Origin of the sequence: Rahnella sp. CJA17(1/100) (genome assembly GCF_963881615.1) — a bacterium.
GTDB lineage: Bacteria > Pseudomonadota > Gammaproteobacteria > Enterobacterales > Enterobacteriaceae > Rahnella > Rahnella aceris.
The window spans coordinates 1-57,671 of sequence record NZ_CAWOJA010000014.1 but is presented as its reverse complement, the minus strand read 5'-3'; the positions used below and the strand labels follow the sequence as shown (position 1 = coordinate 57,671).

Annotated in this window: 52 protein-coding genes and 9 pseudogenes (1 of these 61 running past the window's edge); 17 read left to right on the top strand and 44 right to left on the bottom strand. The window is 48.8% G+C overall.

The window, feature by feature from the left end; genetic code table 11:
* Together AACU55_RS09750 and cui are read left to right on the top strand one after the other, a co-directional pair.
* Positions 1 to 850 carry the 3' portion of a hypothetical protein gene (locus AACU55_RS09750; RefSeq protein WP_134706930.1) on the top strand. It extends 500 nt beyond the left edge of the window, so only the last 850 of its 1,350 coding nucleotides appear in the window; its start codon lies off the left edge, out of view; the stop codon is at positions 848 to 850.
* Positions 851 to 1,192: 342 nt separating this feature from the next.
* On the top strand, positions 1,193 to 1,738 hold the full coding sequence (gene cui / locus AACU55_RS09745) for a colicin immunity protein Cui (RefSeq protein WP_134706929.1): 546 nt from the start codon (positions 1,193 to 1,195) through the stop codon (positions 1,736 to 1,738).
* Between the two features lie 97 nt (positions 1,739 to 1,835).
* Here the strand turns inward: cui and AACU55_RS09740 are convergent, their stop codons facing one another.
* Positions 1,836 to 3,170 (bottom strand): colicin-like pore-forming protein, encoded by a 1,335-nt coding sequence (locus AACU55_RS09740; RefSeq protein ID WP_134706928.1) that lies wholly within the window; start codon positions 3,168 to 3,170, stop codon positions 1,836 to 1,838.
* A 270-nt stretch (positions 3,171 to 3,440) separates the two neighbouring features.
* Here AACU55_RS09740 and AACU55_RS09735 point away from each other — a divergent pair, with 270 nt between their 5' ends.
* Positions 3,441 to 4,148, top strand: a complete 708-nt coding sequence (locus AACU55_RS09735) for an SOS response-associated peptidase family protein (protein ID WP_134706927.1) — start codon at positions 3,441 to 3,443, stop codon at positions 4,146 to 4,148.
* A gap of 97 nt (positions 4,149 to 4,245) precedes the next feature.
* Here the strand turns inward: AACU55_RS09735 and AACU55_RS09730 are convergent, their stop codons facing one another.
* The 4 genes and pseudogenes from AACU55_RS09730 to AACU55_RS09715 all read right to left on the bottom strand — a co-directional run.
* Positions 4,246 to 5,106 (bottom strand): tyrosine-type recombinase/integrase, encoded by an 861-nt coding sequence (locus tag AACU55_RS09730; RefSeq protein WP_134706926.1) that lies wholly within the window; start codon positions 5,104 to 5,106, stop codon positions 4,246 to 4,248.
* Between the two features lie 169 nt (positions 5,107 to 5,275).
* Positions 5,276 to 5,761: a GNAT family N-acetyltransferase gene (locus AACU55_RS09725; protein ID WP_134706925.1), complete on the bottom strand. Its 486-nt coding sequence runs from the start codon at positions 5,759 to 5,761 to the stop codon at positions 5,276 to 5,278.
* Positions 5,762 to 6,151: 390 nt separating this feature from the next.
* A pseudogene (locus AACU55_RS09720) lies at positions 6,152 to 6,259 on the bottom strand (IS110 family transposase); the annotation flags it as partial.
* Positions 6,260 to 6,485: 226 nt separating this feature from the next.
* Positions 6,486 to 6,632 (bottom strand): annotated as a pseudogene (locus tag AACU55_RS09715) (transposase); the annotation flags it as partial.
* A gap of 62 nt (positions 6,633 to 6,694) precedes the next feature.
* Here AACU55_RS09715 and AACU55_RS09710 point away from each other — a divergent pair.
* Entirely contained in the window at positions 6,695 to 7,069 is a 375-nt protein-coding gene (locus AACU55_RS09710; protein WP_134706924.1) for a hypothetical protein, read from the top strand.
* A gap of 39 nt (positions 7,070 to 7,108) precedes the next feature.
* Here AACU55_RS09710 and AACU55_RS09705 read toward each other — a convergent pair whose 3' ends face one another.
* The 13 genes and pseudogenes from AACU55_RS09705 to traH all read right to left on the bottom strand — a co-directional run bounded on the left by AACU55_RS09705 (position 7,109) and on the right by traH (position 21,739).
* Positions 7,109 to 7,882, bottom strand: a complete 774-nt coding sequence (locus AACU55_RS09705) for a lipid II-degrading bacteriocin (RefSeq protein ID WP_134706923.1) — start codon at positions 7,880 to 7,882, stop codon at positions 7,109 to 7,111.
* A gap of 1,135 nt (positions 7,883 to 9,017) precedes the next feature.
* Complete coding sequence (locus AACU55_RS09700; protein WP_134706922.1) at positions 9,018 to 10,082, bottom strand: Replication protein; 1,065 nt, start codon at positions 10,080 to 10,082, stop codon at positions 9,018 to 9,020.
* Positions 10,083 to 10,346: 264 nt separating this feature from the next.
* On the bottom strand, positions 10,347 to 10,625 hold the full coding sequence (repA, locus tag AACU55_RS09695; protein ID WP_121019118.1) for a replication regulatory protein RepA: 279 nt from the start codon (positions 10,623 to 10,625) through the stop codon (positions 10,347 to 10,349).
* Between the two features lie 141 nt (positions 10,626 to 10,766).
* The gene (locus tag AACU55_RS09690; RefSeq protein ID WP_339382230.1) at positions 10,767 to 11,246 is read right to left on the bottom strand and encodes a phospholipase D family nuclease; all 480 of its coding nucleotides are present in this window, start codon (positions 11,244 to 11,246) and stop codon (positions 10,767 to 10,769) included.
* A gap of 610 nt (positions 11,247 to 11,856) precedes the next feature.
* Positions 11,857 to 13,725 (bottom strand): annotated as a pseudogene (gene traD, locus AACU55_RS09685) (type IV conjugative transfer system coupling protein TraD); the annotation flags it as partial.
* A 182-nt stretch (positions 13,726 to 13,907) separates the two neighbouring features.
* Positions 13,908 to 14,270: a hypothetical protein gene (locus AACU55_RS09680; RefSeq protein WP_134706921.1), complete on the bottom strand. Its 363-nt coding sequence runs from the start codon at positions 14,268 to 14,270 to the stop codon at positions 13,908 to 13,910.
* A 121-nt stretch (positions 14,271 to 14,391) separates the two neighbouring features.
* Positions 14,392 to 14,682: a hypothetical protein gene (locus AACU55_RS09675; protein ID WP_134706938.1), complete on the bottom strand. Its 291-nt coding sequence runs from the start codon at positions 14,680 to 14,682 to the stop codon at positions 14,392 to 14,394.
* A 245-nt stretch (positions 14,683 to 14,927) separates the two neighbouring features.
* Entirely contained in the window at positions 14,928 to 15,260 is a 333-nt protein-coding gene (gene mazF, locus AACU55_RS09670; RefSeq protein WP_037035625.1) for an endoribonuclease MazF, read from the bottom strand.
* Positions 15,260 to 15,505, bottom strand: coding sequence for an AbrB/MazE/SpoVT family DNA-binding domain-containing protein (locus AACU55_RS09665; RefSeq protein WP_134706920.1), 246 nt, complete (start codon positions 15,503 to 15,505; stop codon positions 15,260 to 15,262). The genes mazF and AACU55_RS09665 overlap by 1 nt, the downstream gene beginning before the upstream one ends.
* Before the next feature lie 149 nt (positions 15,506 to 15,654).
* Positions 15,655 to 16,389: a complement resistance protein TraT gene (gene traT, locus AACU55_RS09660; protein WP_014695898.1), complete on the bottom strand. Its 735-nt coding sequence runs from the start codon at positions 16,387 to 16,389 to the stop codon at positions 15,655 to 15,657.
* 126 nt (positions 16,390 to 16,515) lie between these two features.
* Positions 16,516 to 17,085 carry a hypothetical protein gene (locus AACU55_RS09655; protein WP_134706919.1) on the bottom strand — a complete coding sequence of 190 codons (570 nt, stop codon included), beginning with the start codon at positions 17,083 to 17,085 and terminating at the stop codon, positions 16,516 to 16,518.
* A gap of 21 nt (positions 17,086 to 17,106) precedes the next feature.
* A complete protein-coding gene (gene traG / locus AACU55_RS09650; protein WP_134706918.1) occupies positions 17,107 to 20,379 on the bottom strand; it encodes a conjugal transfer mating-pair stabilization protein TraG in 3,273 nt (1,090 codons plus the stop codon).
* Entirely contained in the window at positions 20,372 to 21,739 is a 1,368-nt protein-coding gene (gene traH, locus AACU55_RS09645; RefSeq protein WP_134706917.1) for a conjugal transfer pilus assembly protein TraH, read from the bottom strand. The genes traG and traH overlap by 8 nt, the downstream gene beginning before the upstream one ends.
* A 212-nt stretch (positions 21,740 to 21,951) precedes the next feature.
* Between traH and AACU55_RS09640 the strand changes: the two genes are divergently transcribed.
* Positions 21,952 to 23,112, top strand: coding sequence for a hypothetical protein (locus tag AACU55_RS09640; protein WP_134706916.1), 1,161 nt, complete (start codon positions 21,952 to 21,954; stop codon positions 23,110 to 23,112).
* 431 nt (positions 23,113 to 23,543) lie between these two features.
* Here the strand turns inward: AACU55_RS09640 and trbB are convergent, their stop codons facing one another.
* The 10 genes and pseudogenes from trbB to AACU55_RS09590 form a co-directional block, all read right to left on the bottom strand.
* Positions 23,544 to 24,185, bottom strand: coding sequence for an F-type conjugal transfer protein TrbB (trbB, locus tag AACU55_RS09635; RefSeq protein WP_134706915.1), 642 nt, complete (start codon positions 24,183 to 24,185; stop codon positions 23,544 to 23,546).
* The gene (locus tag AACU55_RS09630; RefSeq protein ID WP_134706914.1) at positions 24,182 to 24,394 is read right to left on the bottom strand and encodes a hypothetical protein; all 213 of its coding nucleotides are present in this window, start codon (positions 24,392 to 24,394) and stop codon (positions 24,182 to 24,184) included. Before AACU55_RS09630 ends, trbB begins: the two co-directional genes overlap by 4 nt.
* Entirely contained in the window at positions 24,387 to 24,863 is a 477-nt protein-coding gene (locus AACU55_RS09625; protein WP_134706913.1) for a hypothetical protein, read from the bottom strand. The genes AACU55_RS09630 and AACU55_RS09625 overlap by 8 nt, the downstream gene beginning before the upstream one ends.
* 39 nt (positions 24,864 to 24,902) lie before the next feature.
* Entirely contained in the window at positions 24,903 to 25,163 is a 261-nt protein-coding gene (locus AACU55_RS09620) for a hypothetical protein (protein ID WP_014695890.1), read from the bottom strand.
* Between the two features lie 13 nt (positions 25,164 to 25,176).
* Positions 25,177 to 25,974: a type-F conjugative transfer system pilin assembly protein TraF gene (gene traF / locus AACU55_RS09615; RefSeq protein ID WP_134706937.1), complete on the bottom strand. Its 798-nt coding sequence runs from the start codon at positions 25,972 to 25,974 to the stop codon at positions 25,177 to 25,179.
* Positions 25,974 to 27,818 (bottom strand): type-F conjugative transfer system mating-pair stabilization protein TraN, encoded by a 1,845-nt coding sequence (gene traN / locus AACU55_RS09610; protein WP_134706912.1) that lies wholly within the window; start codon positions 27,816 to 27,818, stop codon positions 25,974 to 25,976. The genes traF and traN overlap by 1 nt, the downstream gene beginning before the upstream one ends.
* Positions 27,818 to 28,327: pseudogene (gene trbC / locus AACU55_RS09605) on the bottom strand (type-F conjugative transfer system pilin assembly protein TrbC); the annotation flags it as partial. The pseudogene trbC and the gene traN, both read right to left, overlap by 1 nt.
* Positions 28,328 to 28,689: 362 nt before the next feature.
* Positions 28,690 to 28,914, bottom strand: a complete 225-nt coding sequence (locus AACU55_RS09600) for a hypothetical protein (RefSeq protein ID WP_134706911.1) — start codon at positions 28,912 to 28,914, stop codon at positions 28,690 to 28,692.
* A pseudogene (locus AACU55_RS09595) lies at positions 28,911 to 29,583 on the bottom strand (DNA methyltransferase). Before AACU55_RS09595 ends, AACU55_RS09600 begins: the two are co-directional and overlap by 4 nt.
* 362 nt (positions 29,584 to 29,945) lie before the next feature.
* The gene (locus AACU55_RS09590; protein ID WP_134706910.1) at positions 29,946 to 30,323 is read right to left on the bottom strand and encodes an ASCH domain-containing protein; all 378 of its coding nucleotides are present in this window, start codon (positions 30,321 to 30,323) and stop codon (positions 29,946 to 29,948) included.
* A 374-nt stretch (positions 30,324 to 30,697) separates the two neighbouring features.
* Between AACU55_RS09590 and AACU55_RS09585 the strand changes: the two genes are divergently transcribed.
* Positions 30,698 to 31,963, top strand: coding sequence for a HEPN domain-containing protein (locus tag AACU55_RS09585; protein WP_134706909.1), 1,266 nt, complete (start codon positions 30,698 to 30,700; stop codon positions 31,961 to 31,963).
* 462 nt (positions 31,964 to 32,425) lie between these two features.
* On the opposite strand, the gene AACU55_RS09580 is transcribed toward AACU55_RS09585, so the two are convergent.
* Positions 32,426 to 33,358 (bottom strand): hypothetical protein, encoded by a 933-nt coding sequence (locus AACU55_RS09580; protein WP_134706908.1) that lies wholly within the window; start codon positions 33,356 to 33,358, stop codon positions 32,426 to 32,428.
* A 277-nt stretch (positions 33,359 to 33,635) separates the two neighbouring features.
* Positions 33,636 to 34,034: a helix-turn-helix domain-containing protein gene (locus AACU55_RS09575; RefSeq protein WP_134706907.1), complete on the bottom strand. Its 399-nt coding sequence runs from the start codon at positions 34,032 to 34,034 to the stop codon at positions 33,636 to 33,638.
* Positions 34,035 to 34,100: 66 nt separating this feature from the next.
* On the opposite strand from AACU55_RS09575, the gene AACU55_RS09570 reads away from it, so the two are divergent.
* From AACU55_RS09570 to AACU55_RS09560, 3 genes are all read left to right on the top strand, one after another.
* A complete protein-coding gene (locus AACU55_RS09570; RefSeq protein WP_134706906.1) occupies positions 34,101 to 34,592 on the top strand; it encodes a DUF2938 domain-containing protein in 492 nt (163 codons plus the stop codon).
* A gap of 826 nt (positions 34,593 to 35,418) precedes the next feature.
* On the top strand, positions 35,419 to 35,907 hold the full coding sequence (locus AACU55_RS09565; RefSeq protein ID WP_134706905.1) for a helix-turn-helix domain-containing protein: 489 nt from the start codon (positions 35,419 to 35,421) through the stop codon (positions 35,905 to 35,907).
* A 124-nt stretch (positions 35,908 to 36,031) separates the two neighbouring features.
* Complete coding sequence (locus AACU55_RS09560; RefSeq protein ID WP_134706904.1) at positions 36,032 to 36,676, top strand: hypothetical protein; 645 nt, start codon at positions 36,032 to 36,034, stop codon at positions 36,674 to 36,676.
* A gap of 179 nt (positions 36,677 to 36,855) precedes the next feature.
* Here the strand turns inward: AACU55_RS09560 and AACU55_RS09555 are convergent, their stop codons facing one another.
* Both AACU55_RS09555 and AACU55_RS09550 read right to left on the bottom strand, forming a co-directional pair.
* Entirely contained in the window at positions 36,856 to 37,590 is a 735-nt protein-coding gene (locus AACU55_RS09555) for an SAM-dependent methyltransferase (protein ID WP_134706903.1), read from the bottom strand.
* Between the two features lie 18 nt (positions 37,591 to 37,608).
* Complete coding sequence (locus AACU55_RS09550; RefSeq protein ID WP_134706902.1) at positions 37,609 to 37,872, bottom strand: hypothetical protein; 264 nt, start codon at positions 37,870 to 37,872, stop codon at positions 37,609 to 37,611.
* Between the two features lie 781 nt (positions 37,873 to 38,653).
* Here AACU55_RS09550 and AACU55_RS09545 point away from each other — a divergent pair.
* Together AACU55_RS09545 and AACU55_RS09540 are read left to right on the top strand one after the other, a co-directional pair.
* Positions 38,654 to 39,430, top strand: coding sequence for an MBL fold metallo-hydrolase (locus AACU55_RS09545; protein ID WP_134706901.1), 777 nt, complete (start codon positions 38,654 to 38,656; stop codon positions 39,428 to 39,430).
* A gap of 26 nt (positions 39,431 to 39,456) precedes the next feature.
* The gene (locus tag AACU55_RS09540) at positions 39,457 to 40,407 is read left to right on the top strand and encodes a GlxA family transcriptional regulator (protein WP_046694667.1); all 951 of its coding nucleotides are present in this window, start codon (positions 39,457 to 39,459) and stop codon (positions 40,405 to 40,407) included.
* A gap of 80 nt (positions 40,408 to 40,487) precedes the next feature.
* Here the strand turns inward: AACU55_RS09540 and AACU55_RS09535 are convergent, their stop codons facing one another.
* Both AACU55_RS09535 and AACU55_RS09530 read right to left on the bottom strand, forming a co-directional pair.
* On the bottom strand, positions 40,488 to 41,090 hold the full coding sequence (locus tag AACU55_RS09535; RefSeq protein ID WP_055778310.1) for a site-specific integrase: 603 nt from the start codon (positions 41,088 to 41,090) through the stop codon (positions 40,488 to 40,490).
* Between the two features lie 75 nt (positions 41,091 to 41,165).
* Positions 41,166 to 42,473 (bottom strand): aminotransferase class I/II-fold pyridoxal phosphate-dependent enzyme, encoded by a 1,308-nt coding sequence (locus AACU55_RS09530; protein WP_134706900.1) that lies wholly within the window; start codon positions 42,471 to 42,473, stop codon positions 41,166 to 41,168.
* A 216-nt stretch (positions 42,474 to 42,689) separates the two neighbouring features.
* On the opposite strand from AACU55_RS09530, the gene AACU55_RS09525 reads away from it, so the two are divergent.
* The 3 genes from AACU55_RS09525 (at position 42,690) to lldD (ending at position 46,027) form a co-directional block, all read left to right on the top strand.
* Complete coding sequence (locus AACU55_RS09525) at positions 42,690 to 43,583, top strand: dihydrodipicolinate synthase family protein (RefSeq protein ID WP_134706899.1); 894 nt, start codon at positions 42,690 to 42,692, stop codon at positions 43,581 to 43,583.
* Positions 43,584 to 43,874: 291 nt separating this feature from the next.
* Positions 43,875 to 44,327: a GNAT family N-acetyltransferase gene (locus tag AACU55_RS09520; protein WP_134706898.1), complete on the top strand. Its 453-nt coding sequence runs from the start codon at positions 43,875 to 43,877 to the stop codon at positions 44,325 to 44,327.
* Positions 44,328 to 44,860: 533 nt separating this feature from the next.
* Positions 44,861 to 46,027, top strand: a complete 1,167-nt coding sequence (gene lldD / locus AACU55_RS09515; protein WP_134706897.1) for an FMN-dependent L-lactate dehydrogenase LldD — start codon at positions 44,861 to 44,863, stop codon at positions 46,025 to 46,027.
* Positions 46,028 to 46,295: 268 nt separating this feature from the next.
* Here lldD and AACU55_RS09510 read toward each other — a convergent pair.
* A pseudogene (locus AACU55_RS09510) lies at positions 46,296 to 46,527 on the bottom strand (ogr/Delta-like zinc finger family protein).
* A 283-nt stretch (positions 46,528 to 46,810) separates the two neighbouring features.
* Here AACU55_RS09510 and AACU55_RS09505 point away from each other — a divergent pair.
* Positions 46,811 to 47,302: a hypothetical protein gene (locus AACU55_RS09505; protein ID WP_167686174.1), complete on the top strand. Its 492-nt coding sequence runs from the start codon at positions 46,811 to 46,813 to the stop codon at positions 47,300 to 47,302.
* A 313-nt stretch (positions 47,303 to 47,615) separates the two neighbouring features.
* On the opposite strand, the gene AACU55_RS09500 is transcribed toward AACU55_RS09505, so the two are convergent.
* The 7 genes and pseudogenes from AACU55_RS09500 to AACU55_RS09470 form a co-directional block, all read right to left on the bottom strand.
* On the bottom strand, positions 47,616 to 48,620 hold the full coding sequence (locus AACU55_RS09500; RefSeq protein ID WP_134706896.1) for an IS110 family transposase: 1,005 nt from the start codon (positions 48,618 to 48,620) through the stop codon (positions 47,616 to 47,618).
* A 108-nt stretch (positions 48,621 to 48,728) separates the two neighbouring features.
* Positions 48,729 to 48,962, bottom strand: a complete 234-nt coding sequence (locus tag AACU55_RS09495; protein ID WP_134706895.1) for a hypothetical protein — start codon at positions 48,960 to 48,962, stop codon at positions 48,729 to 48,731.
* A gap of 37 nt (positions 48,963 to 48,999) precedes the next feature.
* Complete coding sequence (locus AACU55_RS09490) at positions 49,000 to 49,395, bottom strand: plasmid partitioning/stability family protein (protein ID WP_134706894.1); 396 nt, start codon at positions 49,393 to 49,395, stop codon at positions 49,000 to 49,002.
* An 18-nt stretch (positions 49,396 to 49,413) separates the two neighbouring features.
* Positions 49,414 to 49,596, bottom strand: a complete 183-nt coding sequence (locus tag AACU55_RS09485) for a plasmid segregation protein ParM domain-containing protein (protein ID WP_134706893.1) — start codon at positions 49,594 to 49,596, stop codon at positions 49,414 to 49,416.
* Between the two features lie 1,441 nt (positions 49,597 to 51,037).
* A complete protein-coding gene (locus AACU55_RS09480) occupies positions 51,038 to 51,316 on the bottom strand; it encodes a hypothetical protein (RefSeq protein ID WP_121019193.1) in 279 nt (92 codons plus the stop codon).
* Positions 51,316 to 51,951 (bottom strand): AAA family ATPase, encoded by a 636-nt coding sequence (locus AACU55_RS09475; RefSeq protein ID WP_037035481.1) that lies wholly within the window; start codon positions 51,949 to 51,951, stop codon positions 51,316 to 51,318. The genes AACU55_RS09480 and AACU55_RS09475 overlap by 1 nt, the downstream gene beginning before the upstream one ends.
* A gap of 547 nt (positions 51,952 to 52,498) precedes the next feature.
* Positions 52,499 to 53,667: pseudogene (locus tag AACU55_RS09470) on the bottom strand (ISL3 family transposase).
* Positions 53,668 to 54,096: 429 nt separating this feature from the next.
* Here AACU55_RS09470 and AACU55_RS25755 point away from each other — a divergent pair.
* Together AACU55_RS25755 and AACU55_RS09465 are read left to right on the top strand one after the other, a co-directional pair.
* A complete protein-coding gene (locus AACU55_RS25755) occupies positions 54,097 to 54,165 on the top strand; it encodes a hypothetical protein (RefSeq protein ID WP_371687428.1) in 69 nt (22 codons plus the stop codon).
* Positions 54,162 to 54,589: pseudogene (locus AACU55_RS09465) on the top strand (DUF4113 domain-containing protein); the annotation flags it as partial. The gene AACU55_RS25755 and the pseudogene AACU55_RS09465, both read left to right, overlap by 4 nt.
* Positions 54,590 to 55,281: 692 nt before the next feature.
* On the opposite strand, the gene AACU55_RS09460 reads toward AACU55_RS09465, so the two are convergent.
* Both AACU55_RS09460 and AACU55_RS25750 read right to left on the bottom strand, forming a co-directional pair.
* Positions 55,282 to 56,331 (bottom strand): RepB family plasmid replication initiator protein, encoded by a 1,050-nt coding sequence (locus AACU55_RS09460; RefSeq protein ID WP_112197766.1) that lies wholly within the window; start codon positions 56,329 to 56,331, stop codon positions 55,282 to 55,284.
* Positions 56,332 to 57,081: 750 nt separating this feature from the next.
* A pseudogene (locus tag AACU55_RS25750) lies at positions 57,082 to 57,354 on the bottom strand (hypothetical protein); the annotation flags it as partial.
* Between the last annotated feature and the right edge of the window lie 317 nt (positions 57,355 to 57,671).

The following is a 57,671-nucleotide window of genomic DNA, read 5'->3' as shown; positions in this document are numbered from 1 at the left end:
TGAGGATGCGGGACTGAACACCTTCAGCCCGGTCAGCCCGCTGCCTAACCAGACGGCCAGAATCTGGCTTGACGCCCTCGCGGCCTCAGCGGATGCGCAGGAGTTTATCCGCGGCCGCCGGCTTTCGGAAATCGTGCGCTTTCAGCCAGCGATGGGCGAAGCTGCTCAGGAAAGGCTGATGCTGGCACTGGAGCGCCCGGGCGCAAACTGGCCTGCTGGCAAAGCCCGGGTTTTTTATCAAATATTCATGTCGGACCTGGTCAGCCGTGAGCACGTAACCTTTGCGTGGAACGGCGGTGAACGCACGTTCGCCCCGGAGAAAGGTGTCAGCATCAACGGAGAGTCGCAGGAAGGCGTGAGGCCACCTTACTGGGTGATACTGGCCTTTCGGCGCGGGGCTGAGGGTTCGGTAATATGCAGTGAAGGATATGCGCACGCCCTGTTCCGGCGCACCTGCCCGGTACCGGTAGACAGCGGACTGGAGCGGCAAACGCTGGAAGGGATAGCAGAAGTGGCCAGATGGCTCAAAGGCAAAGCAGGCGACCTCACCCTGCTGAAACCCCTGTTTGATATTGAGGTGGACGTCGAGGGAGAGAAAGGCTATGTGCTGCCGGATTTTATTATTCAGGCCATAACGCCAGACGGCCGGGAGCATAACGTGATCATTGAGACAATGGGATACACCGATGACGAATACTGCGAGCGGAAAGCCGAACAGCATAAAGGGATGCGGACGCTGGGATTACTGCAGACAGATCCACCCCGTTGGCCACAGGAACTGGATAAGCCCTTTATTAATCACTTATACGGGGTAATGTTGAATCTCGAAGGAGTAAAAATGAGTGACTAGACTCTGCTCTATTGCAGCCTCCCTTAAAGGAATTGCGCACTTTCGGTGTAAAAGCTCAATCCAGGGTAAATGCTGCGTGCCCGCGAGGGGTAGTGAGTTATAGCAAAGTGATAAGCCAACGTGATGGTAAATTGCTGCCGTGTTGTCGCACCGGATGACTGACGTGTGACCGTGGTGATATCATCGAAATGAGGGTATGAAGAAGGTGGCCAGATCGATAAATCACCCAATATATGGTGTGTTTTTCAGGCGTCATCCCTCGTCCAGGTTAAATATGTTCTGAGTCTCTGGCGGGGAAATTATTCAGTTCAGGGGATAATCATTTTTAGACAGGGGGTTAAAATGAGAAGTGACAACGTCATCCGCACATCTAACAGTAATATCGCAAAAAGAATGTATATTTTTTCATTCATTACAGCTTCCCCGTTACTGCTATTTCTAGCCATTTACATGCACAACCCACAATCTTTTCTGCTGAATGATATACCTACCATTATCAATAACGTTCCAACACTCCACTCAGTCAATAATATTTTACTGAGCTCGGTAATGAGCGCGTATTGTAAGACAGCACCGGCTTGGGCTTTAATTCTAGTTATTTTTTCATATAAAGACTTGCATTTAAAAACGGATAAGTCGATATCATTACTCACTAGAACGTTGGTTTTATTTACCGTTTTATATTTAGGGATAGTAACCTTACTATTATTTCATAATGCCGAGCTCACTGAGTCTGGAAGACTGCTCAGGATGATGTCCGCTAATGATTACTTGCTCACCCTGCTCTTTCTTATCATATTTTGGGCGGGGTTTATTCTTACCACCTATTATTCATTGTTTATTTACGCTTTTTGCAAGACGGTTAATTCAACAAAAAAAGCACATTGATAAGTTACTGCTCCGCCTACAATGTAACTTGAAATGATGAAGCCCTCATTTAGAGGGCTCCTTGTAAATCGACTTCATTAATATATAAGCGTTATAATTAATGCGCAGGGCGAATGATCTCGTTATTAATCCTGTCAACTAATTTATCATCGATAAGTGACGCAGCCAGGCTTATACCAATAATACCTGCGATGGTTACCGCCGTTACCGGGAGTCCAACAGTAGCAGCTACTACCGGTGCTACATAAGCAAGGATCCCCAGTGCGATACCTGTCCCCATACCGCTTAATACCCAGGACTCCACTTCTAACATCAGAGGACTCCAGTTACCCGTTTGATAGCCTTCGATGGTCTTTTGTCTGACTTTTTCCACTTTAACCACCACGTCTGCTGCAGAGAAAGTTTTTCCAAGGAAACCCAGCTTATACGCCATGTCAGTCGCATTAAGATGGTTCCAGGCATTCACAATCGCGTCTTTGTCCCCGGCATTAATTTTCATGCCAGGATTTTGTAAAACCCTGTTCAGGGCCACCATCGCATCGGCATGGTTACGTATGGCCTTCCCCTGGAAGTTTTTAATGTCAGCAGCGATTTCATTTGCGACACTTTTATACTTCTCGCCAAGGTTTTTGCTGACCTCTTGACCTACTGAAATAATCATCTCACTTGTCTGAATCAGTAAATCACGCTCTTCCGCCAACTTTGACTGAATGAAATCTTTTACGGCAGTAACAGCAATTTTGGGGAAGCCACTTTCAGGCCCTTTCCAGTTGTAAAACTTTGTTGAGATGTTATTAGGATTACCATTATTTACGGTGACAATAACATAACTATCAGGCGTAAAATCGAAAATCAATTTGTAAGTGTAAGGGCCGGTGATCGTTATGCTTTTTATAGTAATGCTGTCTGCAAATGGTTTAGGGGATAAATATGTTCCCGTTTTCGGATCAAAAGACCACGATATTGCTCCACTTGAAGAAAATACATCGCCTGAGGTGGGGACTGCGTTGTTAACATATTTTTTATTGTCAGATGTTCTGGCGTGGCCGGTAGCTAGATTGCCAATGGCAAGTTTAGTACCATTAACATCCACCCCCATGACCAGGCCACTAAGGCCAATCTGGCCTGCCTGCGTTACGTCAAGTTCCGTCACTGAAATATTCAATACACCATTTTTAGCAATGCTCTGAATTGTGACTTTTGCATAAGGATTGATTTTACGAGCTGCGGCTATTAAGGAAGACAATTTTTTAATGACGGCAGGATCACGCCTAATAGCAGAAATTTGTTGCTGCTGCGGATTAGCTGTGCCGTTGCCACTATTGTCATTATTGCCACTATTGCCGGTTGAGCCTCCGGGAGTCGTGCCGCCGCCGCTTTCTGAGCTCCAACCAGTACCATCACCATATCCACCGTAGTTAAATCCAGGCATTTTTAGATATCCTTATATCTTACAATGAAAAGAGTAAAAGGGCTTTTATATCCGCCAATGATATTCATGGTTGTAATAGCCCTTTAGCCCGACAACTGTGTTTGTGAAATCACAGTGATCAGACAATATTCGTCAGAGTGAACAGCATCAATGCGTACTAATCGTGTCGGCGGTGGCACAACAATGCGGGAGGATGAGAAAATTTTAGGGGAAATAGATCCCGCGCATTATTTACCTGTCTATGCTTAAGGTTCTGGTGGAGGAACGAAAATGTGTGGACGCTTTACGCAATACGAACCTCGTTCGCATTATATTGAAGCCCTGAATCCCGACGTTGAGCTCGCATTGGCTATCGATGAGGTGCCTATCGATCGGTATAACGTCGCCCCAGGCACCCGGGTTCTGCTCATTAATCAGCGAGAGGATAAACTCCATCTCGATCCGGTGCTGTGGGGATATCAGCCCGCCTGGGCAAAAGAAGCCAGGCGGCAGCCGATGATTAATGCGCGGGTAGAAACCGTGGCCACCAGCCGCATGTTTAAACCTTTGTTTGAACATGGCCGCGCACTGGTGATGGCTGACGGCTGGTATGAATGGAAAAAATCGCCTTCTGACCCAAAGATTAAACAGCCCTATTTCATTTATCACCGGTTCCACGCGCCGTTGTTTTTTGCAGCCATCGCGCGCTATCACCCCGATGCATTAGAAACACCAGATGACGATGGTTTTGTCATCGTCACCGCGCAGAGCAATGAGGGGCTGGTGGATATTCATGATCGTCGACCGCTGGTTCTCGGCGCTGTGGAAGCGAACCAATGGTTAAATCCGGATATTACTTCCTCCACGGCCCTGACCTTGCTTACAGAAGGGGCAGTATCAGCGGATGAATTCACCTGGCATCCCGTATCCAAATCGGTCGGCAATATTCGCAATAACGGCGCTGAGTTGATCCAAAAGATACCTTCTCCTCTGGTGTGATTAGGGCTTCGCAGAAAACGTCAGAGGTAAAGTTATTGGAAGGGGCAGTAGATCCGATTAGAAGCATAGGCGGGGGATCCCGCCTATGCGCGCAGGTTCAGATTTTCAATCTCCGGTAATCCTTACCGCGAATATCATTATACCCGTCGGTCATTTGCTGATATTTGTGACCAAGCAATGTACGCGTATCCACCCCCTGTTCGCGATACAGCCTTTCCGAAAGAGAGCGCTGCTCCCGGAAGCTCGGTGGCATTTTGCCGACAGCGGCTTCTACGCCTGCCGACTCCCTGCATTTTTGAAACCAGCGCGTCAGAGACCACAGGTGAACCGGCTGGCCATTTTTCTGGATCAGCCAGCCGTCACTGGGACACATGTCCACGACTTCACCCAGCGTACAGCCCAATGACGCCAGTCTTAACGTCAGAGGCAGGGCTATACGCTCCGCCGTTTTCTGCTGATCAATATGCAGGTAGCCATCCCGGACATGGCTTGAATGCATTTTGGCGATGTCCGCTCTCCGCTGACCGGTCACAATGGCTAACAGCATGGCTCGCTGGAAATAGTCAGGCGCACAATAGCTTGCCGCTTTAAATATCAGTAGCCACTCGTTAAAGAGAAGGCGCTCGGTCTTAACCGTGGTCAGCAGTGGGCGGGACAGTAAAGCAGGATTGTGTCCTGGTGGGATTTCGCCCTCTCGCTGTGCTTCTAAAAACATATTGGAAAGATTGATCCTTAACCGCCGGGCGGCAAAAGGCGCGGTGTCGGCTTTTTGTTTTATTTCTGCGGTTATCTCTGAAATAGACAGCGCGTTCAGAGGTTTCACCCCCCACGTTGCAGAACAAAAGCGAATGAGCCGTTTATAGTCTCCCCATGTTTTCGGCTTGATTTCGCCCACAGTAAGCCGGTTCAGCACAATAGCTTCATATTTCAACATCCATTCATTAACAGTAACTGACATAAATCCTCCTGGTTAAATTGAGCTGCCTGCACGGCAGTAACAGAGATTTATGCAACGAAGAATGTTGTTATTATATAATAATCAAGTAATTGCACCTCATGATTGTCGTAGCATACTTTGCTTTTTCCTATGTCCATATGTCACCATCAGATCTGCTCTATTTTGATGATCACTCAACACGTGAAACAAACTTTTCGAGGCCCTCCCCCTCCAACCGAAAGTACTGTTTTTCCTCAATTAGAGCGGCGCCAAGGGACAAATAAAACGCCCCCGCTTTGGGATTGGATTTCTCCGCCGTCCAGTCGAGGCGTGAACAACCGTGTTTAATAGCAAAGTTTGCGATAAACCGAATCAACGATTTACCGACCCCCTGACCTCGCGCAATCTCTGATGTAAAGAGCTCTTTCATAAACGCCTGGCCGGAGCAAAGCGGCGCAGGGAACATCAATGTAAAAGTCGCAAACCCCACAAGCACCCCGTTTTTACGAGCGCCGACAACCGTCACGCCTGAGTAGGTGGAGAATACTTTGTCTGCAAGATAAGTACTCATATCGTCATAGCTGACAACGCCGTGACCAAAGTAATAATTCTCCATTTCGACAAAAAGACTGGCTAGTTCCGGCACATCTGCAACACCACATATCGCAATTTCCATCCGTGCATCACCCTCATTATTTATCGTTTTCCATCGATCGAATTTGCCATAACGTCCGTGTTGTGAATATGAAATCTTCCAGCTATAAAAAAAGCAAGATAGAGGGCCGTTTTGAAAACGAAAAATATCCTACTATAAGGGCTTCCCCGAACAGTCAAAGCCGGTTTTTAATTTCTGTCTGGTCATCAATGAAAGGCAAGGGATGAGACTGCGCTACTATAAACGGTCACGCTGAATCGCTATTGATTCTGACCCTGATGAAAGACGCTCGTGAGATCCTCCTTCGTTAATCGGATAGTGATATCCAGTAGGATATGCAGATACTTCTCACGGGGGTCTAACCCTTTACCATCAACGAGTTACAGTTCAGTTACTACTCAGTTTAATTTTTCACGTTGTTGAATACAGTCTGAAGTCATCGCCGTAATGTAATGATGCCCAGCACAACCTCGCATTCTTGGCGGCGATTGCAACGACAGCACGCCAGTATCCCCGCCTACCTTCCGCTTTTGGCACAGGCGGTGTGAAAACCCTGACCAAAAACTGAAGTGCGCACGTCTACGCAAAATCTGGAATTGATCGACTGGTTAGTAGAGCCGAATTTTACGTATGAGCGCGGTTTTCAGCTCTGTTTTTGGCAGTTTCAGCGGCCAAAAAAGTTTTCACACAACCTGGGCACACAGCAGACGTTCAGGCCTATCACAATTCCAGCTTTGGTGGCGGAAGAGTCCGGCTCGTACTTCTTTATCCATGCATAAAGACTGTGGGTAGTGATATCGAGACGTGTTGCAACACTGGAAACAGAATGGCCACGTTCAACAACCTGTTTAACTGATTCAATTTTGAACTCTTCAGGATAATTTAAATGACTCCGAGGTGTCTGTTAAACCCGTGGCGATTCAGGCAGACTATTATTAATGGAGGAACGAACTAGTGATTATCGATCTAAGAGGCAGTATGAGCAAGGGTACAAAGATTGGCTTAGGGGTTATTGCTGTTATGGTCATTGCTATTGGCGCTCTGTATGTTGATTTCGAAATGGGGAAACGTGCCGATATTGAAGCTTGCCTGACACTGCAACCTTCTCAAGCCGCTAACGCTGTGATTAAAGACGTTGTTAGAGCAGATAATCAGATTTTTGCTAAATACCACCTGTCAGTTAGCGATTTGCATGTTGATATGGCGGCTGTTCAGATCGGTCCAATGAGTGCGCTGGTACCATTTCATATCTCGACTCACCCAGCTAAGCAGTATTTCGGTATGCCGCGTTGTTCAGTGCTGTCGAACGTAGAATATTCCAATGACTGAGAAAGGGCCAATGGCCCTTTCTCATCATACTTACACCTTTCAGCGCTTACCATTAAGGTTGACGGGATGTTCCCCATTAAAGTAGATCTCATATTCTTTGCCAGGGATCAGCCGTAACACATTTGTCAGTAATTCCCCGACCTTGCCGCGTTTCACATCTTTATTGGCATCATAGCGGTCGCTAAAGCCAATGACTTTTCCATCAAACGCCCAGTTACCAGCCGCATCTACTGTCAGTATGCCTCGCAAATTTAGAGATACGCGACCGAGATAACTCCACTCCCAATAGCTACTTCCACGGAAGTCGTACCCGATATTTTGGTTAATATCGAATTTACCGATGCTGGCTGTCTTCAGGATCGTATCAACCGGTATCAGGTTTTGACGATTAAAGTTAAAGCTAAGACGATCCAGGCTAACGCTCAAAGGAGAACCATCTCCAAACGCATAGTGATAAAGAGCTGCCAGCGGAGCCATAGCATCCTTGGTAAGGTCAGTTTGCTTGTGAGGATCCCACAGGTCGGGTGCTAAATTGAACGCGGTGTAATAAACAGTCTGACCACCATCAATACGTTGTTGCTCAGCCCAGGCAGCTTTACACAACATCTGTTCCACACCGGTCGGGTTTTTATCCCAGTTGGTCATGCATTGCTGCAGGAACAGAGCAGTAGCTGTCCCGTCATTGAAGGCTTTTACGAGGCGAGGTTTAGTCGTCGGTCGCGGTTGGCTGTCGTACCCAGTCATTGAAGCAAAGTTATAGTTATCAGGGAAAGAGGGAGCGTTACCATCCACGTTAATAGTATCTTCAGCCATAATTCAATCCTTTAATTAGTAAGTTATATGTCTTATGCAGACAAAGCCGTTGTGTTGTACAAAAACTAAATTACTGTATTTGCATACAGTGATTGCACATTATCCCTGCTCTTTAGCTAAAGCAATAAGTAATAATGATTATCATTTGTGGTATCAATGACACAATACGGGGGTTTTGTTCTGCTCCAGGCCGGTATGAGTTTTCAGGAATTTGCAGCGCTTCCCTGCGAACGAAAACGCTATGTTGGCAACGGTTTTTAGTGTTTGTAAATGCGCGTAGCGCATGGAGGCGACACCCCATTTTGAAAGGAACGCTATCGGTAAGGGTCGCCGGAAACGCGGCGTAGCCGCCCAGGTTTGATAGATTCCACCGATGCCTATCCCTCGCCCTGTAAGACCAATCCTGCTTACAGCAATGAAATGTCAAAATGCGCGATCGGAGTGGTCCTGGCGAAGCCAGGGCGTATCTCCGCGTTAGCGCCTTTGGCGCTTACGAGCGTGTACTTCAAAGTTAAAGCCACACCTCTCAAAGCGACACAGTTTTAATAGTTACAACATTCACTTTTAAAGCCACTCTGTTCCGGGCCTTTGGCCCGGGGCGGGGCGGCTTTTCAGGTGGGCGGAGGGGGTGCGTTTGCGCTCGGTGCTGGGGGTTGACGTGGGTGAGGTTTGGTGAATGTTGTAACTAATATAACAGGTGTTATGCCCCGGCTTGTCCGGGGTGCTACTTCTTCTTTTGCCCTGGCAAATGATGCTGTTGTTCAGGTGTGGTTGCCCTGAGCAGAGCGAAGGGAGCTACTCCAGGTGCCATGCCGTAGGCTGGCTCAGGAGTACTCTTTCTTTAGAAAGCTTGTTTTGTTCAGAAGTAACGTTCGAAATTAATCACATCTGAAGAGGGGTTTTCGAATTTAATGGGATGCCTAAATCGGGGGAATTATCTCTTCGAATTTAACCGATTATTTCTTAATCAGACGTTGGCCAGCGCCGTATCGTGTGCACGCCTCGGCCGTCGCCGGTGGGCATTTTGGCGGATAACAGACGTGGGGAAGCCTGCCAGGCATCCGCGAACGGAAAAAATGCCAGCATCAGGCCCGCGAGAATCGCAGGAAGGGGAAAGGTTTAGAGAGGAATGTGGTTAAGACAGTGGAACGCCGGCGCGCTCCAGGAGCCGCTGATAAAACGTCTCAGCATCCGTGGCCAGCAGCGTCGGGAACTCGGCTTTGAGGGCACTTTCCAGCGACATCTGCGCAACCGTGGTGAGCAGACCACTGGCCGTAAAACGCCGCCAGGCGTTCTCATGCGTGGCCGTGCTATTTTTGGGACGCAGCTGCCGCACTTTACGCGCCTGTTCGTCAAGAACGGCGCCAATATCTGCCTCAGTTCGCGCTTTTTCATCGCGCAGCTCCGGGCTGACAACCCAGCGTTTTATCTGTCTCAGACGGTTTTTAAGTGAATGGTGGCGGTCAATACTGATGCCCAGACGCGCCATTTTGAGCAGGTGACGCTGATATTTCTGCTGCATTGACTCCGCCAGTCCGCTGGCTACCGCCCACTGGCGATATTTATGCAACCACTCCCGGATGCTTTCAACGGCGATGCCGCGTGAAGTGAAGCATTTGTCGGTGAGAAAAATTCGCATGGGCTTGTTCTGGCCAGAATCGGCGTCGCGGTCGCGGTGTATCACCACGTAGTCCAGTTGCTCCATCACCCGTAGGGCATGGAGCAGAACGTCATAGGCTTTACGACCATTCTCATAAACGTGCAGCGCATTCATACGGCGGGCAATCTCTTCCACCGGCAGCATCATTTCGAAAAGGTAATCGCTGTCCGGGCTGTAGTCACAATTTGCGGCCAGAACCAGAGACAGAGAAGTCAGCGCCTCACGGCTCTCAGAGCGTGGGGTAATCCGCATAGGTTTAGGGGTAAAGGAGGGGTCAGACGCACGGGAGTAAGGCGTGTAACCAGTACGGCGAAGCACGATCAGATCGGCATTTCGACGCCAGTCATGCTGACGGAAGCAGGCCACCACTTTTGCAGCCATGCCGCGCGGCGTTTTGCCCGTGTAAGCCGGTTGATTGTTGCGGTGCGTCTTCGACTGGCCTTTGCGCAGACGGTTAGCTTCACCCCGGCGCGAAGGACGATAAACACTGGCAGAAACACTGTTTGCTACCGGTGAGAACGGAAACTGTTGTTCAGACACGGCTCCCAACGCTTATGTTGCGCCGGAGGAGTTGACCTTTAAAAGGCATAAATCTATACTCCCTGCATAGAGCAACAACTCTATACAGTGTTAGTGAGCCCCGATTATCTTCTCCTTAGTCGCCAAACCTAGGAAGATTTTCGGGGTTTTTGCTTTCATGGGCCTGTGAACCTATCTCTCAGCACCCATTTCCTGCCACCTTATGGCGTGGCCAGCCAAAAATCCTCTACTCGATCAGTAATCTAGCACTCAATGTGCCAACTATCAAGAATGTGAAGTCTTTACATCTAAGACACCACGTTCAAGCAATTCACGCTCGAGCAAACCTTCAATAAACTGCGCCTGTGTAAGCCCTTCTTCTTCGCAGATTTCAATCATGCGATCTTTAAGGGGGTTTCTTACAAAGACCTTAACTTCTTTATGCGTTTCACGCTTACGTGCAATAGCGGCCAGCTGTCTTTGGCTGGCAGACATCGGTTTACCTTTTCGATATGCGCGTTTTGAATCCGATGAGGAAGTTTTTACATTGTCAGCTTCTGGCATCTCCGCCTCCTCATGTTTATAAGAGAATATGCAGAGAATACTACAGATTTTTAAATCGGCGACCTAACTTTATGTCAGGCTTGAGCAACGTTGGCGCGCTGCTCACATTATTGAAGTGATGAGCTGATGTTTCGTTAAACGTTAATAAGCAGAGTGCCAGTCGTTACCTAACTGCCAGCGGGACTGCCAGTGAGCAAGGTAGGTTTGTGCCAGGTCTGGCACATCGTGCAGTACCAGGGCGTTCTCCGAATTCGACCGCGCGGCAGACAGGGTATAGTTATATGATCCGGTTTCGACCGTCTGGCCATCAACAATAATCACCTTGTCATGCATGATTTTAAACTGGCTGACGGTACGCACCGGGATCCCCGCATTCACCAATAAATTTATCGCAGCCACACTGGCTTTCCCGCGATTGCCGCCCTCATCCAGTACCACCTGGACGTCAACGCCTCGTTTCTTTGCTTCGACCAGCGCACCGGCAATGGCGGGCGAGGTAAACGAGTACCCCATCAGGCGAACGCTTTGCCGCGCCGTACTCCGCCGCCTGGGCCTCATCCAGGCTTTCCGGTGACTCCTTCCGCGCACCCAACGTGCGCAGAACAAGATCACCCTTTTCATCCACTTCCACGTCCATCTGCAGATCCGGTGCTTCCCCCTGTGCGTCGGCGGCGCCCTCGCTTTGTGCCCCGTCGGCCTGTGAAGCAGGCTTACGGCGTTTAAGCGCGAGCAACTCCAGGGCGCTGAGGCCGGCCAACGGTTTCATGTTGTTGGCAGCAACAGACAACACGGGTGGGTTTTTCAGCGCGGCAGAGTTGTGTGGTTGAGGGGGTATGGCGTGAGTCGTTATGGCGGGTTGCGGTACTACAGGTTCAGGTTCAGGTTTAGTTTGTTTGTTGGCCTCTATCTCAGGTGCTACGCCCTTTTTCACCGTTTCCGCCAGCGGAGGACCCTGTCGCATACGCGGGGTGAAAGGGCGAACATTCGCTGGCAGTATCGGCGCATCAGAGGGTTCGGATGCTTCTGAACCCACGCCGTCAGTGGCGGTTTCGGGCTTTTCAGCGTCGTGTTGTTTTGATTTTTCCACGCCCCTGGCAACCGGGGGCGTGCTCTGACTGACGGCGGACACGAGCGGGATATCGGCCTGCTTTCCGGTCTGGACAGTTTTCTGCCGGTCGGCTTGCGGTGTCACCGCCGGGCTGGATGACTGACCGGCATTTTTCGGTTCCTCTGCGGCTTTCTGCCCTTCCAGAATTTCGTCGCCGGTCGGGAAGACAATGCCCGCCATGCGCGTCGCCTGTTCGTTCTTGCTGATGACCTGTTCCAGCTGGGGACTGAGCACATCCTTGAAATCGCGCGCTATCAGCGCCTTGTGATATTTCTTTTGTGCCCGGTACTTCAGATCCAGTTTCACCACCGGGTATTCACCCGGCAGGCGGGCATAGAAACGCAGGTTCGGCATCGACATGATGTTGTCATAATCGACCACCGGCTCATTGACCTTGTCGCGGCTGATGGAGATACCGTCACGGATTTGGTCAAGGCCGTAGCTGTTCTGCTCCCGCGCCTCACGACGGCGCTGATGCCCAAGCTCTTCCTCAACGATTTTCGCCACCTCCGCGCTCGGCGAACGGCCATAAAAACGGGTGTTGAGCAGGTCGAAAATAGACTTGGCCACCTCACGTCCGTACACGTTGATAAGCTGCGGCATGTTTTGGATGCCGATAACAAAACAGCCGCCATACTTACGGGCCTCAGCCAATGTTTCAGCAAACTCAGGGATCTTTTGCAGGCTGGTCTTTTCATCAATGACGAACCACACCCTTCGGTCGGGATCTTCCCCCATGCTTTGCAGATAAATCGTGGCCATCGACAGCCACATGGATATCAGCGGACGAACCGACTTGCGATGACGGGCCGTGGTGGAGATAAACAGCCAGCTTTTGTCGTACCGGACGTCGGTCATCCACTCCTGGATGCTGAACTCGGGTTTCCCCTCCTGGTCAAGGCCCTGCAGGTATCGCAGCGCTTTGGCGTAGTTGGTGACCACCGAACGGATAGAGATGGCCGTTTTCTCAATTTTTTCCTCAACCAGGTTGGCAGAGGGGGTGTTTTTGAGAAATTCGCGCAGACTTTTCAGGTCGATAGACAAGAGCGCGGTCAGGAATTTCTCAATACTGCGGTCGCTATGTGAGGCAAACTGCATTGCCGTATCGCTGAAAATGGTACGCGAAGAGGACACCCAGAACGGGTCAGACTCCCCCTCCACCGGAATAAGCGAGGCCGTCAGGTTCTCGTAGTCCACCACTTCCCGCGCTTCCCGCCACAGCACCCAGTTCTCGCAGCGCTTATCGTGCGGGTTGAGAATTTTGTCGATACGTTCGTCATAATGCGTTTCGGTAAAGGTGCCGCCGGAGTCGTAGACAATCGCCCGGTCACCCCGTTTACGTATGTAGTCAAGCAGCCAGCGGATAAGGGTGGATTTACCGACGCCGATGGTGCCGTGGATCAGATAGTTCATCACCTCGGCATGCCTGACCATGTGCAGGCCACCAATCTGCAGATCTGACTTCTGCCCGGCCTTTTTCAGCTGCCGGTTTACACTGGCCAGGTCATCCGTCAGCGTCATGCCGGAGAGATAGGTGTCTTCACTCTCTTTTTTTCCAATGCGCCCCACGTACCAGGCAATCACGCTGAACAGCAGCAAACACACCGTGCCGCAGCCTGCGGCACTCAGCTTTAAGTTATTCACCAGCTGGCCGCCCATCGACTGCATCCAGGGGTCAGCCAGCAGCTGTCCCAGCGTCAGTTTGGTGGTGCACAACTGTACGCCGCTATTGCAGTGCCAGCTGATATCCCAGGTCGCCGGGCTTTTCGGGTTCATCAACGGCACAAAGCTGGATAACAGCCTGCCGGTCCAGTACCAGAAACCGTTATTCAGCACATCGGCGGAGGTGACAGCCCAAAATACGCCGCCGGTGGATAACAAAAACAACAGTAACAGCCAGTTCAATATCCACTGGTTGACCTGGGCAAACATACGCAGGCGGTAGGCCGTCATCTGGCCCCCCTGCGTGAGGTATTTCGGTGTAAAACTCATGGTTCAGCTCCGGCAAACGCGCAGGCTTAAGCCGCCCGGACGGGCAGCTCAGGGATGGTTGGTAAACAAACGGGGGATGAAATTCAGTGATAAAACGAATAAGTCTTAGGAAACGACAACGGCTAATTCCGCCGCGCAGCGGTCAGGTTTGACTCATGCGATTAAGCGGGAACGCCGGGGAATTACTGACTCAGCAAGGTATCTGTAACTGTAAATCGAAAGAAAAAAAAGCAGCTTACGAGAAACACGAACAGGCCGCTTCCCTGAATCTGAATACTCCAGTCAAGACCGATACTCACGGCAGTAAATGCCGTCAGGATGGCCACCATCAGATGAGATAGCATCAAGTATTTGCCTGCAAAACGCATAAATGGCATTAGGCCAAGTGCTGCAACCCGCTTTCGCTCAGGGATCAGGGGCAATATCACCCCAACAAGCGCGATCACGCTGCAAAGATTTGCAGTATACGCAGCCGTGAGCTGCTGGGGGCCCCACTGGCTTCGTAGCGGCACGGCAAGAATAAGCCGGACGCCAGAAAACAGCATTAGCGCCCATACCCAGAACAGTACCCGTTTTGAAGTCTGAAAAAAAACATGTAGTTCTCTCCAAATAAATATCACCGCCTTCTGCGGCCTTCAGTGTGCAACGGTGGCGGATTACGATGCCCTAACGATGACTGAACTGCGCCTGGATAAGTGCTCCGGTTGTTCTGAACAGGAAAGCCACCGCGTTTATCATGGCAACCGTGACAGACGACAAAAATGCACCCACCGCCAACACCAACGTTATCAGCAGTACGACCGGCAACGCGTCAGGCAGCATATCGCTGCGGGTCTGGCGTAAGGCCAGCGAGAAGGCGTACAAATTACTGTCGTGCATGATGAACTGCTGCAGGGCGACGCCGTGATGCCAGAGAACAAACGCGCTCCAGATGAAAAACAGGGTAAACCAGGCCATCAGGCTAAGGGCACTTTTGTATTGCGTGAGCAATTCCTTCAGTTGGGCGTTTAGCGGCAACGCTCGTCACAGTCCGGACGCGGAGATTGGCGTCTGGACGAGGAAGCGGAATATCACAGGAGGAAAAGCAGGCACGGCCACCGGAGAATTAAAGGGTGGCGTGTAGGGTTGTTACGTTATGCATGGAGAAGACAGGGTATTCAGATATTAACCTGAAAAAACGTAATACAGGAAACTGGGGAAATTCATCCTATAAGAGATTTAGCCTTGGCACGTATTTCAGCCAACTCGTTTACAGCAACCGTTCCTTTTTTGGTTATCTTTCTGGCTCGCCAGTCAACACAGGTCACCTGATCGGCTAGGGCGACACCCTCACGGCTTCCTGATAATTCCACTTCGAACGGGTAGTTTTTGACTTGTGTCGTACAGGGAACACAGAGTAAAAGCCCCACTTTGTTGTTATAAGCAAAAGGACTGAGGACAACGGCAGGACGATGCCCTCCTTGCTCGTGTCCCGCGACAGGATCAAAATCAATCCAGATCAAATCCCCCGAGTCAGGTACAAAACGGGAAACCATCAGAGTAACTCCTTGCCTGTCGGAGCACCAAAATCGGCTTTATCATGGATATTATCAGCAGAGATCCCCGCCAGAAGAGCATCCAGCGAGTATTCTTTTACTCTCGTTGGAACGATGATGATGCGTCCTTCTTCCACGACAATTTCAACGGTATCATCAATGTTCAGAGAGGCTGCTTTCATGATTGCAACCGGTAGCCTGACTGACGGGCTATTGCCCCATTTTTTTACGACAACTTGTGCCATTTCTTCACCCTCGCGTATCAACAATGATGATACTGTATCATTACTACTTTTAGTGTCAACTTTGTTGATACGTATTGATTAACAAGAGGGCTGACCGGATGGCACAGGACCGTGTGCCATCCGGTAATGCATAAACGAGTGGGGAAAGGTTAGTTCATGATTCCGGCGACGGATTTGGCCAACTGAGCTTCCAGAACCGGTTTAGCTTCTTCGAACTTGAGGTTCACCTTGTTGGCGTTAGAAACCACGCGTGTCTGGTATTTCATGCGGTTACCTTCTTCACTGCTGGTCTGCACCTTCACACCCGAGTTACCCTGGCGTAATGCGGCGATGTTATCTGTTGTTACGGTCGCTTTGCTGCGTTCCGAAATCTGCAGATCGGTCACCATTGTGTAGTTGGTGTCTTCTACCATCGCGTCTGCCGCCATACCGGCAAGACCTGCGGCCAGTCCTACACCCAGGATCGCACCGCCAGATGTACTGTTATATGCGGTGATACCCGCCCCTAGTGCGGCACCTGCGGCAGCACCTTCATAGCCCGTTGAGAGCAGCCCCTGCGCCTGACGCAGGTCCATTTTCTCGGCTTTCAGGACGTTGGCCTGGATCCAGTAATAGGCAGAGTCCGGTGACGACGTGACGTTATAGCCTTTAGCACGCAAATCCTGTGCTAATAGCGTTTGCAGGTCGCTCATGTCTTTGTCAGAGGTGTTTCGGATCTGGATATAGACCGTTTTTTCGCTGGATGGCTCCAGCCACACGGTCTGACTCATCTGTGTTTTCACATCGAGGTTACGTTTTTTGATGGCGGTGCCCATCGCGCTACAACCGGAAAGTACCAGACATGAGACGACCACAGCCGCCACAAGAGAATTGCGGTTTTTCATTTACTGTTTCCTTGTCAAAAAATGGGGCAGGCACGCCCCGAAACATTTGCTATTTGGATATAAATCTGGAGGGTGAAACCCTTCCGTTAGAATTACAGAAGGGTTATCGGCAGTAGGGGATGTAACTTAAATATTTTTGACCAACTTGCTGATTTTTTCTAAAGCCATTCCTGAACCCAATCTGCTTACCTCTGAACCAATTACTATACCCATAGCAAACATCATAACTAACAAGAGTGCGGGGATAGCAAAACAAAACCAAGGGGACATCGCTGCAAGCACCCCAGAACAAACCATCAAAAAAATGAAGAGACTGATTATTCTGCTAGTAACCTTGTGGAGGTGCTGCAATATAATGGATTTATTTCGAACATCGTCAGGCAAAGTAAGATACATCAACAGTTTATTATAAGTTAGTAGAACAAAGAATAATCCAATGATGGTTGTTGGAACTACCACGGCCCACCCTTCGGTTGCAAGGAAATGCATATATCCCGTTATGGTTTTCTCATTCCATTCCGCACTAAAATAAAATACAACTGTGCTTATGAAACTCAGGACGACCGATAATAAAGGAATTAATGAGACCTTCTTTAGTAGTACAGATGATGAAGGAATTAGACGTTTATTTGAATCTAAACTATCCATTAGGTAATTCACATCTGCTTCAACTTGTTCTACAGTCAAGTTTCCCATGCATGCCGTCCTTATATTAAACTAAGATGCCTTTTTCTGCGCTGCTCTAAGTTTTTCCACCTTCTTTTCAAATCCAGTTGTTTCAGAATTATCAACAACAGGTTTAGTCTGCCTAATGTCCTCTTCAGTGCGGCCAATCTGCTGGCTTTTCACCGCACCCTGATGCTCATTTCTGAGTATATCACTGGATGCCTGAACAGGGGTTTCATTTTGATCGATTTTCCCGCCATTTTCTCTAATGACATTAGAATTCGCAGATCTTTGTGCTGTAACCTGCGCCGCCACGTTGCTTGGGATACCTGCACCCTCCGCGTGCGCTCTCACTTTCTCCGCTGCTGAATTATAATTCTCAGTCATTGACGCTGAAGGCGGACCACCCTGCACGTTAAGATCTCTCTCCCGATTATGCAGGTTCACCTCATCAGCATGAACAGATTCGGCACCCCCAATCCGGTTCCGTTGTGGGCGGTGCGCTTCATCCTGTGTTGATTGGTGATTTTCGGCCACCGGCGCTGACTGCTGGCCACTTTGTACGTGGTGCTCCCGGTTATGCAAATTGACTTCATCGGAGCTTGCAGACGCCGTTCCTGTACCAGGAACCTGGGAAGTGCTGTGAACGTCCGGCGCACTCACAAACGGGGCAGTCCGTTGTGGGGTCGTTTCAAAGACGCCTGATGGTGTCGTTCCATTGACGTTTTCCGTACTGCCGGCTACCCCACTCGCTCCATAAGGCGCAGGGATTGAGTCACCTCCTGCGGTATGTTGCGCAGTGACCGCGCCGTATTCTAACGAGTTTGATGGTGTCAGAGGTTGTGTGTTTGTCTGTTCCGTCCGTGCGCCGTAGTTTTGCATGATTTCCGGCTCGAGACGCTCCTCCATAAACTCCGTGGCCGCTTCCCGCGCAGAGTTAACGTTGGTCAGAATACCCTGGGCATTATTACCAAATTTAGCCGTCGTCCAGTCCACGAATTCCTGGTTGTAGTTTGCATCCAGGCTGGCACTTTCGTTCTGGGCCCGCGTGGCCATCCGGCTGAATTCCTGACTTTTAGTGCTGCTGTCAGTGTACTGATGATACTGACTTTTGGCATCGTTCAGCGTCGCGGCATACTGCTCGACCTGGGAATTCGACTGGTTATCCGTCTGGTTGCCAGACTCGCTCACGCGCGCTGACGTCACCATATCCATGCCCTGGCGGAAATCCTTAACCGTCTGGCTGTTTTCGTCATGGCGGAAGTCTTTCCCTTCTGAGTGAGTATCCTGCGTACCGTGCGCACTGCCCGAGGTATGTCTCCAGTCAGTATTGATATGCGCCTCACCACCCACACTCACACCCGAGGCCCATTTGCCCAATTTCCCGACGAGCTGATCGCCAGAATCAACCTTAACATTCGCCGACATGCCTGCTCCCCCTGAACCCTGATTAGTGATGTCCATCAGCTGGTTGTAGGCCTCCTGGGTAGAGATATTATGGGCTTTACCATAGCTTTCAGCGGCTGACATCATCATGCTCGCCCCCCGTGTTGCGTTGGTGGCCTGGGTGTTTTCACTGCCCTGCGTCATGGAGGCGCTGTTACCGCTTTGGCTGGTTAACTGGTTCAGTTGCTGGAAGCCGCTGGTGACACTGTGGTTATACCCATCGAGCGCCGTTTGCGCCTCCTGCTGTGCCTGCCGCGACTGCTCCTGGAAACCGCTGCTCGCCAGTGAACTGAGTCGCATGTTAACCGGCAGGTTAGAGATGGCCTGAGACGTGTCATAGACGTTATGACCGTCAGCCGTCAGGGTGCGCATCCCGCCATTTTCCATCTGGTGGCTTTGTTGACCCATACGTTGCGACAGGTTGGTGTCAAATTTGTTGGCGTTAACGTTGTCCATCGACATGTTATTAAACGACCAGTTGCCGTCAGCGGTCGTGGATGCCTGCCCGCCGGCTGAGAACGCCGCCGAACTCATCACGCCACCCACCACCTGCGATGCCACCGAGGCCGCCCCTTTCGTCAGGAAAAAGGACAGTACCGGTATCGACATACTGAGATAGCCTGCGATATTGGCCACGTCAGAATGCTGCAGGGCAATGCGATCCTGATTCGCCAGCACCAACGCCGTTGAACCGGTTTTTGACTGGAGGTAGAAGTTGGCCAGGGAATTCAAAATCGCAAACATCACCGGCCACATCTGGAAATACAAAAACCCGCCGGCGTACAGCTTGAGGGTATTCAGCCCAAAGATGGTGTGGTTGACCAGGGCCAGCGCAATCACCAGCGGGAAAAGGCCAATAAGAATCAGCATCATCAGGGACTGGAACATCGGTAACGTTTGTGAGGCAATTGCCCCGCCCGCCGCCCAGCTCAGACGCTGTTTGGTCAGGGTCGATTCGGTGGCCAGATTCACCAGGTTTGCCGTATCCGAGGAACGGGCGGCAAACCCTTTCCAGCCGTCGCGGATGGCGGCATTGGTCACGTTGTTACGCATAATCTGTGAGGCACTCAGCCCGCCCGCATAGAAAAATCCGTAGCTGTCGTTCATGGCATTGCTCAGCAACGCATCCGCATTCACTTTACTACCAAACACGCGGATCGCCATATCGTGCCAGCTGACGCCGCCCACCGAAATATCACTCCCCATCAGCGTTCTGATGGTTCCGGCGGCCTGCTGGCAGGTCACAAACTGCCTTACCCCGCTCACCGTCTGATAGATCCCCCGTAAAGGACTCGGGTTATTGGTGATCAGCGTCAGCGGGTCGGTGCTGTTCAGCAACTGGTTGATGGTGTATTTGTTGTTAAGCAGAATGTCGCCAATCACGCAGTTTTCGACATAGTCCGTTAGCATCTGTGCCAACTGCGGGTTTTGCGTCCGAAAATTGGAGGTTTGCGCCACGATTTGAGAACCAAACAGCATCCCGCTCTTGGTATAGGTCAGCGAGTCCGGGCGCGATAAGGTGTAATCATACAACTGCGCCACCCCAAATCCCGCACTGGTGGTCAGTCCCGCGATCATGGCCAGCCCCAGCGGCACATTGTCCACCTCGTACACGGCGGCCGGGTCGGTGATGTCGAGGATTTGAACTGACCGTTTTGGCACCAGTAACACGGACGTAATAAACATGAATACGGCCAGCCAGTGCATAAACACGCGCGGATCACGGGTTTTGATAAAGGACACCATCACCCCCAGCACGCCAAATGTGCTGACAATGCGAAGCAAGGTATCAAACGTATCGGCCCCCAGAATGGTGACGACGCCGTTTAACACCTGCCGCCACATGTCCCCACCGAATATCGTATAGATTTCAGTCATTGCTGGTCCCCCAACGGTAGTTACCCTGATATGACGTTGAAATAATGGTTGAGACCTGTTGCTGGAGGTACTGCATGTTGCGGTCAATACCGTCCAGCGCGTTCTGATCGGCCGCCGACTGCAGCTTCATGTTGGCCAGCAGCTGCTGTGCCTGAGCCACGTTCTGCCGCAGCTCTCCCGCCGCCTGTTCCGGGAAGTTTTTCCCGGCCAGCGACTGACTGGCCTGCTTCACCAACTCCTGCAGGTACTGGATCATTAAATCCTGCGCAATGTAATCCGCCACCTGGATGAGGTAGGTCGGGCTTTGCCCCATACTCTGCGAGTTGGTCAGGTATTTCAGGACGGGGACAGAGGTGGTGTTGAGAAACCCCTTTTCCCGGTCGGATAAGCCGGTGTCATCCGTCAGCTTCTGGTTCATGGACAGCATGATGTTTTGGACCAGCGTGACCAGCGCGTTATTGCTGCTGATGGTGACGCTGGCCACAGTCGGCCCGAGGCAAAGGTCGGGTTCATCACAACCGTAAATCTTGGCGGTCCCGCCGCGCATCAGTACGGTGATCACATCCCGGTTATCCACCATCGGCGTCAGGATAGTCACCTGCCCGGCGCTGTTGAAAATGATGGATCCGACGATACTCATCACCAGCTCTTTCAGCTGGCGGTTCCCGTCGAAAAGATGATTGCGCCCGAGCGCATCCCAGATGAGATTTTTGCTCTTCAGCACCTGGTCTTTTTCATTGGCGTTGGCCCGACTCGTGACGCTGTCACCCTGCCCGCCTACCGTGCACCCCTGCCGGGATGAGGCCCAGTCCGAGAAAATATTGTCGTCACCGGCAATGTCCTGGCAGATTTTCTGGTTGGAAAGCTGGGACACGGGCCAGAGGCCCCCAATGATCCCCTGCGCTGCCTGGCATGAACTCATGTTGGCGGAGTTCACGTCGGAGGCGATTTTTTGCAGAAAGTCTTTGGCCTGTTTCAGTTCAGGCACCATCGTCTGCAACGCCAGGTCGAAGGCGTAGCCTGCCGCATTACTCATGATTTGCTTGGCAAAGCGCTGAATTTCCTCACCACTGATAAACGAGAAGGCGCCCAGATAGGCATCAATGCCCCCACAGCCGGAATTCAGGGAAGGCACCTGCATCGAGATAAGTTGTACCTGTTTTACCGGATTTCGCAGATACACCGAACCACCGGTGATGTAGCCTGCGGCCTGCCCCTGCCAGGCCTGCGCTTTGGAGACGTTGCCGTCATAGCCCAGACTGCCGAAAAACCCGTTCAGGTCGCCCTGTACGTCGGCCAGCGCAGGGGTACTCATACCCATTACGGTTACAATTGACAGAAGTAGCTGCCGAAATTTCATCGTGATGCCTCCTGATGAAATGGATTGATGTCGGTTGGCTCATACCCTCTATTTTCTAAAGGGAAATCGTTCCTTTTCAGAACCATTTTTGTCTTCATGGCTTTACCCGTTCTTTATTGTTAAAAGCATTGAAAATCCGGCCGATAACGTGAAAGCACCCGCACCTTACCTGTGCATCATTTATCAGCTTGTGACGATGAGGGGATGGAAATTTGAGAAAACTGACGGCAGCCTGCATGATGGTCAGCTTGCTTATTGCTGCAAGCGTTTATCCAATGGCACAAAACGCGTATAACTCAGCCAACGCAAATAAAAGCTACAAAAAATCCGCGCTTTCCCTGGGGGATGCAACTGGCACCTTTGATGCCAAATTTCTGTCCCACCGGTTGATTAAATTTGATGAAGAAAGCGGTCTGGCAACGGTAGAAAAGGCTAGCAAGGCTTATGGGAATACTGAGGCTTATTTTAATTCCACCAGAAGGGATTGCGCCTCAAACCTGAGTAACGTGCGTTTCCTTGCCTGCGCTAACAAGCTGCTCGGTAAATCCTTTTACTACACGCCTGTTGCAGCCGTCTCTAAAGGGTGGTCTGCCCGCTTTTCAGACTGTGATTTGAATGTCTATCTTCTGATGGATGCTATGCATATAGCAGGGAAAGAGGCCGAAATTGTTTATGCCCCACACCATGCGTTCGTGGCTTACCGTGATGAGCAAACCGGCCAAATCGCGTATTGGGAAACTACAGATAATCACAATTCAGGGAAACTTGCGGATCTACAAGAAAGCTTTTACCTGAAAACACCCAGTCATTTTTATTATCAGCCGCAACCTTTCTCTTATGCCGAAAAGCTTTACCCCGCTTTGGTTATTGATGAAATCAAATCTCTCCAACGTCGTGATGCTCTACGTCAGTTTCTCAACATGAATTTCGCTGATAACCCAATCGTGCAAGATGGCTGGTACGAAAATAAAAAACACATAACCCGTGAAGATGCTCAGACACTGCTTTTTCTGCTGAAAACCGATATTACGTCCGTATCGAAAAGGATCTTATTGGCAAAATACCTGAATACTCATAACCAGCAGGACAAAGCCCAGTTTTTTCTCTCGCAGATAACAGATGATAACTGTAATGATGCCTGCCTGACGCTTAAGAGCCAGTACTCTTTCAAATACAGCTTCGCTCACTGGTCTTTAAAATACATCTCGCTCTCCCTGCCTGATTTCTTTAAAAGTATCAGGCAGTCGTTAAAATTTTACTTACTCATTTTCGTTTGCTCCGTTCTATACACAGTAAACCTAAAAGTAACCCTGCAAATATGTAAAAGAAAGGTTCATTCCCTGCCACTACATCCGGATAGGCGCGTTGAGTGAAAATATAAAACGCGGTTGCCAAACTGGCAGCGCAGTAAATTCCATAACGGCGCAGCCAACCGTTGAGAGTGGGTAGCCCTGAACTGATGACGTGATCCAGGTAAATGCACCACACCGGTAGTAGGGTAAACAACCACCCAGGCAGGCTGAAAAACATCCGGTCTGACAAGTAGCGCCATTCCGCACCCGGTGGAAACGTAGGAACGGTGTCGGCTCGGGTGCAGAAGAAAAACCACCACGTTGTACCGCACCAGATAATGGCGCACAGCAGCACAAGCTTTTCAGCGGGTGTTCTCTTCGTCTTTACCGGCTGTGCGCACGGATCTGTTGTCTTCATCTTTTTTCTTCCTTTGGGATAACCACAACGTCACCGCTTAGCGGATGGCGTTCTCAGGCTTGATGTTCATCTACCGTCGGGGAACGGACATGCGTTACTGCGGGGTGATGGCCTGACTGGAAGGCACCGGCCCCAGCGTATTGGAGGGCAGATTGTCGATATCCGCCTCAATCATCAGCGCGACGCGCTGGCTCAGGGTGCCCATGTCGGTATCCCCCTGATAAAGCGGAAAAGCCGCAATGGTATTGTCCGGACGCGGGGTGGCGACGTTAACCAGAAACGTGGTCGGCGTGGCGATGGGCAAGCCATTGCCAAAAAACGTCATGATTTCACCCGCCAGCGGCTCATTGGCGCCGCGTTTACGGGGAATAAGGGCCACCGGAAAGGACGTATCACCATAGCCGTCAAGCGTATAGGGATAAACCTTGATATCGACCTCATCTGACCACTGCTTTAACTTCGGGTCGAATTTCGCGCTGTACGGACACCCCCGCTGCATAAACACCACGATGGCATAATTGTTCAGGTTCACCTCGCGCCCGTCGGTGAGCGTCATCATGTGCGGCGCATGATTTGAGGGAATACGCGCCTGCGGTAACCCCAGGTCAGGCAGCGCCGGTGACCAGTTCGTTTGTGTCTTGGACCTTTCCAGTGCCGCTATCTGGTCGGCCACGGTTGCCTGCGCGACCAGCGGAGTCATCAGGCAACAGAAAAGGAAATGCAGGCTCAGTTTCACGATTTTGCCTCCCGGTTCTTCCTGCGCGCCTTACGGTGTGCGAGGACTTCAGACGCGATGAGCACGACCAGCGACAGGATCAGGCAGGTGAAGGTTGAAAAAACCAACACCTGTCGCGTCAGCGTCGCCGAGTAGGCCAGCAACTCACTCAGGCAGTTAGCGATGATGCCAAGCAGAAATAACACGGCCACGACGGGCAAATTATTCATGTTTTTGCTCCTGTTTCCCGCCCTGAACCGCCATGCTAAAAGCCACAACGGGCTTCCGGCCTTTACGTCCCACCATCAGCCAGCGTGCGGCCAAATAGACACACGCGTAAAGCGTGGTGAGAAGCCCGTAGAGATTAAGCAGGTTGTGATTAAACCCCGTGATATAGGTTTCACGGCTCACCTGTTCGGGGACACATTGGTAAGGTGACGGCGTGACCGGCTGCGGTAGCGCCCGTTCATTGACTGTCATGCCCGCCGGGAGAGCAGCACATCCCCATACATTACCCGGCGCGGCCCCCTCCACCAGCCCTTCGGCCTGACGGATGACAAACGCCCCCGGCGAAGGCCAGGCATTAACCACTATAAAGAGAGAGAAAATAAACACCGGCCCGATGACCATGATATCGAGCACGAGCCTGACCGCAGCCCAGCCGGCTGCGGCGCCCGTTTTGAGCGCTGAAAGTTGCATGAGAAATCCTCGGTTCTGAAGAAGGGGTTAAACGGGGGGTTAGTCGGTGAGGTCTGCCGCGTAAGGCACGATACGTTCACCGACACTCAGGAAGGAGCAGAGCAAGATGAAATCGCCCGTCCCCTGCTGTGGGCAATAGTCAAAGTTCAGCATGTCGTCCATGAAGTGCGCCTGTATCGCACTTTCCAGCGCATGACAGTCCAATCCGGGGCGCGTTGAAAATGTCACAACGTCATACTCAATGCCGGTGAACGTTTCACCTTCCCTGATGCTTTCAATATTAAGAACAATGCTTTGCATAATGGGCCTCCCTTTAGAAGTTAGGTTTGAAACCCGTGGCCACGTTCAGAAAACGCCTGGCCAGGTCATCTTGTGTCATAAAGCCATAGGCCAGCGGACGAAAGTTGCGGGAGGCCGGGTTAACCAGGAATAAGGCGGGGAAATGGCTGATACCCATCCGGGCACTTTGCCCTTCGTCCTGGCGGCTGTCCGGCACCTGCGGGGAGATTTGACCGTCCACGCTCACCGGAATTAACGAGATATGCCGCGTGCGGGCAAAGTCAGCCACCACCCCGGCCATCTGCGCATCAATCGGGTCACTGCCCCGATTGAAGTAAAACATCCCGTACTGGGCAGACAGTTCGCTGATGGCCTGTGCCTGTTTGGCCTGGTCGCTGGCTTGCTGCAGCGGTGCCGTACTGTTGTAGTGCGGGTGTTCGAGGTTGTAATCCAGATCGGGATGATCCAGCTGCGCCACCGCAAACGACTGGCTGAACATCGATGCCCTGTCCGTCCAGAACTTCTGCCAGCGCAGGAAAGTGGCGGTATTTTCGCTCGACGGGTTAAGAATGGCCCGGTCCAGCGCCTCCTTCGTGTAACGCTTGAGCACTGCCGCCTGCTCTGACGGTGACAGCTTGCTAAAATCCGGCACTTGCGGGGACGGGGCCGGTTTGGGTGCCGGCGTGTCCGCCGGCTTCTTCGGTTCGTTGTACCAGTGCCAGCCGGTGAACGGATCCGCCGGTGTCACCACCGCATCGGCCGGTGTATCTGTACCGTCCGCCCACGCCGGTAACGTGAGACTGAGCAGGCAGGCAAACCACAGTGTTTTCATCATTTCCCTCCGCCCTGCGCGTTAACCTGCGCCGCAATCCTGTCTTTCACCTGCTGAACCATCACCGACGAGTTCGGGATTTTCTGGTTGGTCATCAGGTCGCTGTAGAAATCGGCAAAGTTAATCAGGTCAAAGTTGATGGCCTGCAGCTCAGGCACGGTGATCCCCCGGCAGTTCGGTGAATCACCGCTGCCAAAACTCACACCCAGCTGATCGCGACGCCCCTGCTCCTGAATAATGCGGGCCAGCTTGCCCCCGAACACGCAATACACCTGTTTTTTCTGAATACAGACGCCCAACACGGCGCGGTTGCACGCCTCACCGACGCTGACCACCACCTTTTTCGCCTTGGCCTTGCCGATGGCCATTTCGTCACTGTTGCAGTTCGCCAGTCCCGCGTTGTTCCCCCAGCCGGAGTCCACGCAGCAGTTGGAGAAACCGGCCATGGCTTTGCGACAGGACATCGCCTGACCGGTAAAGGCTTTGATGTTGATCTGGTCGTTGACGACATCATCACCGGCGGATGCCAGTCCCGCGAGTTTGGCCACCGCCGTGTCAAAACCGCTGTCGCCGGCGCCGTTGGTGTCGTTACAGTCCCCTGACATGCACAGATAATTGCCGCCGCAGAGTTTGCCCGTGGAGGTGAAAATTTCCTGACATTGGTAAGTTTGAGAGACATGGGAGCAGGTGCCGTTCGTTGTTTCCATACAAGATGTGGCAACTGATGTACAACTGGGGTTGCTCATGAGTGCACTGCAGTTACCGTTTGATGCCGCATTGACCTGATAGGTATCGGTGTACTGCCAACAGTCGCTATAAACAGTCTGTGCCTGACCGTTGACAGTCGTGGTTTGGTTGCCGCCAGGTATTGAACACGTTGAGCTCGTCAATTGGCTGGTCGCAGGGTCTACATTGCAACTTGGAGAAGACCAGGTCACTTCCGGCACCCAAACCTGTTCGGTCGCCATAATCTGAACGGTCAGCTCCCAAGATAAATAGCCTGTTTGGTAATAACCTATAAGTGTGGTCTTACCCGCACCATTCTTAAAAGTAATAAGGCCGGTAACGATGCCCGTATCAGGAATGACTACGCCGGCCACGTTAATATTAAAGTTCTCATAATATTCGCCATTCTGATTTGTTGTGGCGAAATCGTTCCCCCATAAACTCATATGGTGTAAGTATGTCGCTGTATTTTTTAAGCCATGAAGTCGAATAGAGCCACTCACTAAGGTCGCCCCAGCTGGGAGGGAAAACTGGTAATGAATTCCTGTGTCATCGTCTTGGCTATAAACCCACGACGTCGGATCTACATTAATAGTTTGTAACGTAGAACGCGTTTCGTAATGCCCACCAGGAGAAGCCGAACGCGTACATGTCCCGGTGTAATTAATGTCCCGATCGCAGTTGTAATTCTGGAAAACACTTTTGCTGACCACTTTGTCCGTACACTGATCGTAAGTACCGTTGACGACCGCGCCGGCTGTGCTCTCAGCATCCTTGCCGTTGGTAATAAAAGGCGCATTCGGATCGATGGTCACCGCCGGATTGGTCGTGCCGGAACTGATAATCGCCTGTCCGGCATTGTTCTGCCCAAGTTCGGTCTGGCCTTTGTCACTGATACCGCCGTCTCCGCCCTGCACGCCCCCGTAATACCCGCTCTGTGACGGACTGGCGGTGTATCCCGGAATGACGCTCGAGGGTGAGGTATTTTTCATCCCCGAGGTTCCCTGACTGCTGTTGGTTTTTCCGTAGCTGGAACCGGCATTAAAAGCATCGCTGACGGCATCGGCCTGTGCCCCCTGGGCACACAGCAGCAACAGTGACAAAAGCAATCGCTTCATTATTTCCCCTCCGCCGTTTTCAGCAGCTGTGTCGCCGTGGTCGCACAGTCTCCCCGGCGCACGACTTCTTCGAGTGCCTGCTTAACCGGCAGGCTGCCGTAAAGCACGTCATAGTTGCCCTGACAGGTGACCACCAGGGCGGGCACAGCCTTGATGCCATATTGCTGATACAGCGTCGGGTCAATCTGCACCCCCGCCTCTTTATCTTTCTTGGACAGCTCAAACATCACCGAGGCCGTTTTGCGAAAATCGTTATCCAGCAGGCCGCGCAGCGTCGCCGGTATACCAAAGCGGCGGGCATCGGCGAGCATGGGCAGTAACCCTTCTTCCGGAATGCCCAGACTCACAAAATAGAGCGCCTGCGGCGTGGGGCGGTCGGCGCTGTTCTGGTCAGCCTGGGAGGCGGCGATTTCGTTTTGCAGCTGAGACACCTTATTTTGCTGTGCCGGTGGCAGGGTAATGTTCATGCCCTTCAGCTGCGCCTGGAACTGCTCAAGCTCGGTTTGCCGGTTAGCGTAGTCGGGCTCGACGATTGACCAGCTTGCTGGTCATGAGCCGAAGGGGGACAGGTTCCAGCCCTGGTGGTTTGTTGTGAAAATCAGGAACCGGCCATCGATGACCAGGAAGCGGAAGATAAATCCAGGCCACAGCAGGTTGCGGAGAAGCTACCTCACGAAAATCACGCGACAGCACAGGCCCGGTCGTCCCGGAACACCGGCTCCCGTCGTCATGTTTATTGCGCATTGAGCGGGCAGCCGCGGTGGCGAAGCCACGGCAGCGCCCTGTTCAATGGCCTTTGACGTTCGCCCTGGCAAACAAAGCATTCAGGCTATAGCCCCGCCGCTCAAATGCGGGGCCATGCTTTCCGGGGTCAGTCTTTGAAGGCGTGGTCGAGTTCGTTCACCTGTTTATAGATTTCCAGCATCTGGCCGCTGAGCTGGTTCACCACCTGCCCGGCCAGGCGCCGGGTTAACCCGTCGCTGCCCCAGAAGTATTTTTTCTCAAACGCCCGGAACTGCTCGCGGAGTTCATAGGTCGCGTTCGCCAGCGCCGCCACGTCCACACGCAGGGCAATATTGTCTGAATAGTTGCTCATATCAGGCTCCCGTACTGCTGAAAGGCTGCAACCGGCGCCGCCGGACGCAGACGCTGAAATTCCGCCAGGCGACGCTGCCCTGCCGCGTGGTACTCCTCCATTAACTCGATGCCAATCCAGCGTCGCCCGAACTGCGCCGCCGCGACGCAGGTCGAACCGCTTCCGGCAAAGGGGTCGAGTACTATCCGTGAAGGACTCAATCAGCGGCCGCAGGATAGAGACGGGCTTTTCCGTCGGATGGTGACGGTTGCCGGTGTACTGCCAGGGCATGACGTCCGGGAGCGGTTTTTCCGGCAACGACGGGCGCCCTCTGGCGAGGACATAGGCGCTTTCGTGCTGATAGCCGACGAATGCGGATTTCGAAGCATAGGTCATGGTGAAAACAATGTGGCCTACCACGCGAAAGCCGGCGGCTTTCCATGCGGCCATAAACTGATCCACCCGGTTCCAGCCGTAAAAACTGACCGCCAGACTGTCGTTTTTCAGCACCCGGAACATCTCGCGGCTGGCCGGCAGTAACCAGTCCCCCTGTTTATCGTTGGCAATAGACCGCCCTGACCGATCAGTAAACCCCACCAGGTAAGGCGGATCCGTGAGGATAAAATCCACGGAACGGGACGGAAATGTTGACATGACCTGCTGACAGTCACCCTGCATATATCGGGACATAGTGTTACTCACAGAGAGTGCCGGAACCGGCCGGCGCCGTGCCCCCACGACAGACGGGCGCAAAGCGGAGCTGGAAGGCCTGACGCGGAAGCCGCAGCACCGCCAGGAACGGGCTGAATGCACCGTGACTGGCGGTGACCGGGTGAGCAGTTGTGTTTAATGTCAATCAGGAAGGGGGTTAAAGACGCGCAGTGACTATAGGTGATTAGCGTCCGTTATGAGCTGTGAGTTCAACCGATGGATCCAACACACTGATTGAACGGCTCTGAGCGAAAAACGGACTTTATGCTTGGATTAGAAATGGTATTTAGAGGCTTTACACAGATAAAATCTGATTCGGTTAAACCGTTTCACGCCGAGTTTTACAGAATTATTATTAAGCGCGCAGCGTTAAGAACTGAATCATCGATCTCGTAAAACTTTCGTGCTGCGCGTGTTGGAAAAGGATTCTCAATTTTTTTGATTGTTTTTATCTCCCAAGCTAGCCAACCGGCTTCATAATAAGATGCGCAAGCTTTAGGGATGTCATCTTGTCTAAACTCTCTGATTTCTCCCAATGTAATGATAGCTAAGGCGGTTCCGACCTCCTCCTGGCCATCGACCGTGAGGAAGTGTTCATTTTCAACCAGTAATATCTCTTCCCCTGTTCGGACGTCAGGCTGCCATCGCCTTATTTCCAGCGTTTTTAAGCCATTTGTGATTTGAGTTCCGGCAGGCCAAACGATTGAAAGTGCTTTCATCGGGTTCCCATCATCTTAAGATAATCCATTGATTATAAAACATAATACTCGATAAATCATATCTTCGGTAGAATGGTTGTTTTACTGAATGCTAAAGATAAAGAATATTAAGGTTAGCTTTTGGTACGCAGCAGACAAACACGTGACGCTGAAGGTCTGCTGAGAGCGAGGAGCGGAAGCTGGGAATTGTTCTCACCAATGAGGGGTAGTACTAACAGATGGTTTTTGTCTCAAGACTTTGATTGCAATCACGGTGATTTGTATAATAAAATATTAACAATTAATGTATGATCCTATTCCTTGTTTAGCTGTTATATACTAAATAACATCAAGGACAAAAAGTATAAATAATAAAATTTATATGGAGTTGTAAATTGAAAACAGAATATTTAATTACATTTGATTCAAGTGATTGCGTATGTGCTGATGTGTCAGCATTCAGAAGCCTATTATCTGCACATAAATCAATATCATTTGGCAAAGGCGATAAAATTTCACACTCAGGAAAACAATATAAGTACCAATTAGCACAAGGCTCATTAACTGATGATTCTATATACTATGACTTAACAATAGAGGCAGAGGCAACGAGCAGTGAAGAAATCAATGAGTTCAAAAAATTCTTAAAAGACATAAGAACAATATGCTCTAAATTTAGCGGGCGGGATATAATAATCTTGCATGATGGTATTGGTGAAGAATACTGTATATTAGGTTATCCCAAAATATATAAGACTGAAAATCTAATGCGCAAACTTATTGCTAAGTTTATGGCAATAAGTATTGGGTATAATTGGAGTGAATCAAATACTCCTAAGGAAGTTCTCGACTCAGTTAGAGGTGAAGTTAAAAAAGAGAAAACAAACTTTTTACATGAAGTCGACTTCATACAATTATCAAATTTTCTATTCAAAAAATATACAAAATCAGATGCAGGTAGATTTTTTGAAACAATAAAAGGAAAGGATGACTCCGACACTTTCACCTCTAAAGATCTGAAACACTATGTACCTTTTACGAACTGGGAAAAATACTTCGCTAAAAAGGTACAGTGCGAATCTGAGTATTTAAGAACAAAATGGGAAAAGCTTTACGAATATAGATGCAAAATCGCGCACTGTAAAGGGATCTCAAAACAAGAGCTAAATGACCTAAGTACTATTAGCGATGATATTTGTCAAAAAATTCAAGTCGCACTTGATTCCATTGGTGACCTACATATTGAAGAGATAGAGAGAGAAGAGTTAGCTGAAAACTTCAGTGGAGCTGCAAGTAAAGACTCAGCGGATTTCATTAGCAGGTACTATCACCTGGCAAATATTGTATTGGAACTTTGCAAGTTGTCGTCTAGTGATAACGATATATTCTACAAGAGTGATACAAATAGAAAAAATATAAGGATGCAATCTAAATATCTATGCAACAACAAAGGAATTATAACAAGAGAAATGGCTGATATGATAGATCAGGCACATGAAATTAGAAACATTGTTGTTCATAAAGTTGGACTTGTGAAGTTAAATGAATCCGAAATAATCAAGTCATTAGAATCTATAAACGACTTGTTAGAAGAGTTTTCATTAATCGATAAAGACACATTAGAAACAAAAAAAGGCCTTGATCTGAGGAATCAACAATGAAAATAATCAAAACACCAGTACCAAGCAGATTTTCTAACTAGTGTCTGTTAGTAACTCCGTGTATATTCCAATAGTTCAAGGTGATCGCTCAGACGTTCACCGAACTATAAAATAAAATGATTCATAGTAAACCAAAGAATCATGCAATTTATTTAAATAACGGTTATTTCTTAATTGAAAATTATGGTCGCTAGATGGGGATAGAAGAATCTATGTGTTTCTCAAAAATATTTCGAGACTGATTTGCAATTCACTGATCATAAAATTATCATAATCCGTTCTCACTCAATTAAACACCGTGCTCATGTCTGCTTCTGGCATGAAATCGCCTGTTATGCCTCAACTGTGTGCTAAACATCAACAGGCAACTTTACGTGGACAGCAGAAATAAAAAATATGACTCGACTATCTTCTATCCTTCAACTAGTTGTTGCTATTGCTTTAGGTTTATTTAATAAATAATTACGAGTTAAAAAAGTGTTTTTGGATTTTTACATTCTCTCTGCAGCAATCAAGAATATTACTTGAGTTTAATCCAGCAAATCCACGAAGCGACAGAACGCCTAATGAAAATATGTATGAGCACAGCATTGCAAAATAATAGCTCTCATACCTTTTAAAGGTTGATTTAGACGTAATAAATGGACTTATAGACGCGCCGTGAGCCCTTTCATTACGCATTGTGTATAAAAAAAGAGAGATTAAAATGTCGAATCTTTTCGCATGGCTCAATACATTTGAGGCTTTGCTTAAATCAAGCTTCGAAGGATAGCACTTGTTACTTTGACTAGTCTTCTTACCCTTGAGGTATAGTCTCATAAAACTTGAAGCACTTTTAAGATGTTCTAAAGATGTCGGGCTCGATGCCGGAGTTGGTGTGGATGGAAATTGATTAAGCAATTGTGCGTACTCAACTTTACCGAGGCATTTTTCAATTCTATCTTGAAATTTTCGACCTTCAAAACTATTGTCTTTATGTGCTTCGAAAATATTTTTGGTGATATATCTGCAAGTCATTAAGGGAATGTTTTCGGTTAAAATATCTATAATATTTTGCCAATCAAGGTTCTGATTAATTGACAATTTATTGCTTAACTCTTCTAGGACTTTTTTTGTTCCACCTCTTGGGAATATTGCCCTTCCAGCATCATCAATGACTTTAAAATTATTATCAAAAGTTTGATCTGGACGAAATGGTAGGGTATTCAAACCATCAATGTAATGACTTAAGTATACTTGAAAGCTGGCGTCTTCATCGTACTGCAATTTAATTGGTGAAAAAATAACATTGAGTCCTTTATCTTCCAGGCGTTTTATAAATTCCAACTCAGCCTTAAATAATATTTTTTCTGGATAATTGTTATGTATATCAACTCTTGTTTTCTGAAAATTCATTATATTTACCTATATAAAATTTCAAAATTATTTTTGGTGGTTTTGAGTCATAATCGTTCTCATCATACCATTTTCACTAATCTTCACAACGAGTTAACTATCATCTGATAAAATCTATGATGCTGTGGATTTGCTTCCCTTTACTTGCACATCGTGGATGATCACATAGTGATCTCAGCAACGTCCGCTTCTGGCACATAGCGGTCATACGCCCTTTCAGTAGGCAGCTTTGTGCCAGGAGCGGACATAGCTCATAACCCGGGGACGTTAGAATAATTTACCTGACGAGCCGCAGCCCTCTTGAGACAATTTTTTTGAATTCTTCACATTCGGAATGCTCAGTCTTCGTACAACATGCAACATGTTTCAGTCCCCGGCTTAACAACTGGAGTTTGCGGATAGTGCCGTCGATCTCCTTTGCTCGTTGAAGAAGCTGAACGCGGTCTAATGCGAGTTTGTTCTCTGGACTAAACATCGTCGCTATTTCATTAAGAGAAAACCCTGCAGCCTGCCCAAGCGCGATTAATTGCAGTTTATTGATCACGTTTTCATTGTACTGCCTTCTGAGACCATTACGGCCAACAGGTTTGATTAGTTGTTTCTTTTCGTAATATCGCAACGCTGACGGGGTAACTCCGGTAAGGTCAGAGATTTCCCTGATATCCAGTTCTTTCATTGTTGACTTAAACCTCACTTTAAGTTGCACACTGATTATTATGTCATTTAAAAGAAGGAGTACGCTTTGGATATCATCATTTTTTTCAAAACCGTCACAACGGGCATTGGAGCAACACTGGTCATGGATTCGTGGTCGTTATGTCAAAAGCTCATTTTAAAAATTCCACCATTAGATTATGCGCTGGTAGGTCGCTGGATTTTATGGCTTCCACAAGGAAAATTAAGGCATCACACCATTCTTTCAGCGTCACAGATACGAGGCGAGAATCTTACTGGCTGGGTATTCCATTATCTGACTGGGATACTTTTCGCGGTTATCCCACTTTTGCTTAACGGAAGGGTCTGGCTCCATGACCCCTCTATCTTCATGGGCATGTTAACAGGTTTGTTAACTTTGATTGCCCCGTTCTTAATTTTGCAACCCGCGTTTGGCTTTGGTATCGCTGCCTCCCGTACACCTCGTCCATGGGTGGCGCGTCTTTTAAGCCTGATTACGCACCTTGCGTATGGTATCGGGTTATATGGCATTACCACTATTATGGCGTCATTATCATAGCGCCATTGAGCAGTTCAAGTGTCAGAACATCTACTCTTGTCGCCTGGAACTAACCATGTCGCAGTGTTGATAAGCCGGGTGGCCAAAGAATTATTAATCTGCGGACAATTTCAATGTCCGCTTCACGCCCTGAGACATTCGACAAGCTTTTTATGGCCTAAGTAAGGGCGAGTGTCGCGCTTCGAGTGCCAGCAAATATTTCACTTCGCTCAAAGCAGATCGTGCAGCGCGCAGGTCAGCTCTGTGCCAACAGCGGAAGTTCGCAACTTTATGACTAACATTGAGGTGTCCTAAACAACGGGGAGAAGGTCACCGATAAAGATGGTTTTGTGAAGTACACGAAAGACGGCTTTAACTTTGATGCGCAGGAACGGATGTTGGGATGTCTTGTATCAGCTAAAGACAGGGGGCTCACATCGTTCTGGTTAACAGTGGTGCGCCTAAGTTAACGGAACAATACCGCGATAGCGGTTTTTCGCATACACCACTGGAAGTCTGAATCACGAGAATATACCAAAGACGTTATAGCTACTCATTAAAACAGTGAGGCTCTTGTGGCCTCTCTTGAACAGCAAATAGGTGTTTTTTAGCCTAAATATCACCACCCCATAGGTCATCGCCGACTCCACCCTTTTATATCCTCATTGGTATCGTTGAACGGTTATCCTGGTTATCCGCTTAATCCTATTTAGGGAGACATCTGCACCTGGTGGCCTGGCGACATTTTCATCTAGTAGGGTGGAGACATAAATGCCTACTGGGCTTCTATGTAAATAGTTGTTGAAAGGGTATAAAGTGCAGTTATCGAACACAGGGAGATTTTTAAATGACTGTATCTGCAAAAAACGAAGATGACAACACCGAAATAGCAGTTCCTGCCCCACCAGACAAAGCCAAGTCTAGCCGGGTAGCCGATGAAAAATGGGGCAAAGATGTTATGAAGGCAGGATTCTGCCTGATCCCATCAATGCTGCTTAGATGCCAGCAGAGGCTGGGCTTAAACCCGACGCAATTGACCATTATGCTTCAACTGGCAGATTTTTGGTGGGACGCAGGAAGAAAGCCGTTTCCTAGCAAAAAAACCCTCGCAACCAGGGTAGGTTTGAGTCCCAGGCAAATACAACGCTACATGGTAGAACTTGAAGAAGCAGGACTCCTAACGCGAATCATTCGCTCAGCAGATAACAACGGTAAGCTGAGCAATGAATATGACCTAACCGGGCTGGTGAAAAGACTGAAGGAGCTAGCGCCTGAAATTTTGAAAGCAAAAGAGGATAGCAAGCAGGTGACGAGAAAAGGAGGGTTGAAGAAATGATAGGCGTAAAAAAACCCGCAGAGCGGGTTTCTTTAGTACTGCAATATTCTTTTGTCCCGGGAGGAGGCTTTCGCCCGCAAGACCCGCGGCTCTCAAGAACAATATTACACGCGTGGGGGACTACATGTCAATTATGACTCAGGAAGACGCAGACATTGTCCACCTTGCGCTGTCTCGTGCGCGCATGTCTACGTATGAGAGTGCAGCAGTTGAGCAAGGAAAGTCAGCGCTTGCACTTTATGCATGGAACGGTCTGATTTCAGGGGCTTTACTGACGCCTTTGCAGATGTGCGAGGTGATCATTCGAAACGCGGTTTCAGATGCACTTGAAGCACTTTATGGATCTGATTGGCCGTGGAATCAAACATTTGAGACCAGCTTACCTTTTGCAAGGAAAAAGGAACTGCTTGAAGCGCGTAAGGACGCAACAACTGTGGGACAGTTAATTCCTGAACTGAGCTTTTACTTCTGGCAGAACATGTTCACCAGCCGTCACTATGGTCGAATTTGGGACGGGCACATTGACCGCCTTTTCCCAAATATGGAGCTCGGAATGACCAAGCAGGCTAAACGCATCTTCATACAGAATGAGATGGATCATATCAGGGCACTTCGCAACCGTATTGCTCACCATGAACATATCTTTAAGCGAGACCTGGAAGACGATTATCAACGCATTGTCCAGTTAATAGGATTGCGGTGCACAATATCTGCACAATGGTTAACTCAGAATAACTTTTTTAATACGGTTTTCGGGTTAAAACCTTAGATTTAATACAAAAGATTAATCTTTAAAAAGATGAAGATAGTAACAATCTCAATGCCAGTTTTTAATGACATATAAGCCGATTGTTATGAAAGAAATATCAAAATGATGCAATGGCTTTTTCAGATTATCACTTTCGATATTTACATCTGAGCAATCCCCCGCAAGCAACCGAAAGAAAATCAATGCGTTATTTGTGGAGGAATGAACAAAGTTGAAGCCGTACCTAACACAAGTGATGCCAGATCTTCTATAGCTATCCACTCAATTCGTGCTGACGCAATAATGTATGGTGAAGCTTCATAAACACAAACTAATGTATGAGGAGCGTAAAACGCCAACAAATACTCCACAAGATTGTTTATTTTTGATTTGTAGTTATACGATAAATTATGGTTACTCTCGCCTATAATCCCTATCTGCCATAGAATTAGCCCAACCGTAATATCTATTTTCTTTTTATACAATAATAAATAAGTTGATTCAAAGCTAACACAACCATGAACAGCAGGGTCATAACCGACATCGGCATACAAACAATCAGCAGCTGAAATGGAAGGAAACATTTCAGCTGAAACCCCCTCTCCTTTTGCTATTTTAATAGCTTTATGAGATGGGTAGACGAAGACACCTGGATGCCCATAGAAAGCAGCACAAACATGCAATCCTTTCCGGGCATTGTCCAGTAACACATTAACCATGTTATTGTAGGTAATTAGTCTCTCTTGCCCCTCAATGTATAGTGGCTGGAGTGATATAGCGTCACTACGTAGTTTTTTCAAGTAGAGTTCAGTTATAGTGTCAGCAACTAAATAAAAAAATTTATCAGAAGCACTAATAATTGACTGGGTCTCACTAGTTATATGTGACTGTCGTATACCAGTACCAACGATTTTCAATGAGCCATTCTTAATCATATATGCTCATCTTTAAGGTTAGTAGACAATAGGGACGGGCAATACATAAACGGCCTGTACAGGACTTGTTCCATCATCGTTTTGCAATGCTGTAGTAATGCCATCTTTATCACCAGTTACTACTAATTTCTTATGCTCGTCGCTTAAATTGAACTCATTCATAACATCTTCAGGGGATGAAAGATATCTTTGTAAAAGCGCCTGGTCATTTCCAATACTTTGAAGAAAGTTTGCGAGCGACTGGGGGCCTATAGGTTGAATAGGTTTAATTGGTCCGTTCATCTTTTTTTTCCTCGTGTAAGAGTGAATGATGATATCGGATTAAATTTAGTTGCTAACGTTTACTTTATCAATTGCAAACGAATTCTTTTTTGCAATTTTAAGTTGAAAAAAAACGACCTTAAATTAACCATATGAATAATATTGAATTTATTGCGCGATTTTTTCAGTTTTAATTATTTAATCCTATACTCACCTTTCCTTTAAGTTCTCTGTTGCGGTGGAGTTCCGATAGCCTGCAGTCTCTGCTCAACTACATGAGCATGTATGACATTAATCAGCAAACTGGGATCTATGTGTACCGGTCATAAAGGATTCCCTCCCCGACCAGCCATTACCGGGGAACCGTTTTTCTCGTTAACGGCACCCCCGCACTGGTTCAAGACCGCCTCTTTGCAAAACACCCACATATTGGTCTGGCCATATTCACCCGCCCCTGGCTCGTCATCAACAACAAGCCCGTTGTATGCGTAGCGGATCCAGTCTCTTGTGGTTCGTTTGTCCTGCCCCCATTAAACTAACATACCATGTGTCAGCAATGTCCGCTGTTGGCACAGAGCGGCCTGTCCAGTTGCCTGTCAAGTCCGCTATGAGCGCTAAGCGGACGTAAAAGAGGTGCTTAGGCTGCTACGTGTATTTGTATAATTTAACGGAAACTTGACCCGATATGCGCGAAACTTGGCTCTCCTGAAGCAGTGGAATTGCCCGATAATCACTATAATCGGTTTTCGGGTCATGGTTGACATGGCTCCTGCTGGTTTAAACAAAGTTTGGAGAACATATAATGAAAATTACTCAGGTCCGTAATGCCACTCAGATCCTCGAATATGCGGGTAAGAAGTTCCTTATCGATCCCATGCTTTCTGACAAAGATGCATGGGATGGTTTTGAGGGAACAGCCCGTCCAGAAATTCGTAACCCTATGGTGGAACTGCCTCTGGATATAAGCTCACTGCTTGATGTGGATGCCATAATTGTCACTCACACCCACGCAGATCATTGGGATCAGGCCGCTGCAGATATTGTGCCAAAAGATAAGCTGATTTACGTCCAGAATGAGAATGATGAAGCGCTGCTGCACGATCAGGGTTTCACTAATCTGGCTGTGCTCAACGAAACCAGCAGCCTTGAAGATATTGAACTGATTAAGACAGCATGTCAGCACGGTTCAGATGAAGCCTATGCCAACCCACAGTTGGCAGAAATGCTTGGCGATGCCAGTGGTGTTGTGTTCCGTCATCCATCGGAAAAAACCTTATATCTTGTTGGTGACTCTATCTGGATTAAAGCCGTCGAAGAAAACATGCGAAAATATATACCGGATGTGTTGATTATGAACACCGGTTGGGCGCATGTGCTGGGCTACGGCGCAATCATATTTGGTAAAGAGGATATTTCGAAGGCGCACTTTGTATTACCAGAAGCCCAAATTGTTGCCACCCACATGGAAGCTGTTAACCACTGTCTGGTCACACGACAGGAACTCCTGGAATATGCGCTGATTAACCATATTCAGGATTACGTTTCAGCTCCTGCAGACGGTGAATCTGTCACGTTCTGACGGAAACCGATAACTAAGGAGCCACGATGTCTGTGATTTCAGTTGCCATTCTCGTTACTCAGGGCTTCAGCACTTATCACGTATCAGTTCCGCTGATCCTTTTTGGCGATACCCTCACAGACCAACGGCTCTTTACCCGCCTGATATGCGCTGAAAAGCCGGGTCTCATCTGGTCTGACGAAGGAACGGCAATACAGGCCGATCATGGTTTGGACGTTCTGACTCAGGTTGATACCGTCATTGTGCCCTTCTGGGGAGATGTGCGTAAACGACCATCCGAGCCTCTGCTTAACGCTCTGGTAAAAGCGCGTGAAGCGGGAGCTCAGATAGTGGGGCTATGTTTAGGCACTTTCGTACTGGCTTATGCAGGCTTGCTGGACGGGCATATGGCGGCAACACACTGGGAGTATGAGGAAGATTTTCGGAAGTTGTTTCCCTCCGTTCATTTGAATCTTAACGAACTCTATGTTGATGACGATGGACTGACTACATCGGCAGGAACGGCTGCGGCGATGGATTGCTGCCTGTATATCATTCGTCAACATTTTGGCAGCCTGACGGCTAATCACATTGCCCGCAGGATGGTCACACCTCCTCACCGTGATGGTGGTCAGGCGCAGTATATTGATCATCCCGTCACTCAAAAGACAGCCGACTGTAGAATTAATAGGGTGCTTGATTACCTGCTACTAAACCTTCAGGAACCGCACGATATTAATTCTCTGGCTGAATACGCCTCAATGAGCCGCAGGACACTGACGCGACATTTCACGAAAGCGACAGGTATGTCCGTCGTTGAGTGGATAACGGCGGCACGACTGCACCGGAGTCAGGAGCTGTTGGAGAACATGGATCTTCCTGTAGAACAGGTAGCTGAACAAGCGGGGTTTCAGTCAGCACCCACTTTTAGGCTACAGTTTCGGGAAAAGTTCGGTGTCAGCCCCAGGGAGTGGCGGAAAACATTCCGTAATGCATAACTCATTAAACTGAAGACAGATGACCCAGTACTATGAACGTCCGCACCTGGCACAGGGCTGCTGTTGCAGCCCTGACAACCTTAGACTTCAATCGACTCAGAGATCTCTAACGCATCATCGACTTCAATGCCCAGATATCGCACTGTGCTTTCCAGTTTCTTATGACCTAACAGAAGTTGGATGACCCGGAGATTCTTGGTCTTCTTGTATATCAGGTAAGGTTTTGTTCTTCTCATGGAGTGTGTGCTGTACAGCGAATCTTCGAGACCAAGCTTTCCTACCCATCCATGAAAAATACGGTTGTATTGCCGAGTTGAAATGTGTTGGCAAGAACCGACCCTAGATTGGAACAAGTAGTCTTTACTGTGCAGATTGCCCAGCTTTATTAGCGCTGCAACTGCTTCTCTTGTCCCTTTGGTTATCTCAAATTGAACGGGGCTACCGGTTTTCTGTTGTAACACCGTTGCTCTGCTCGAAACAGAACTGCCATATGCAACATCTGACACTTTGAGTTTTACCAGATCACAGCCCCTGAGTTTACTGTCTAAGGCCATGTTGAACAGGGCTAAATCGCGCGTTTTGCCTTCCAGTTCAAGTCTAATTCGAATCCCCCAGATATGAGATATCTGAAGCGGTCTTTTTTGTCCGATGATACGGTCTTTGTTCCACGGTGACGTGTTCATGCTCAAACCTCCTGCAATGTGGGAGATTTAAGTATGATTGTCCCTAATGAGCGATCAGCGGACGTTACCGACCCGTCAGGCCAGCTTGAGCGCATTGCCTGACTCATGAAGCGCGTCAGCCAGATCCTGTGCCAGGGCCTCTGCCTGCTCTTCACTTAGTGAGCCGGGTGTCAGGCGGATAGCATACTGCGGCTCCGAAAGATAAAAGCCCGCGCCCGCGCGGACGAGCCAGCCGCGTGCTTTCATAAGGCTGATGAGCGATGTAGGTTCTTTGCGCAGCGGAAGCCAGACGTTTAGCCCGTCGTATTCCCACGCAGCCTCCACGCCACAGACTTGAAGCGCAGTGAGCAGGACGTTGCGCCTGTCACGGTAAAGTGCTGCAGCATGACTGACTTTCTGCGCCACAGCCTTAGATAACAGCGCTTTCTCCGTCATATCCTGCAGGATATGGCTGACCCATTGCGTGCCTGAGGCCATACGCCGGCTTAACTTTTCCGCCGTGCTGGGATTGCAGGCGACCAGCGCCATCCTCAGGTCAGGGCCGTAAAACTTGGAAACCGAGCGGATAATGGCCCAGTTCTGCCTTCCAGCAGAAATCACGTTCTGATACTCGTACCCTGAAAGCAGCGAAAAATGATCGTCTACGATAACCATCACGTGCGGAAAGCTGGCCAGTACGCTCATGATTTCTTCCGCCCGCTCCGGGCTCAGACTACAGCCAGTGGGGTTATGCGCTCTGGGTGTAACGATCACAACCTGCGCACCTGCTTCCAGAGTCTCCCGCAGCGGGCCAGGAAGCAGGCCGTGCTGGTCAACCGGCACGCCAGCCGGAACGTACCCGAGACTGCGAATCGCGTTAATGCTGCTCAGAAAACAGGGTTCCTCAACCGCAATTTTCTCGCCAGGCGTAAGGTAGCCGGTCATCAGTCGTTCAATGGCGTCAACTGCCCCGTGCGTCAAACCTAGGCCAAATGGACCGGGTACATCACGGCTGAACCACTTACGGCCCGCTTTCTCAAGACCCGGATTAATGACGCTCCCGCCATAGCAGCGTGGCGTCAGGCTGACGGCCTGCAGCAGTGATGCCAGATCCGGCAGCACTGACGGCTCTGGATTACCGCCAGAAACGTCAGTCAATACTGTCTGACTGGCGGAGCCTTCCTGTTCCGTGACATCGTCAGGCTGCGTGATGGTAGTGCCATAGCGCCCGTTGGTGACAGCGAGACCGGCAGCCACAAGCTTCTTGTAAGCTGAGGCCACGGTGTTGCGGTGGACACCAAGCCGCACGGCCAGCTCCCTGACGGGCGGTAGCGGATCACCGGGTCTGAGCCTGCCAGTACGTACTTTCTGCCTGACGGATTCAAAAATTTTGGATGCTGTCATTGTTCTGTTCCAGTCCTAGCTGGCTTCCATAAGAAGTAACTGTTGGCACAGGCTTTACACTACCTACTGGTGGTTGCGGCTGAAAACCGGTGCCGTAAAAAAATAATGCCTGAGGGTATTATACTTTCCCCACTGCAAACATTGTCATGTGACAATAATTTTTACTGCTGCTATTCTCGCCATTATTAAACAAACCTGAACTTGCAGGAGCAATTTATGTTTACTGGTCTGAGTGCTTTTCCGCTGACGCCCGTCACGAACGCTGGCTTTGACGAGCCCGGCTTCGTTCGCATTCTTGAACGTATTACGTCCGCCGGTGCCGATTCGATCGGTGTTCTTGGCTCAACGGGCAGCTACGCCTATCTGAGGCGTCCGCAGCGAAGCCGAATTGCAGCTATCGCTAAATCACATGCGGGAAACATTCCGGTAATAGTCTGTGTGGGCTCTGTAAGCACCGACGAGGTGCTGCGTCTGGCTGATGACGCTCAAACTGTCGGTGCTGACGCACTGTTATTGCCGCCGGTTTCTTATCAAACACTCAGGGAGGATGAGGTTTTCGGACTGTTTGAGACGCTGATGCAGCACGTATCGGTACCGGTTTGCATCTACGACAATCCAGGCACGACCCGTTTCGAATTTTCTGACGAACTTCATGGCCGCATCGCCAGGCTGCCTGGTATCCGATCAGTTAAAATTCCGGGCGTTCCATCTTCACCGGTTGACGCAAGGGTGCGCGTGCAGCGGCTAAAGTCGAGACTGCCTGAAGGAGTAACAATCGGCATAAGCGGAGACGCCAGCGCCGCAACAGGCCTCAACGCCGGCTGCGAAGTGTGGTATTCCGTGTGCGGCGGCCTGTTTCCACTTACCGCAAAAGAAATCACCGACGCAGCGGCCCGGGGAGAGCATGAGCGGGTTGTACAGCTTAGTGAGCGATTGCAGCCGCTTTGGGGTCTGTTCCGTAAGCATGGCGGTAGCATCCGCGTAATGGCCGCTGCCGCCGGGGTTCTCGGTTTGACGGAAACAGACTGCCTGCCACGGCCTCTTCGCCCGCTTTCTGCGAGCGATATTGCAGAAATCGCTACTGTTGTAAGTGAATTAAATCTGAAATAAGAACTTCAATGTCCGCTTCTGGCACAGGTTGTGTGAAAACTTTTTTGGCCGCTGAAACTGCCAAAAACAGAGCTGAAAACCGCGCTCATACGTAAAATTCGGCTCTACTAACCAGTCGATCAATTCCAGATTTTGCGTAGACGTGCGCACTTCAGTTTTTGGTCAGGGTTTTCACACAGCCTGGGCACAGAGCGGACATTGATGGCATTAGAAGTATGAGAGTGCCATTGTCATACTGGACACAACCGTCATTCTGTCCAGACTATGCAGATTGAAATCACTGGGAGAATCATGGATATCCAACTCATAAACGTCACGCCGGACAGCCCAGGATTTGCTGAGTTAAAATCGCAGAGCATGGCTGAAGGATTTAACATGTTACGCCGACTGGAAGATAACTGGCTTAGCGGACAGAACCGCTTTGACAGACCCGGAGAAAAACTAATTGGGGCTTCTGTAGATGGATTGATCGTTGGCGTTTGTGGACTCAACGTTGATCCATTTACGCAAGCAGCTGGCACCGGACGTCTGCGACATCTCTATGTAGACTCAGGATGGAGAAAAAGGCAGGTTGGCAGCGCCCTGCTCAGGGAAATACTTAAGGATTCTGTCCACTGGTTTGATTTTATCAACACAAACGCTCCTCCATCGGCATTCACCTTCTATGAACGAGCTGGCTTTGTTGCTTTAACTGGCATAGAAAAAGTCACGCACCATCTATGCCTCAGAGGCTCAGCGCGTTAATACAGTCACGTCCTGGATAGACCGCATATTCTATCCAGTGAACCACTTTTCAGGAACGCCTGCCTAGATACAGCCCTGACGCAACTAAACCGAACCACTTTCAGGTAAATCAGAGCCATTACAGTTAAATCCGCGCCGCCCTGGACACACTGCGTTTTCTGACCAGGCATGCAGAACGGCGGCTGAAACATCTTCAGGAAATCAAAGGAACTGACTGGCAGCTTTGAGCGAGAAACGGAAGTTTGTAGACGTTATCACCTTTAATAAAGTTGATCATTTAAGTCCTGGCGCGCTAGCTAAAAGGGAACAAGTTAAACTGATTTACGCTATTTCCCCCTAAACCAGTCACTCTATTTAGCTGTTTGTTTGTCCTCTGGGATTTTACCGAAGATAAGGCAACAAGAAATGGCACACAATCCTTATGGCATTCCTTTCTGGAATGAAAACGATGCTGAAATTTCATTTTTTTCATAATTACTATGCGGGTATCTTCTCCTTGTTATATCTCCCCACATGAAAATAAGAAGGAAAAAATGATAGTTTCATCACCAGATGATTATCGTGAAGCTGCACGCCGTCGTCTTCCACGATTTCTCTTCGATTATATAGACGGTGGCGCTGTGGTGGAAAATACCATGGCAGACAACTCTACTGAGTTGTCATCTGTAAAACTTCGCCAACGGGTACTTTGCGGTGTTGGTTCCCCAACGCTCTCTACAGAAATTTTAGGCTCTACATGGGCAATGCCGGTAGCTCTAGGACCGGTAGGTGCTACGGGCATGTATGCCCGCCGCGGTGAGGTTAAGGCGGCACGTTCAGCAGCAACGATGGGTATTCCTTATACTCTTTCGACCGTTTCAGTGTGCCCTATCGAAGAAGTCGCGCGCAATGCCTCAGGTGAGCTATGGTCCCAGTTATATGTCCTCAGGGACCGAGGTTATATGCGCAATGCGCTTGAACGCGCCTGGGCTGCAGGCATGAAAACGTTGGTTTTTACTGTCGATATGCCGATCCCTGGCTCACGTTATCGTGATAAACGTTCAGGTATGTCAGGGCCACTCTCCTCCCTCAGGCAGTATCTTCAAGCCTGTACGCACCCTCACTGGGCCATAGATGTCGGTCTGGCTGGAAGGCCTTTATCATTTGGTAACATAGAAGCCTACACCGGACACAGGATGTCGATGAGTGATTATATGGGGTTTATAAACAATAATTTCGACCCTAATATCACCTGGCATGATCTGGAGTGGATACGTGATAGCTGGAAAGGAAAACTCATTATCAAAGGTATTCTGGAACCTGATGATGCAAGAGATGCTTTGCGAATCGGTGCCGATGGTGTTGTCGTCTCTAACCACGGAGGGCGCCAACTTGATGGAGCGATTGCCACAGCAAGGGCGCTTCCACGCGTTGCAGATGCAGTAGGTAGTGATCTGACGGTTTTAGCTGATTCCGGAGTACGCTCAGGGGTGGATGTTATAAAAATGCTTGCGCTGGGGGCGAAAGGGGTATTGCTTGGTCGCGCTTATATTTACGCACTTGCCGCTGCGGGAGAAGCAGGGGTAATGAATCTGCTGCGTTTATACGCGGAGGATATGAAAGTGACAATGACCTTAACCGGAGCAACTTCACCGCAAAGCATCAGTATCAGTTGTCTTGACCAATTAGAAAAAGAAATTGCTCAAAACAGAATTTACTGAGGTTGCAAAAATATGTACTGGATTCATTTATCACTGAGGAAGGTTTATATCACCATATCCGCTTTTAATGCAGTTGCACACTCTCGCTCAAGCCCCGCCAGTACGGTTCCAGGTAGGGGGATTTACAGCCTGTGGCTGCATGCAAATCCATGCACCTTGGGCATGCATACTCATTTTTGCTTGCTAGCCAGAGAAACAGCCTCAAATGGCAGGCAAAAAAAGCCCCGCACAATGGCGGGGTTGGATGCAGGTAGCGTATTTTTCAGAGTTAAAAACCCGAGCCGTATCGGCCCAATATGTGGCGCTTCATGTCCGGCACGGTAATGGGTTCAGCAGCGGCCTTAAGCGGCGGCTGCGCTTTCCACCGATGTAAACGTGCTTGAGCATTCAATATTGGTGCACTGGTAATACGCTTCCTTTGTCTGGCCTTAGATATACCGGCTGGTGCGCGTATTGTAACGGCACCTTGCGGGCAAGATGAAAGAAGATGGCGCTAACATTCGGAAAATAAGGGATGAGGCTGGATGTGTTGAAGCGCGTCGGCACCGCGAGGTGCCATAAATGTGGAGCAACGCGACATCCTTGGGTGAAAAGCCGCCAGGCACAGGACCGGCGCAGAAAGGTACACCGACTTATCCCCCGCGAATACCGAAGTTACTCAGTGAATCTGTGGATAACCGGCTGCGGTTTGAAGTGAGGTGGTAGCCTGCGACGACCGTCGCGGTACCCGAAATGAATGGCAGCAGGACAGACACCGGCCAGGCCGGCCCCTGAGGTCAGACGATGAATGAGGATGACATGCTGTTCGTCGCGGGCAGTTCAGAGGTGGCCACGATGCTCCTCAAGCAGGTCAATCGCATGCTGCATCACGCCGGCCGTATAGTTGTCTTCAATAATTTTCGCATAAGCCAGCCGGTCGGCCAGGCATTCCACCAGGGTATCGTGGCAGATTTCTTTACCTGTCAGAAAAATGCGGGTCGCCGCGTCAGCAACGGCATCTTTGACGTCCGAGAAGAAAATAAGCTCTTTGGGAAAGCGGGGATTAATGACTATGTCATGCCTCCGGCGGTGTTAAGCGCCCCCTTATCATTCGTCCGGGTTCTGAGCCGGCCAGCACGACCGGGCCGTCGTCTTGAGAATGTCGAAAAGCGGAAAAAAAGTCCCCCCTGGAAAAACCCGCAACGCTCGCCGCAGGCTCGGCTGAGGCGTACCGCAGCACCGCGAGGAACGAACAGCCGCGACGAGGAAGCGTCATATCGTCTGCAGCTGATGTGAAAACCGCACACTCCCGGCCTGATGTAGCCATAAAAATCTATGGTCACCCCCGTTTTTGCAACGTTGATTTTGATTTATGATGGGCTTGCTTAAATCTATACGGCGTCTGATGGGCAACCTTACGTTGCCCGTGCCACGATGAAGTCTGCGCCTGCAGAACCTTAAAAAACGGACGGCTTCAAAGAGCCATTTTTTATGTCAGGTTCATCCGCAGGTCGCTGTGCCGTTCATGTCATCAATAATCGGTCGTCGCAAAACCAGAAAGTCACTGCGTAATGCCTAAGAGCTAACAGTTCGTCCCTGTTGGCTCTTTTTATTGGATAAAAGCTGTACGATGGGTTGTCACCGACCAGGCTATTCGGGCCAGTTTGTTGGCTAACCCGCAGGCCACTATGTTCGAGTGATGCCGCGAGAGCTGGGCCTTCACCCTGTCAGCCAGCCGCCCCTGATTGTGTTCAAGTCGTTGCATAAAAGCGCGAGCGCATTGCACCAGAAGACGTCGCAGATTTTTATCCCCGCGCTTACTGATGCCCATTAGCGTACTTTTTCCGCCAGTGCTGTACTGACGTGGGACTAACCCCGTCGATGCAGCAAAGTCCCTGCTGCGGGCATAACTTTTTCCATCGCCAAGCTTCGTGGCTAAAAGGCTTGCCGTGATAAGTCCAACGCCAGGGATAGTCAGCAAGCGCTGCGCGGTATCGTCATCCGCCATGTGGGTTTTTAACTCTTGTTCGAGTTCTTCAATCTGTTCAGTGAGGTAGGCGTAATGCTGATGGAGACGCATAAGTAATCGCGCTAAATAAGGCGGCAATTCGTGCACTTCAAGCACCGCGGCAAGACGCCTGATAACCGCGATGCCGCGCGGCATGCTAATGCCAAACTCCAGCAGGAAAGCGTGCATCTGGTTGGTGGTTTTAACGCAGTCTCTGACGATTGCATCACGGACGCGATGAAGCGCCGACATAGCCTGCTGGTCTTCGGTTCGCGGAGTCACGAAGCGCATAGAAGGTCGTGATGCGGCTTCGCAGATAGCCCCGGCATCAATGAAATCGTTCTTATTGCTTTTAACGAAGGGTCGGACAAACTGAGGAGAGATGAGCTTCACCTGATGCCCGAACTGGCTGATGTGCCGGGCCATAAAATGGGCGCCCGCACAGGACTCCATAACAACGGTAGAAGCGGCACAAGTAGAGAGAAAGGCGGTTAACGGGTTGCGGGAAAACTTCTTACGTAGCAATGCATTACCGTTTTTATCCTGAGCGCGGACATGGAACGAATGCTTGCCGAGGTCAATACCGATGAGCGTAACGTTTTGCATGATGATCCCCTTCAGAAAGAAAAACACCCTTTCAGCGTACCGCTCACAGGGTGGGGGTGACCATCTTATTAAACCGGCACGCAGGCCGGCGGAAAGCGATGATCGGTTTTACTTACGGCTTTTCTTCCAGGTTTCAGAGGCCAGAAAGGTCGCGCGTATCACCACGATCGCCCAGCACAGCTGCAGGAGTATCTTCACGGGCACACTGAATCCGTCAAATATCAGCAGCGGCACAATAAACAGGCAGCTGATGAGAAAACACCACTCCGCCGCGCTTTTGCGCGCCCTGCCCGTCAGCGTCGCCAGTCCGATGATCCCTTTGCATAACAGCATAAATGACATAGTTCTCTCCACAAATCTTCCGGCACGCCGGAGGGCTTCAGTCTTTTTTCAGCATGCATTTGAAATTAGTTCGGGCCTGCCCTTCCCCTTCCGTACTGCCGGTGGGTTCCGGGAGCACTGAGGGGGCAGATACCTGGCCAGCGCAGGCGGCAATGACGTCCTGAATGCTGGCCGTCGTGGGCTGCCATCCCGTCGTTTGCTGAATAATACCCACCAGCTGGTCGGCGGTCAGCTGACCATCGAACAGCATGGACAACAGATAAGGCAGACGCTTATCCAGCTGGTATAACGCGCTTCCGCCGACGATCGCCGCCCGGAAAAAATCACCACGGGTGCGCAGGGGAACTGACTCGATAATCTCCATCGCCCTGGCATCCTGACTGTCGTCTTCAGGGTGCAAATAGACGGTCAGTTTCTTACGTTTGTCGGTCACGGATAGCGCTCCTTGGAATTAAAGTAAAACAAGTTCGCGAACCAACGCCATCTGGGGTTCATTAACTACAACAATGCGTTTAGGAGTCAGTTTCCAGACACGGCGCACAGCGACTTCAATCAGCGGCACACCACCACCGACCAGCCACACCAAGTTTAGGGCAAAAACAATCTGCTCTTCGGTGAATCGTGACTTTTTCATCGGCACATCCTCCGTTCAGGGGAGTCATTATCATGCCGGAATTCTGTTTCTGAATGGAGCAGGATTTTGGGTCAGGGTCACCCCCTGCCCTGCTGCCGTGAAATTGTTGTTTAGAACAAGATTGCGACTCTATTGTCGCATAACCATGGTCACAGTTTCTGACAAAAATTTCTTTTATTTTCAAAGGTATGACTGATGATCAGCTATTTACCCGTAAAATTGCGGATGTAGATAATATGAAATAATAAGTATGAGATGTGAGATGTGAGATGTGAGATGTGAGATGTGAGATGTGAGATGTGAGATGTGAGATGTGAGATGTGAGATGTGAGATGTGAGATGTGACATATAATCTCACACAAGGCTTAGTGACAAACAAAACGTTTAATAAATATTAAATCACACTTCATAAGTGCGACATTATATTTCACTTCAATTTGCTGCTCCCATCCACCCTGGTAACGCGCTAACTTTAGTAACTGGCATCAGATTTACTACATTTAATCTCAGCCTGGATATCATAAGTGCTAATCATGAATTCACAAGTATGAATTATGAGGTTTCGCGCAACCGACACAGCATAGACTGTGAAGGATTCAATGAGTCATGTTAGAGCGAGATGCCTTGCCTCAAGCTAGGAAATGATACCTTTTAACTCTTAAGATACATGAGTGCACTCCACACATATTTAAATAAGTATGAAGTATTACTTTTGAGGTTTTCCTCATAATTCACATGTGTGACATATGTTTGATCTCACCAAGGGAATACTATTATGTGGATGCACATCATCATAAGTAATACTTCATAAATGCTACATTTTAAATAACCAGTAATACAGGGGCTGATGTAGCCATTGCTAGATGCCCCCCCCTTCTCATTGCTGCTTGTAGGTTCTCTGTAAAATCACCAAACAACAGAACTCACAACTCACAACTCATTGAGTTCATAATTCACAATTCATAATTAGTAAATAATAAATAGCAAGGATGAATTATTCGGTCTAATTCTATCAAACAAAACAATGCATAAATGACGTTTATTGCAACACTGACTCACCAGAACGGAACCAGATAAATCTAGGTATGAGGTATGAGGTATGAGGTATGAGGTATGAGGTATGAGGTATGAGGTGATATACTGAATTTAGCATTCAAACAATCAACTCTAAACGATCGTTATCAGTGTGAATTATTACGGAATACTTAATACAGCGAATTGAATCTACTGGTAGCTAAGGAATTATAAGGTTACGCTCCACACATAATTATCATCAAAAATATAGCAACATGATTGTTTTATTTCTGAAATTATCCAGTTCGGAAAGAGGGAAGGAAACATAATTGTGAAGGATGAAGTGCGGATTATCAGGTGCTAATTGAATACAGTAGGGGAGGGCGCTGGATTTCAAAAAGAAGCCCAGCGGTGCATAAGTATGAAATCATACTTTTTTGAGATACGCGTCCAGAGCATCACGAATGATAGCGCTCACACTTTTCGGCGCAATACCGACGCGTTTGTTATACAAGGCCAGGTCTTCAATTTCACGCAAGGTATTCTGAGGCAGAGAAATGGTCGTCCTGGTCAATATTTCTGGTACAGGTTCTACAACTACTTTCTCATCGCCATAGGGACGGTCAGCCAATCTGTTCGCCAGAGCATCCGCTTCTGCTTCAGTAACTATGCGGCGATTGGTGAAAGGGGGTTTTTTTAAAGCCATTAAAATACCTCATTCAACAGAGCAAGAACTTCAGACTTGGCTTTTTCGTTAGATGTTTCCAGGACAGATTTACCTTCAGACATCACATCTCGGTAAACCTTTCGATAACATGCCGTCGCGCTCAAAGGGATCAGTCCTTCGAATTCACGGACATACTCCAGAAATTCATGCCGTTCGTTTCCCTGAAGGAGGGGATTTGTAGTGGCCATACTTTGATAGCAATATGCCTTAAGCTCTGGATTTAAATCCCGCATGCTTTCTAACTGCTGCTGAAGCTCAACCATCGTATCCAGATCCAACTGAGAGCATTGGTGCGGAGCAATGATCTGATGAGCTACGGTTCCGCCTGTAATCAGCTCACGGCTGTTTCGTCCGGCAACATCCACTATAACGTGATCAAACCTCTCATCAAGGCTTCTGAGTGTTTGAGATATGTTGTCTCTTTTCTCAATCAGGGTGATGGAGGGGGTAAGGCCTGCAGCTTCCCGTTCGGCATACCACCTTGACGAAGAGCGTTGAACGTCAGCATCGACCAGACACACATCCTTGCCCCATAAGGCCAAACCCACAGCTATGTTGACTGCAGTTGTTGTTTTCGCGGCCCCACCTTTATTGCATCCAACAATCGTGATCATTTGTCACCCGTGATATCAAAAGTAGTATTTCTTAAATAATAACTCACAAAAGATAAATGTGAAGTAATATCGACTAATTATTATGTATTAATTCATACTTATTACTTAGCTAAAGCATAGTGAGCATCGCTCAATTGAAACCGCAAACGTGATTGAACAGGTAAGAGACAAAATCAAAATTATTTGTTTCCTCGTTGATCAGCTGCCTAAGACTTTCTTGGGTGCAACCCTTAACAAGCTGAAGAACCCATGGTTACACGGTATTAATGAGGGTCTTCCCCTGTTGTGGTGGGTACTCCAGAGCTGTCCTAACTATGAACAATAAGGCCAAGGATGAACGGTCTAACATTCCTCTGAGGATCTTCCCACTGCTTATACCCCGGATAACCACAGATTAAGGTTTACGATCGCTGATACCGGCCATGTAGCCGTTAAACTCATTCAGCCCCTCTTCGATTGACATCAAATGTTCTGGTGTAATACTTTCTGAGACATCTATTCTGATTCCTTCCATTTAAAACCTCTCATTATTGTTTTTAATTGCTAATCACCAGCCCATACCCAGCTTCCCGTAGTGAAACAGCACACCCAGCTTGAACCGTTCTTTATTTCTGAAGACACGAGACTTGGTCCGGAGTAGGCGGATTTTTCTGTTTAGAGATTCCGCATTGCCGTTTGATACCCGGTTTCTCATCGCATTCAGGATGACTTAAAGACGCTTTGCCACCATCTGGCCAGCTCTGGCCATTAATGATATTCCTATGTTCTTCGCCATTATCATCCATTCCTACCACAGCCTACGGCTATGGACATCATAGCGACGGTGCCTTAGGTCACGGGCAAGCTCTTTCATTACCCAGCACTGGCTCGTTTGGGGTAACACCCGCCGAGCAACTTCTTACCTCTCGGCCCGGCGCCAGAGCGGTTTTGTTTGCTGTAAAACCACAGGTAGCGTGAGCAATGGGTATCTTTCCTGTCCGAGGACGGGATCTGTTTCATCTCAGCCTGACGGGTTTTATCAACCACGGCGCACAACATTTTTGCCACATGTAAGTGATCGAAGACGATTTTATCGACGAGATTGGGGAGATAGATGAGGACTGCACTGATATAGGCCATAGACAGCGTTTTTATCTCATCAAGCTGGTGGCCTCACAGCCTGCGCAGATAACTGGCAACACTCTCTACACCACGATCATCGGCCAGTTGCAAAGTACGTCCCTGCCTGTCAGAGATAACGGCGACGTACTGGCTTTCTCTTTTGAAGCCGACTTCATCAACGCAGAGATGACGGGCCGATAAAGGCTGTTTTATCCGGACTAAGCTTCGTTTGACTGCGCGCATCATGATACCGTCCACGGCATTCGAGCTGAGTTTAAGCTGTTTTCTTACCGCATCACGGTGCTGACTTTCAGCCATAAGAGAACAAAGGCTGCGAACAGCAAAGTGTAGCGGCTGCCTGACCCCGCACAGGCCACAGGCAGTGTCTGGCAACCGTGCTCGTGGCAGTCAACGCGGGGGACATCAGCTTCAACTAGTGTGCTGAACTGACAGGTATTGAGGTGACGCCATTTGCGACGCCGGTGATCATGTATGGAGTAGGATTTACCGCAAGTTGGAAGGGCAGCTGTGTGTTTTCAGCAATACCGACAATGAACCAAATTTTTCATCAAGGGAAAGGGATTGTACCTGTCACGGTGCGGACTGTTGAATGATATGGGCTTAGAGGGAATTTTCGTCCATGGCAGACTCCTCAGTAAATCAAGACTGCCATCATAATGCCTTTAGCCACTACGATCGGGGAAGACCCATTAATGAACAGTATTAAGTAAGTGTTCATTATGGATATCTTTACCCAACCCCTGACCCTTTAATGCGTTTGATCCTATTCCTTAAGGATAAGGTTCAGGCTGGTTTTCCTTCCCCAGAAGTTTTCCCATATAGGCTTAGTTGTCAATCAGCATAAGCATTCATCTAATCGTCATTTATCATTAAGTTGGATGTGCCGATTAACCGTTGAGCATAACAATTATCAGCAAGAAGCGAATACCACAATGGCTATGCATACGACGGCATAATTGTGTTTCGCACAAGCTAGGAGATGTGATGAAACTAAGCCTAAATTCTTAAGATCTGTGATGAAAAATAGCAGCTAATGCAAGCAACGTTGGTCTGTCCTTTTACGCTTTTTTTCGAATAAAAACGATGACCTAGAGTTACTTGATGCTACCACACAACTGATACGCAAACATTTCAATATTGCGCTGGAACGTACCGCCCGGGAGCTGCACGGCGAACCTTGTCTGGAGCTGAAAGAGTTTGCACAGACACAAATCGTTTGCTCCAGGTCATTCGATGATCGCGTATCAGAATACGATTTGATACGTGAGGCAATCTGCAGCCATGCCGTACGTGCCGCCGAGAAGCCCCAGTGCGAACATCAGTATTGCCGACATATCTCAGCATTCATCAAAACAAGCCCATTTTTAATAAACGAAGTCTACTTTGGGAAAACAGCGCACAGCTCATGGCAGTTCTCAATGGAATTAATCACAGCGGAAAAGGGCACGTATGGTTCGAGGAACAGGGTATCCAAAAGTCATGGGAGATGAAACGCCAAATGCTATCCCCTGCATAGATCAAACGTTTCAGTGACCTCATGCGCGTTAAATTCTAGAGAAGTGGTTTACTGATAAGGCTTGATCAACCCGAGTTGTTAGTGTCAGTTGCTTCCAGCTTCCTTTGTGACCTGCCGCCAATGGAAGGTATTGCATTTTCCTCAGCAGTCCCATGGGGGTGAGAGGACGATGTTCATTATCTCATCACAAAAGTGACACTGTCTCAAAACAGTTTAAAGCTTTAACCCAGACATAATGCGACAAGTTAGCCTATCCACGATAGAGAGAAAGAACCACTGTAGTGAGTAAAGACATCGGAAACCACTGTAGAGAGGAAAACCACTACAGTGAGTAAAATCCACTATGGTGAGTAGAAAACACCTAGAATTGAAACAACCGCTGTGGAGAGCGCCAACCACTATAATGAGTAATTACAAGAATCCATCTATTAGTTAGTAACCACTGACGTATATGCTATATGGGGTTTCAGGTTAGTAAGTACTAGGGGGGTCAGCGGAGATCATCTGAATAACCACTATAGTGAGTAAAGAATGCAGTTCACAGTGGATAGGATATTTCGTGATGGAAGCTTTTACTGATTACAGTGGATAGGTTGCTCACTGCAGCGGTTAGTCGGCTTTCAACAATAAATATGAAAAAGCCTGCCATCACTGCAGCAAGCTTTAGGGCAATTAGCAGCAAGAGGTCAAAACTATTTCTTTGACTGGCGAAGCTGTTCCAGCAACTCAAGTTCTTCTTTAGTCAGCATTACCATCTCACGAGGCGTAGCTGATTCCGCATCCCTCTCTGCCGGCACATCAATGATGTGTTCGTCATCCATTACATCGTAAACATCATCACCTATGCCCGTGGGTATTTGCGCAGGGCGTAACTTTGGCCGCCTATAGTGGATACAAAAATACACTACCTTACCGCGCTTAACTTCAGTGTAATCAAGATACCCAATCGCCTTTAACTGCTCCATAGCCTTGCGTACTGTCGCATTCTGAGTGATGGCTCGAGAGGTCAGATTTAGGCGGGCACGCAGGCGAGACATAGATATGGGAGCAGGATCTGTCGGAAGGCTTTCAATGAACGTATACAGAGCCTGAGCAGACTCCTTGCGGGAGAGTTCGTTGATTGCCCTGAGCTGGAGAAGAACTTTCTTATCAAACTGATACAACTCGAAGATCTTCGGATCCGCCTGCAACTCGACAGCGTCCTTTTTCGGGCTATATTTTGCTGACTGAACAAGGTGAGTTACGTAGTAATCCCCCTCTTTATTCGAAAACGAGAGGGTGTTAGTGGCTATACGTTCAAGTGAGGCCTCCAGACGCGCCCTGAGCTTCGCAGAAGAGCGTGCGGATGGAATCCCACACAACTTAGCGAATTCTACAAATGGCAGGTATACAGAGTCTCCTAGGACCTTATGCTTAGCAAAGGCATGAATGATCCCAACCCAGGTCTTAAAATCGTTATCCATATCAAGCCGGGCGCCGGTGATCTTGATGTTCTCATATCCCTCAGACTTCACGATCGAAAGCTGCTTCAGCTCAGAGGTGACATCCATTGAGTTCATCTGACCTTTACGTCCACGTGCTGTGGACTTCAGGGTAGGTACAAATAAGCCCAACCGCATCAATGCTACAGGCTGAACGGTGTTATTGCTGTTAGGAACCAGAGTAACAAGTTCACCTGTTCGCTTATCGGTTTCAGAGAATGCTTTAACTATCTCTATGTTTTTAGGCTCATTTTCAGACATTATCAGCTCTCACATTGAATGTGGATAAGAGGCTCTAGGTACACAATATAGTGGATACTATCACTCACTATAGCGGTTTTACTACAAAACACAGTGGTTAGTTTGCTTTTTATAGTGGATGTTTTACTGACTACAGCGGTTAACGACCATCGTTTACTCCAGATATGACAAGGCCTGGAAGGCTATGGGGATCTCTTTGGGTCTTATAGGTTCTATAAGGATCTTATTATTGGATCGAACCAGAGGATAAGTTAAAAAACATGACCTTAAGTTTTGAAGTATAGATCAACCTAGCACTGAAGAGCCGGTATTGGGGCAGTGCATAAAATGTGTACATAATTTTGGATTATCAATCAACTCATCACCTTTACTACAAATTTCAAATGGTTAACCAATCTCAATTAACTAAATGTTATGTACAGCTATATTGACGATTTACTCACTACAGTGGTGTACAGTCACTCTCCAGCGAAGTTACCTAGCTGTCTATAGTGGTTAACACGCTTAATATAGTGGATGTTTTTCTTATTACAGTGGTTGGCAATACGGTTTAAACCCTTATAGGGCAAGGCCTGTAGCTGGGCTGGGATCTCTTTTGATCTATTAGATGATCTATATAGGATCTTATTATTGGATCTGGGCGGTGGAAAAGTGGATAAGTCACTTAAAAATTACATTCAAGGTGGTATGTGGTGATGTGACGAACGTCCCTCACTCTGTGTAAGTCTTACCATACTTTTGCTGACTGCATTAGGAAGGGGTCAGGGTCAATTGTGTCGGAATTCTGTTTCTGAATGGGACAGGATTTGGGGTTAAAGTCAATACGGCAATTTTTGTGGTGTATTTTGTCAGAGGGGAGTATCCCATTGTGCAGCTCATTTTCTTCCCACAAATATAAGGTGACGCATACGCTTTCCTACACATATCCAGATAATCTGACCACCATTGCACCATAGTCCGACGAGCTTCGAGATACTCAGCTTTGTGGTTGTAAGCGGCCCGGACGCTGTTACGCTCCTGATGATAGCTATCAATGCGACTCAACAGTTCGGGGAGTCGTTCAAGGGGAAGTGTGGGGGAGTGTCGTTTAACCGGTGCTGCGATATTACCTTCGAGATTCGACGCCGGATTGTTCTCAATCATTCACTTATTGAATCAAAGCCACACAGGCCTAGGCACCGGGGATGAAAAGCAAGAAGCCCGCTTAGGAAACTAAGCGGGCTTCTCAGTCAGTACGTCTGCAAGTCTGTCAGTTTCTCTGTTCATTCTGGAGTCCTGTCTGTTCTGATGTTGAGGGAGTATTTCGAGGGGTATTATTTCAGGTCGTTGCGCTGCGGGTT

Excerpts from the sequence above, each read along its gene's own strand:
- cui (WP_134706929.1), top strand. The coding sequence starts at position 1,193 with ATGAGAAGTGACAACGTCATCCGCACATCTAACAGTAATATCGCAAAA.
- AACU55_RS09740 (WP_134706928.1), bottom strand. The coding sequence starts at position 3,170 with ATGCCTGGATTTAACTACGGTGGATATGGTGATGGTACTGGTTGGAGC.
- AACU55_RS09735 (WP_134706927.1), top strand. The coding sequence starts at position 3,441 with ATGTGTGGACGCTTTACGCAATACGAACCTCGTTCGCATTATATTGAA.
- AACU55_RS09730 (WP_134706926.1), bottom strand. The coding sequence starts at position 5,106 with ATGTCAGTTACTGTTAATGAATGGATGTTGAAATATGAAGCTATTGTG.
- AACU55_RS09725 (WP_134706925.1), bottom strand. The coding sequence starts at position 5,761 with ATGGAAATTGCGATATGTGGTGTTGCAGATGTGCCGGAACTAGCCAGT.
- AACU55_RS09705 (WP_134706923.1), bottom strand. The coding sequence starts at position 7,882 with ATGGCTGAAGATACTATTAACGTGGATGGTAACGCTCCCTCTTTCCCT.
- repA (WP_121019118.1), bottom strand. The coding sequence starts at position 10,625 with ATGCCAGAAGCTGACAATGTAAAAACTTCCTCATCGGATTCAAAACGC.
- AACU55_RS09690 (WP_339382230.1), bottom strand. The coding sequence starts at position 11,246 with ATGAAAAGGGTGATCTTGTTCTGCGCACGTTGGGTGCGCGGAAGGAGT.
- AACU55_RS09680 (WP_134706921.1), bottom strand. The coding sequence starts at position 14,270 with ATGCTGTTTTCTGGCGTCCGGCTTATTCTTGCCGTGCCGCTACGAAGC.
- AACU55_RS09675 (WP_134706938.1), bottom strand. The coding sequence starts at position 14,682 with ATGGCCTGGTTTACCCTGTTTTTCATCTGGAGCGCGTTTGTTCTCTGG.
- mazF (WP_037035625.1), bottom strand. The coding sequence starts at position 15,260 with ATGGTTTCCCGTTTTGTACCTGACTCGGGGGATTTGATCTGGATTGAT.
- AACU55_RS09665 (WP_134706920.1), bottom strand. The coding sequence starts at position 15,505 with ATGGCACAAGTTGTCGTAAAAAAATGGGGCAATAGCCCGTCAGTCAGG.
- traT (WP_014695898.1), bottom strand. The coding sequence starts at position 16,389 with ATGAAAAACCGCAATTCTCTTGTGGCGGCTGTGGTCGTCTCATGTCTG.
- AACU55_RS09655 (WP_134706919.1), bottom strand. The coding sequence starts at position 17,085 with ATGGGAAACTTGACTGTAGAACAAGTTGAAGCAGATGTGAATTACCTA.
- traG (WP_134706918.1), bottom strand. The coding sequence starts at position 20,379 with ATGACTGAAATCTATACGATATTCGGTGGGGACATGTGGCGGCAGGTG.
- traH (WP_134706917.1), bottom strand. The coding sequence starts at position 21,739 with ATGAAATTTCGGCAGCTACTTCTGTCAATTGTAACCGTAATGGGTATG.
- AACU55_RS09630 (WP_134706914.1), bottom strand. The coding sequence starts at position 24,394 with ATGAATAATTTGCCCGTCGTGGCCGTGTTATTTCTGCTTGGCATCATC.
- AACU55_RS09625 (WP_134706913.1), bottom strand. The coding sequence starts at position 24,863 with ATGCAACTTTCAGCGCTCAAAACGGGCGCCGCAGCCGGCTGGGCTGCG.
- AACU55_RS09620 (WP_014695890.1), bottom strand. The coding sequence starts at position 25,163 with ATGCAAAGCATTGTTCTTAATATTGAAAGCATCAGGGAAGGTGAAACG.
- traF (WP_134706937.1), bottom strand. The coding sequence starts at position 25,974 with ATGAAAACACTGTGGTTTGCCTGCCTGCTCAGTCTCACGTTACCGGCG.
- traN (WP_134706912.1), bottom strand. The coding sequence starts at position 27,818 with ATGAAGCGATTGCTTTTGTCACTGTTGCTGCTGTGTGCCCAGGGGGCA.
- AACU55_RS09600 (WP_134706911.1), bottom strand. The coding sequence starts at position 28,914 with ATGAGCAACTATTCAGACAATATTGCCCTGCGTGTGGACGTGGCGGCG.
- AACU55_RS09590 (WP_134706910.1), bottom strand. The coding sequence starts at position 30,323 with ATGAAAGCACTTTCAATCGTTTGGCCTGCCGGAACTCAAATCACAAAT.
- AACU55_RS09580 (WP_134706908.1), bottom strand. The coding sequence starts at position 33,358 with ATGAATTTTCAGAAAACAAGAGTTGATATACATAACAATTATCCAGAA.
- AACU55_RS09575 (WP_134706907.1), bottom strand. The coding sequence starts at position 34,034 with ATGAAAGAACTGGATATCAGGGAAATCTCTGACCTTACCGGAGTTACC.
- AACU55_RS09565 (WP_134706905.1), top strand. The coding sequence starts at position 35,419 with ATGACTGTATCTGCAAAAAACGAAGATGACAACACCGAAATAGCAGTT.
- AACU55_RS09560 (WP_134706904.1), top strand. The coding sequence starts at position 36,032 with ATGTCAATTATGACTCAGGAAGACGCAGACATTGTCCACCTTGCGCTG.
- AACU55_RS09555 (WP_134706903.1), bottom strand. The coding sequence starts at position 37,590 with ATGATTAAGAATGGCTCATTGAAAATCGTTGGTACTGGTATACGACAG.
- AACU55_RS09550 (WP_134706902.1), bottom strand. The coding sequence starts at position 37,872 with ATGAACGGACCAATTAAACCTATTCAACCTATAGGCCCCCAGTCGCTC.
- AACU55_RS09545 (WP_134706901.1), top strand. The coding sequence starts at position 38,654 with ATGAAAATTACTCAGGTCCGTAATGCCACTCAGATCCTCGAATATGCG.
- AACU55_RS09540 (WP_046694667.1), top strand. The coding sequence starts at position 39,457 with ATGTCTGTGATTTCAGTTGCCATTCTCGTTACTCAGGGCTTCAGCACT.
- AACU55_RS09535 (WP_055778310.1), bottom strand. The coding sequence starts at position 41,090 with ATGAACACGTCACCGTGGAACAAAGACCGTATCATCGGACAAAAAAGA.
- AACU55_RS09530 (WP_134706900.1), bottom strand. The coding sequence starts at position 42,473 with ATGACAGCATCCAAAATTTTTGAATCCGTCAGGCAGAAAGTACGTACT.
- AACU55_RS09525 (WP_134706899.1), top strand. The coding sequence starts at position 42,690 with ATGTTTACTGGTCTGAGTGCTTTTCCGCTGACGCCCGTCACGAACGCT.
- AACU55_RS09520 (WP_134706898.1), top strand. The coding sequence starts at position 43,875 with ATGGATATCCAACTCATAAACGTCACGCCGGACAGCCCAGGATTTGCT.
- lldD (WP_134706897.1), top strand. The coding sequence starts at position 44,861 with ATGATAGTTTCATCACCAGATGATTATCGTGAAGCTGCACGCCGTCGT.
- AACU55_RS09505 (WP_167686174.1), top strand. The coding sequence starts at position 46,811 with ATGAATGAGGATGACATGCTGTTCGTCGCGGGCAGTTCAGAGGTGGCC.
- AACU55_RS09500 (WP_134706896.1), bottom strand. The coding sequence starts at position 48,620 with ATGCAAAACGTTACGCTCATCGGTATTGACCTCGGCAAGCATTCGTTC.
- AACU55_RS09495 (WP_134706895.1), bottom strand. The coding sequence starts at position 48,962 with ATGTCATTTATGCTGTTATGCAAAGGGATCATCGGACTGGCGACGCTG.
- AACU55_RS09485 (WP_134706893.1), bottom strand. The coding sequence starts at position 49,596 with ATGAAAAAGTCACGATTCACCGAAGAGCAGATTGTTTTTGCCCTAAAC.
- AACU55_RS09480 (WP_121019193.1), bottom strand. The coding sequence starts at position 51,316 with ATGGCTTTAAAAAAACCCCCTTTCACCAATCGCCGCATAGTTACTGAA.
- AACU55_RS09475 (WP_037035481.1), bottom strand. The coding sequence starts at position 51,951 with ATGATCACGATTGTTGGATGCAATAAAGGTGGGGCCGCGAAAACAACA.
- AACU55_RS09460 (WP_112197766.1), bottom strand. The coding sequence starts at position 56,331 with ATGTCTGAAAATGAGCCTAAAAACATAGAGATAGTTAAAGCATTCTCT.